Annotated in this window: 52 protein-coding genes (2 of these 52 cut by a window edge); 28 read left to right on the top strand and 24 right to left on the bottom strand. The window is 43.5% G+C overall.

The features are described from left to right. From GTK07_RS11295 to GTK07_RS11280, 4 genes are all read left to right on the top strand, one after another. Nucleotides 1-436 carry the 3' portion of a MarR family winged helix-turn-helix transcriptional regulator gene (locus tag GTK07_RS11295; protein ID WP_119649175.1) on the top strand. The gene continues 14 nt to the left of window position 1, outside the view, so only the last 436 of its 450 coding nucleotides appear in the window; its start codon lies beyond the left edge, outside the window; it ends in the stop codon at nt 434-436. 15 nt (nt 437-451) lie between these two features. Then, nucleotides 452-2,857 (top strand): 3-hydroxyacyl-CoA dehydrogenase/enoyl-CoA hydratase family protein, encoded by a 2,406-nt coding sequence (locus tag GTK07_RS11290; protein ID WP_163635350.1) that lies wholly within the window; start codon nt 452-454, stop codon nt 2,855-2,857. Between the two features lie 78 nt (nt 2,858-2,935). Continuing rightward, nucleotides 2,936-4,126, top strand: a complete 1,191-nt coding sequence (locus GTK07_RS11285) for an acetyl-CoA C-acyltransferase (RefSeq protein ID WP_163635349.1) — start codon at nt 2,936-2,938, stop codon at nt 4,124-4,126. A gap of 21 nt (nt 4,127-4,147) precedes the next feature. Then, nucleotides 4,148-5,956, top strand: a complete 1,809-nt coding sequence (locus GTK07_RS11280; protein ID WP_163635348.1) for an acyl-CoA dehydrogenase family protein — start codon at nt 4,148-4,150, stop codon at nt 5,954-5,956. Between the two features lie 156 nt (nt 5,957-6,112). Here GTK07_RS11280 and GTK07_RS11275 read toward each other — a convergent pair whose 3' ends face one another. Beyond that, a complete protein-coding gene (locus tag GTK07_RS11275) occupies nt 6,113-7,912 on the bottom strand; it encodes a glycoside hydrolase family 15 protein (RefSeq protein WP_163635347.1) in 1,800 nt (599 codons plus the stop codon). A 102-nt stretch (nt 7,913-8,014) separates the two neighbouring features. Here GTK07_RS11275 and GTK07_RS11270 point away from each other — a divergent pair, with 102 nt between their 5' ends. The 5 genes from GTK07_RS11270 (at nt 8,015) to GTK07_RS11250 (ending at nt 15,393) form a co-directional block, all read left to right on the top strand. Then, complete coding sequence (locus GTK07_RS11270) at nt 8,015-10,225, top strand: bifunctional alpha,alpha-trehalose-phosphate synthase (UDP-forming)/trehalose-phosphatase (protein ID WP_163635346.1); 2,211 nt, start codon at nt 8,015-8,017, stop codon at nt 10,223-10,225. Continuing rightward, entirely contained in the window at nt 10,222-11,754 is a 1,533-nt protein-coding gene (locus tag GTK07_RS11265; protein ID WP_163635345.1) for a nuclear transport factor 2 family protein, read from the top strand. The genes GTK07_RS11270 and GTK07_RS11265 overlap by 4 nt, the downstream gene beginning before the upstream one ends. A gap of 104 nt (nt 11,755-11,858) precedes the next feature. Continuing rightward, complete coding sequence (locus tag GTK07_RS11260; RefSeq protein WP_163635344.1) at nt 11,859-13,193, top strand: M28 family peptidase; 1,335 nt, start codon at nt 11,859-11,861, stop codon at nt 13,191-13,193. A 3-nt stretch (nt 13,194-13,196) separates the two neighbouring features. Then, on the top strand, nt 13,197-14,819 hold the full coding sequence (locus tag GTK07_RS11255; RefSeq protein ID WP_163635343.1) for a M1 family metallopeptidase: 1,623 nt from the start codon (nt 13,197-13,199) through the stop codon (nt 14,817-14,819). A gap of 1 nt (nt 14,820) precedes the next feature. Then, entirely contained in the window at nt 14,821-15,393 is a 573-nt protein-coding gene (locus GTK07_RS11250; protein WP_163635342.1) for a YdeI/OmpD-associated family protein, read from the top strand. On the opposite strand, the gene GTK07_RS11245 is transcribed toward GTK07_RS11250, so the two are convergent. Beyond that, nucleotides 15,390-16,649, bottom strand: a complete 1,260-nt coding sequence (locus GTK07_RS11245) for an MFS transporter (protein WP_417939240.1) — start codon at nt 16,647-16,649, stop codon at nt 15,390-15,392. The two genes, GTK07_RS11250 and GTK07_RS11245, sit on opposite strands and share 4 nt — an antisense overlap. A gap of 98 nt (nt 16,650-16,747) precedes the next feature. Here GTK07_RS11245 and GTK07_RS11240 point away from each other — a divergent pair, with 98 nt between their 5' ends. The 10 genes from GTK07_RS11240 (at nt 16,748) to GTK07_RS11195 (ending at nt 28,366) form a co-directional block, all read left to right on the top strand. Continuing rightward, nucleotides 16,748-18,157: an amidohydrolase family protein gene (locus GTK07_RS11240; protein WP_163635340.1), complete on the top strand. Its 1,410-nt coding sequence runs from the start codon at nt 16,748-16,750 to the stop codon at nt 18,155-18,157. 10 nt (nt 18,158-18,167) lie between these two features. Continuing rightward, complete coding sequence (locus GTK07_RS11235; protein ID WP_235932778.1) at nt 18,168-19,439, top strand: metal-dependent hydrolase family protein; 1,272 nt, start codon at nt 18,168-18,170, stop codon at nt 19,437-19,439. A 112-nt stretch (nt 19,440-19,551) separates the two neighbouring features. After that, nucleotides 19,552-22,836, top strand: coding sequence for an amidohydrolase family protein (locus GTK07_RS11230; protein WP_163635339.1), 3,285 nt, complete (start codon nt 19,552-19,554; stop codon nt 22,834-22,836). 65 nt (nt 22,837-22,901) lie between these two features. Next, on the top strand, nt 22,902-24,827 hold the full coding sequence (locus GTK07_RS11225; protein WP_163635338.1) for a S9 family peptidase: 1,926 nt from the start codon (nt 22,902-22,904) through the stop codon (nt 24,825-24,827). Beyond that, complete coding sequence (locus tag GTK07_RS11220; protein WP_163635337.1) at nt 24,824-25,510, top strand: DUF2490 domain-containing protein; 687 nt, start codon at nt 24,824-24,826, stop codon at nt 25,508-25,510. Before GTK07_RS11225 ends, GTK07_RS11220 begins: the two co-directional genes overlap by 4 nt. A gap of 260 nt (nt 25,511-25,770) precedes the next feature. Beyond that, nucleotides 25,771-26,394 carry a hypothetical protein gene (locus GTK07_RS11215; RefSeq protein WP_163635336.1) on the top strand — a complete coding sequence of 208 codons (624 nt, stop codon included), beginning with the start codon at nt 25,771-25,773 and terminating at the stop codon, nt 26,392-26,394. 96 nt (nt 26,395-26,490) lie between these two features. Beyond that, complete coding sequence (locus tag GTK07_RS11210; RefSeq protein WP_163635335.1) at nt 26,491-26,706, top strand: (4Fe-4S)-binding protein; 216 nt, start codon at nt 26,491-26,493, stop codon at nt 26,704-26,706. Nucleotides 26,707-26,708: 2 nt separating this feature from the next. Beyond that, a complete protein-coding gene (locus GTK07_RS11205; protein ID WP_163635334.1) occupies nt 26,709-27,008 on the top strand; it encodes a GNAT family N-acetyltransferase in 300 nt (99 codons plus the stop codon). A 33-nt stretch (nt 27,009-27,041) separates the two neighbouring features. Continuing rightward, nucleotides 27,042-27,569 (top strand): RNA polymerase sigma factor, encoded by a 528-nt coding sequence (locus GTK07_RS11200; protein WP_163635333.1) that lies wholly within the window; start codon nt 27,042-27,044, stop codon nt 27,567-27,569. Further along, a complete protein-coding gene (locus GTK07_RS11195) occupies nt 27,566-28,366 on the top strand; it encodes an anti-sigma factor (RefSeq protein WP_313790803.1) in 801 nt (266 codons plus the stop codon). Before GTK07_RS11200 ends, GTK07_RS11195 begins: the two co-directional genes overlap by 4 nt. 60 nt (nt 28,367-28,426) lie before the next feature. On the opposite strand, the gene GTK07_RS11190 is transcribed toward GTK07_RS11195, so the two are convergent. After that, nucleotides 28,427-29,074, bottom strand: coding sequence for an OmpW/AlkL family protein (locus tag GTK07_RS11190; protein WP_235932777.1), 648 nt, complete (start codon nt 29,072-29,074; stop codon nt 28,427-28,429). Between the two features lie 155 nt (nt 29,075-29,229). Next, nucleotides 29,230-30,213: a CorA family divalent cation transporter gene (locus GTK07_RS11185; protein WP_235932776.1), complete on the bottom strand. Its 984-nt coding sequence runs from the start codon at nt 30,211-30,213 to the stop codon at nt 29,230-29,232. Nucleotides 30,214-30,279: 66 nt separating this feature from the next. Between GTK07_RS11185 and GTK07_RS11180 the strand changes: the two genes are divergently transcribed. Beyond that, nucleotides 30,280-30,819: a mechanosensitive ion channel family protein gene (locus GTK07_RS11180; protein ID WP_163635332.1), complete on the top strand. Its 540-nt coding sequence runs from the start codon at nt 30,280-30,282 to the stop codon at nt 30,817-30,819. A 99-nt stretch (nt 30,820-30,918) separates the two neighbouring features. On the opposite strand, the gene GTK07_RS11175 is transcribed toward GTK07_RS11180, so the two are convergent. The 3 genes from GTK07_RS11175 to GTK07_RS19445 form a co-directional block, all read right to left on the bottom strand. Next, the gene (locus GTK07_RS11175) at nt 30,919-32,205 is read right to left on the bottom strand and encodes a tetratricopeptide repeat protein (protein WP_163635331.1); all 1,287 of its coding nucleotides are present in this window, start codon (nt 32,203-32,205) and stop codon (nt 30,919-30,921) included. 63 nt (nt 32,206-32,268) lie between these two features. Continuing rightward, nucleotides 32,269-32,976: a DUF4331 family protein gene (locus GTK07_RS19450; RefSeq protein ID WP_163635330.1), complete on the bottom strand. Its 708-nt coding sequence runs from the start codon at nt 32,974-32,976 to the stop codon at nt 32,269-32,271. A 12-nt stretch (nt 32,977-32,988) separates the two neighbouring features. Then, nucleotides 32,989-33,681, bottom strand: a complete 693-nt coding sequence (locus GTK07_RS19445) for a DUF4331 family protein (RefSeq protein WP_163635329.1) — start codon at nt 33,679-33,681, stop codon at nt 32,989-32,991. A 167-nt stretch (nt 33,682-33,848) separates the two neighbouring features. On the opposite strand from GTK07_RS19445, the gene GTK07_RS11160 reads away from it, so the two are divergent. Then, a complete protein-coding gene (locus tag GTK07_RS11160) occupies nt 33,849-35,039 on the top strand; it encodes an LETM1-related biofilm-associated protein (protein WP_163635328.1) in 1,191 nt (396 codons plus the stop codon). A 91-nt stretch (nt 35,040-35,130) separates the two neighbouring features. On the opposite strand, the gene GTK07_RS11155 is transcribed toward GTK07_RS11160, so the two are convergent. The 8 genes from GTK07_RS11155 to GTK07_RS11120 form a co-directional block, all read right to left on the bottom strand. Then, nucleotides 35,131-35,886, bottom strand: coding sequence for a LytR/AlgR family response regulator transcription factor (locus GTK07_RS11155; protein WP_163635327.1), 756 nt, complete (start codon nt 35,884-35,886; stop codon nt 35,131-35,133). Between the two features lie 20 nt (nt 35,887-35,906). Beyond that, entirely contained in the window at nt 35,907-36,236 is a 330-nt protein-coding gene (locus GTK07_RS11150; protein ID WP_163635326.1) for a 2TM domain-containing protein, read from the bottom strand. Nucleotides 36,237-36,241: 5 nt separating this feature from the next. Beyond that, on the bottom strand, nt 36,242-36,574 hold the full coding sequence (locus GTK07_RS11145) for a 2TM domain-containing protein (protein WP_163635325.1): 333 nt from the start codon (nt 36,572-36,574) through the stop codon (nt 36,242-36,244). A 9-nt stretch (nt 36,575-36,583) separates the two neighbouring features. Further along, nucleotides 36,584-36,889, bottom strand: coding sequence for a 2TM domain-containing protein (locus GTK07_RS11140; RefSeq protein WP_163635324.1), 306 nt, complete (start codon nt 36,887-36,889; stop codon nt 36,584-36,586). Nucleotides 36,890-36,891: 2 nt separating this feature from the next. Further along, nucleotides 36,892-37,194: a 2TM domain-containing protein gene (locus tag GTK07_RS11135; RefSeq protein WP_203583780.1), complete on the bottom strand. Its 303-nt coding sequence runs from the start codon at nt 37,192-37,194 to the stop codon at nt 36,892-36,894. Between the two features lie 44 nt (nt 37,195-37,238). Beyond that, nucleotides 37,239-37,517: a 2TM domain-containing protein gene (locus GTK07_RS11130; protein WP_163635322.1), complete on the bottom strand. Its 279-nt coding sequence runs from the start codon at nt 37,515-37,517 to the stop codon at nt 37,239-37,241. A 223-nt stretch (nt 37,518-37,740) separates the two neighbouring features. Continuing rightward, on the bottom strand, nt 37,741-39,069 hold the full coding sequence (locus GTK07_RS11125; protein WP_163635321.1) for a 2TM domain-containing protein: 1,329 nt from the start codon (nt 39,067-39,069) through the stop codon (nt 37,741-37,743). Nucleotides 39,070-39,075: 6 nt separating this feature from the next. After that, nucleotides 39,076-39,708, bottom strand: a complete 633-nt coding sequence (locus GTK07_RS11120; protein WP_163635320.1) for a tetratricopeptide repeat protein — start codon at nt 39,706-39,708, stop codon at nt 39,076-39,078. A 289-nt stretch (nt 39,709-39,997) separates the two neighbouring features. On the opposite strand from GTK07_RS11120, the gene GTK07_RS11115 reads away from it, so the two are divergent. Both GTK07_RS11115 and GTK07_RS11110 read left to right on the top strand, forming a co-directional pair. Further along, nucleotides 39,998-40,897, top strand: a complete 900-nt coding sequence (locus tag GTK07_RS11115; protein ID WP_163635319.1) for a DUF4382 domain-containing protein — start codon at nt 39,998-40,000, stop codon at nt 40,895-40,897. 109 nt (nt 40,898-41,006) lie between these two features. After that, nucleotides 41,007-41,618 (top strand): FMN-binding negative transcriptional regulator, encoded by a 612-nt coding sequence (locus GTK07_RS11110; protein WP_163635318.1) that lies wholly within the window; start codon nt 41,007-41,009, stop codon nt 41,616-41,618. Nucleotides 41,619-41,621: 3 nt separating this feature from the next. Here the strand turns inward: GTK07_RS11110 and GTK07_RS11105 are convergent, their stop codons facing one another. Further along, nucleotides 41,622-43,409: a PorP/SprF family type IX secretion system membrane protein gene (locus GTK07_RS11105; RefSeq protein ID WP_163635317.1), complete on the bottom strand. Its 1,788-nt coding sequence runs from the start codon at nt 43,407-43,409 to the stop codon at nt 41,622-41,624. Nucleotides 43,410-43,665: 256 nt separating this feature from the next. Here GTK07_RS11105 and GTK07_RS11100 point away from each other — a divergent pair, with 256 nt between their 5' ends. Further along, nucleotides 43,666-44,142, top strand: a complete 477-nt coding sequence (locus GTK07_RS11100) for a GNAT family N-acetyltransferase (RefSeq protein WP_235932775.1) — start codon at nt 43,666-43,668, stop codon at nt 44,140-44,142. A 141-nt stretch (nt 44,143-44,283) separates the two neighbouring features. Continuing rightward, nucleotides 44,284-44,706, top strand: a complete 423-nt coding sequence (locus GTK07_RS11095; protein ID WP_163635316.1) for a DoxX family protein — start codon at nt 44,284-44,286, stop codon at nt 44,704-44,706. On the opposite strand, the gene GTK07_RS11090 is transcribed toward GTK07_RS11095, so the two are convergent. Continuing rightward, nucleotides 44,707-46,869 carry a TonB-dependent receptor gene (locus tag GTK07_RS11090; protein ID WP_163635315.1) on the bottom strand — a complete coding sequence of 721 codons (2,163 nt, stop codon included), beginning with the start codon at nt 46,867-46,869 and terminating at the stop codon, nt 44,707-44,709. Nucleotides 46,870-47,080: 211 nt separating this feature from the next. On the opposite strand from GTK07_RS11090, the gene GTK07_RS11085 reads away from it, so the two are divergent. Further along, nucleotides 47,081-47,500 carry a DUF2141 domain-containing protein gene (locus GTK07_RS11085; protein WP_163635314.1) on the top strand — a complete coding sequence of 140 codons (420 nt, stop codon included), beginning with the start codon at nt 47,081-47,083 and terminating at the stop codon, nt 47,498-47,500. A gap of 124 nt (nt 47,501-47,624) precedes the next feature. On the opposite strand, the gene GTK07_RS11080 is transcribed toward GTK07_RS11085, so the two are convergent. The 3 genes from GTK07_RS11080 to GTK07_RS11070 form a co-directional block, all read right to left on the bottom strand. Further along, on the bottom strand, nt 47,625-51,023 hold the full coding sequence (locus GTK07_RS11080) for a 4Fe-4S binding protein (protein ID WP_163635313.1): 3,399 nt from the start codon (nt 51,021-51,023) through the stop codon (nt 47,625-47,627). 81 nt (nt 51,024-51,104) lie between these two features. Then, a complete protein-coding gene (locus tag GTK07_RS11075) occupies nt 51,105-51,656 on the bottom strand; it encodes an OsmC family protein (protein WP_163635312.1) in 552 nt (183 codons plus the stop codon). Between the two features lie 177 nt (nt 51,657-51,833). Beyond that, a complete protein-coding gene (locus GTK07_RS11070; protein ID WP_163635311.1) occupies nt 51,834-53,681 on the bottom strand; it encodes a sigma 54-interacting transcriptional regulator in 1,848 nt (615 codons plus the stop codon). A gap of 143 nt (nt 53,682-53,824) precedes the next feature. On the opposite strand from GTK07_RS11070, the gene GTK07_RS11065 reads away from it, so the two are divergent. Next, the gene (locus tag GTK07_RS11065) at nt 53,825-54,766 is read left to right on the top strand and encodes a LysR substrate-binding domain-containing protein (RefSeq protein ID WP_163635310.1); all 942 of its coding nucleotides are present in this window, start codon (nt 53,825-53,827) and stop codon (nt 54,764-54,766) included. A gap of 30 nt (nt 54,767-54,796) precedes the next feature. On the opposite strand, the gene GTK07_RS11060 is transcribed toward GTK07_RS11065, so the two are convergent. Beyond that, entirely contained in the window at nt 54,797-55,048 is a 252-nt protein-coding gene (locus GTK07_RS11060; RefSeq protein ID WP_417939226.1) for a hypothetical protein, read from the bottom strand. A 66-nt stretch (nt 55,049-55,114) separates the two neighbouring features. On the opposite strand from GTK07_RS11060, the gene GTK07_RS11055 reads away from it, so the two are divergent. Then, nucleotides 55,115-56,398, top strand: coding sequence for a D-alanyl-D-alanine carboxypeptidase (locus GTK07_RS11055; protein ID WP_163635309.1), 1,284 nt, complete (start codon nt 55,115-55,117; stop codon nt 56,396-56,398). Here the strand turns inward: GTK07_RS11055 and nudK are convergent. The 3 genes from nudK to GTK07_RS11040 all read right to left on the bottom strand — a co-directional run. Beyond that, nucleotides 56,392-56,991 (bottom strand): GDP-mannose pyrophosphatase NudK, encoded by a 600-nt coding sequence (gene nudK / locus GTK07_RS11050; RefSeq protein WP_417939224.1) that lies wholly within the window; start codon nt 56,989-56,991, stop codon nt 56,392-56,394. The genes GTK07_RS11055 and nudK overlap by 7 nt on opposite strands. Beyond that, nucleotides 56,966-57,328: a DUF4406 domain-containing protein gene (locus GTK07_RS11045; protein ID WP_235932774.1), complete on the bottom strand. Its 363-nt coding sequence runs from the start codon at nt 57,326-57,328 to the stop codon at nt 56,966-56,968. Before GTK07_RS11045 ends, nudK begins: the two co-directional genes overlap by 26 nt. Nucleotides 57,329-57,393: 65 nt before the next feature. After that, nucleotides 57,394-57,671, bottom strand: partial view of a Crp/Fnr family transcriptional regulator gene (locus GTK07_RS11040; protein WP_163635308.1) — the end only. It continues 286 nt past the right edge of the window; the window shows 278 of its 564 coding nt (coding positions 287-564); its start codon lies off the right edge, out of view; its stop codon occupies nt 57,394-57,396.

The raw sequence follows: 57,671 nt of genomic DNA, 5'->3' as shown, positions 1-57,671 counted from the left end.
CATTGATTATGCCCTTCGGGCTACATGGCAAGCGGTAAGCAAAATGTACAATGAAGAGGCCAAAAATTATGGACTTACCATGGCGATTGGTTTTACATTGCTGAGTATGGACCCAAAAGGCGGTACACCCAGTACTACCTTAGGGCCTAAAATGGGAATGGAAGCCACAAGCTTGTCAAGGATATTAAAGACAATTGAAGAAAGAGGCTATATTGAACGTAGACCCAACCCTAATGATGGGAGAGGCGTATTGATCTATCTTACTGCACTGGGGCTTGAAAAAAGGGAGGCATCCAAAGATGTAGTTCTTAGGTTCAATGAAGTGGTCAAAGAGCATGTTTCTGAACAGGATTTGAATGGTTTTTTTAAGACTATCGATATCATCAACAAACTTATCACCGATAAGAAAATCTATATAAAAACAACTAATAATTAATTTACAAACCCGCACATGAAAAGGCGTATAAACAAAGTTGCCGTAATCGGTTCCGGAATCATGGGGAGTGGCATTGCCTGCCACTTTGCCAACATCGGGGTCGAGGTATTGCTGTTGGATATTGTTCCGCGTGAACCCAACGACAAGGAAAAGGCAAAAGGGCTTACCTTGGCAGATAAAGTGGTCCGTAACCGTTTGGTGAACGATTCCTTGGCTGCCGCACTCAAATCCAAACCCTCTCCCATCTATCACCAAAAATTTGCTGATCGAATTACCACAGGGAACTTGGAAGACGATATTGCCAAAGTGTCCCAAGTGGATTGGATCATTGAAGTGGTGGTGGAACGGCTGGACATTAAAAAACAGGTGTTCGAAAATCTGGATAAGCACAGGACCCCAGGGACATTGATTACCTCGAACACTTCAGGTATTCCCATCCACTTTATGAGCGAGGGAAGAAGTGAGGATTTCCAAAAACATTTTTGTGGAACGCACTTTTTCAACCCTGCGAGGTACCTAAAGCTTTTTGAGATCATCCCAGGTCCTAAAACCTCCCAAGAAGTTTTAGACTTCCTGAACGGTTACGGGGAGCAATTCCTAGGGAAAACTTCCGTAGTGGCCAAAGATACCCCTGCCTTTATCGGGAACCGCATCGGGATTTTCAGCATCCAAAGTCTTTTCCATGCCGTAAAAGACCTTGGCATGACTGTGGAAGAAGTGGACAAATTAACCGGACCCGTCATCGGGAGGCCAAAATCTGCCACTTTCAGAACTGTTGATGTTGTCGGGTTGGATACGTTGGTCCATGTAGCCAACGGTATCAGTGAAAACTGCAAAGATGACGAACGCCATGAACTGTTCCAACTACCCGATTTCATCAAAACCATGATGGAAAACAAATGGTTGGGCAGCAAAACTGGGCAAGGCTTCTACAAAAAGGTGACTGGGGACGATGGTAAGAGCGATATCCTTACCCTTGATTTGGACACCATGGACTATCGCACCAAAAAAAGTGCAAAGTTTGCCTCTTTGGAGCTCACCAAAACTATTGACAAGGTCATTGACCGTTTCCCGGTTTTAGTAGGTGGAAAAGATAAAGCCGGTGAGTTTTACAGAAAAAGTTTCGGGGCGCTTTTTGCTTATGTGACGCACAGGATTCCAGAAATTTCGGATGAACTTTATAAGATAGATGATGCCATGAAGGCCGGTTTCGGCTGGGAACACGGTCCTTTCCAAATTTGGGACGCCGTTGGGCTGGAAAAAGGCCTCGAACTTATCAAAGCTGAGGGTTTGGAAGCTGCTGCATGGATAACCGAAATGAAGGCTGCGGGAGTCAATTCCTTCTACACCGTAAAAGATGGAGCTACCTATTTCTATGACATCTCCAAAAAGTCCATGGAGAAAGTCCCAGGACAAGATTCTTTCATCATTTTGGACAATATTCGTAAATCCAACGAAGTCTTCAAGAACAGTGGTGTGGTCATCGAAGATTTGGGTGATGGTATTCTTAACTGCGAGTTCCAATCCAAAATGAACACCATTGGCGGTGATGTTTTGGCCGGATTGAACAAAGCCGTGGACCTCGCCGAAAAGGATTTTCAGGGATTGGTCATCGGTAATCAGGGAGCCAATTTCTCTGTGGGTGCCAATATCGGGATGATCTTTATGATGGCCGTGGAGCAGGAATACGACGAGCTCAACATGGCCATCAAATACTTTCAGGATACTATGATGCGGATGCGATACTCTTCCATCCCTACGGTGTCCGCACCTCATGGGATGACCTTGGGTGGTGGTTGTGAACTTTCCATGCACGCCGATAAAGTGGTGGCTGCTGCCGAAACCTATATCGGATTGGTGGAGTTTGGTGTAGGGGTGATTCCCGGCGGAGGTGGCTCCAAGGAAATGGCCTTGAGGGCTTCGGATACCTTCCGTAAGAATGATGTGGAACTGAACGTACTCCAAGAATATTTCTTGACCATCGGTATGGCCAAAGTATCCACTTCAGCTTACGAGGCATACGACCTAGGCGTCCTTCAAAAAGGCAAGGATGTGGTTGTGGTCAACAAAGACCGTCAAATAGCAACCGCCAAAGCGCATGCCAAGTTGATGGCAGAGGCAGGATATACCAAACCTGTCAAGCGAAAGGATGTAAAAGTATTGGGCAAGCAAGCTTTGGGAATGTTCTTGGTGGGAACCGATTCCATGGAAGCGGGTCATTACATTTCGGAACACGACAAGAAAATTGCCGATAAATTGGCCTATGTGATGGCCGGTGGAGACCTGTCCGAACCTACGTTGGTAACGGAGCAGTATCTTTTGGACTTGGAGCGAGAAGCTTTTCTTTCCCTTTGTACCGAAAGGAAGACCTTGGAACGTATCCAACATATGTTGAAAACAGGAAAACCCCTTAGGAATTAGATAATCTGGATAATTAGACTGTTCGAACAGACATATCTGACTATCCAGTAATCCAAAAATCAAAGAATCCAAAAAGAAATGAAAACAGCATATATAGTAAAAGCATACAGAACGGCCGTGGGCAAGGCCCCGAGAGGTTTGTTCAGGTTCAAGCGACCCGATGAACTGGCCGCCGAGACCATTGAATATATGATGAAGGAACTCCCCCAACTGGACAAAAAACGTATTGATGACGTGATTGTGGGAAATGCTATGCCAGAGGCGGAACAAGGACTTAACATGGCCCGATTGATTTCCTTGATGGGCCTCAATATTGACGATGTTCCAGGGGTAACGGTAAACCGATACTGTGCTTCCGGTTTGGAGACCATCGGCATTGCAACGGCCAAAATCCAATCGGGAATGGCAGATTGTATCATTGCCGGTGGTGCAGAGAGTATGAGCTACATCCCCATGGGAGGCTATAAACCTACTCCCGATTATGCCACGGCCAAAGAAGGTCATGAGGACTATTACTGGGGAATGGGTCTTACTGCGGAAGCAGTGGCCAAGCAATTCAACGTTTCACGGGAAGACCAGGATATTTTTGCCTACAACTCCCATATGAAAGCCTTGAAGGCCCAAGAAGAAAACCGTTTTCAAGACCAAATCGTGCCGATAGAAGTGGAGCATACCTTTGTGAATGCCGCGGGTAAAAAAGAGACCACAACCTATACTGTCAACAAAGATGAAGGACCAAGAGCAGACACCAATATTGCAACCCTCAATAAATTGAGACCCGTTTTTGCTGCGGATGGAAGTGTCACCGCAGGGAACTCCTCACAAATGAGTGATGGAGCCGCTTTTGTAATGGTCATGAGCGAAGAAATGGTCAAAGAACTGAATTTGGAACCTATATCCCGCTTGGTCAACTATGCCGCAGCCGGTGTGGAACCACGTATCATGGGGATTGGACCAGTGAAAGCCATTCCAAAGGCATTGAAACAAGCTGGCCTGCAGCAAAAAGATATCGAATTAATGGAATTGAACGAAGCATTTGCTTCTCAATCCTTGGCGGTCATCAGAGAGCTTGGACTCAACCAGGACATTGTGAACGTTAATGGAGGAGCCATTGCCTTGGGACACCCACTGGGTTGTACAGGAGCCAAACTGTCCGTACAGCTCTTTGATGAAATGCGAAAGCGCAACATGAAAGGCAAATACGGCATGGTGACCATGTGCGTAGGTACAGGTCAAGGTGCAGCAGGCATCTATGAATTTTTAAACTAAAATTACTAAACAACATTAGCCATGAGCGATACAATGGAAAAAGACATATTGAGAGGAGGTCAATTTTTGGTCAAGGAGACCAACTGTGAAGATGTGTTCACCTTGGAAGACCTCAACGAAGAACAAAAAATGATGCGTGAAAGTACCAAGGAATTTGTAGATCGGGAACTTTGGGCACATTGGGAACGTTTTGAGAAAAAAGATTACGCCTACACCGAAGAGTGCATGAAAAAGGCCGGGGAACTGGGACTTTTAAGCGTTGCCGTACCAGAGGCCTATGGCGGAATGGGCATGGGATTCGTGTCCACCATGTTGGTCTGCGACTACATTTCCGGGGCCACAGGTTCTTTTAGCACCGCATTCGGAGCGCACACCGGGATTGGCACCATGCCAATCACCTTGTACGGAACCGAAGAGCAAAAACAAAAATATGTGCCAAGATTAGCTACTGGCGAATGGTTCGGTGCTTATTGCTTGACAGAGCCCGGTGCCGGTTCCGATGCCAATTCCGGAAAAACCAAGGCAGTACTTTCTGCGGATAGTAAATTCTACAGCATCACGGGACAAAAAATGTGGATCTCCAATGCGGGATTCTGCAATATGTTCATCGTGTTTGCACGTATCGAGGACGATAAGAACATTACGGGTTTCATCGTGGAAAACGACCCGAGCAATGGTATCACCTTAGGTGATGAAGAGAAGAAATTGGGTATCCACTCCTCCTCTACCCGCCAAGTGTTCTTCAACGAGACCAAAGTTCCCGTAGAAAACATGCTTTCCGAAAGAGGTAATGGTTTCAAGATTGCCATGAATGCCTTGAACATTGGTAGGATCAAATTGGCCGCGGCTTGTTTGGAGGCCCAACGTCGCATTGTGAACGAAGCTACCAAATATGCCAACGAGCGTATCCAGTTCAAGACGCCGATCATCAACTTTGGTGCCATCAAGGCAAAGATCGCCGATATGGCAACCAACGCTTATGTGGATGAATCTGCCTGTTACCGTGCCGCCAAAAACATTGAAGATCGCATTGCATTACGTGAGGCAAGTGGCAACTCCCACCAAGAGGCAGAACTTAAGGGTGTGGAAGAATATGCTATTGAATGTTCCATTTTGAAAGTGGCCGTTTCCGAGCACGTACAGCACACCACGGATGAAGGTATCCAGATTTTTGGTGGAATGGGCTTCAGCGCCGATACGCCCATGGAAAAAGCATGGAGGGATGCCCGTATTTCAAGGATTTATGAAGGCACCAACGAAATCAACCGAATGTTGTCCGTTGGCATGTTGGTAAAAAAGGCCATGAAAGGCCATGTGGACCTTTTAGGTCCCGCCACCGCTGTAGGAGAAGAGTTGATGGGAATCCCTTCTTTTGACACCCCTGATTTTTCAGCTCTTTTTGCTGAAGAAAAGGACATGATCGCCCGCTTGAAAAAAGTATTCTTGATGGTGGCCGGAAGTGCCGTACAAAAGTTCGGCCCAGATCTGGAAGAGCATCAAATGTTGTTGATGGCCGCTTCCGATATCTTGATCCAAGTATATATGGCAGAATCCGCCATCCTTCGTACCGAGAAAAATGCAAAACGCTTTGGTGAAGAAGCCCAAGCCACCCAAATTGCCATGTCCAAACTGTATTTGTACAGGGCTGTCGACATCATTCAACAAAAAGCCAAGGAAGGAATTGTTTCCTTTGCTGAGGGAGATGAACAACGTATGATGTTGATGGGATTGAAACGCTTCACCAAGTATACGAACCAACCCAATGTTGTGGCCTTACGTACGCAAATCGCTGACAAAGTAGCCGCAGATAACGGGTATACCTTTGACTAATTCAAATTTTGCTGGGATGAAAACCCATAGGATTTGAAAAACGCCCCGAAATGGGGCGTTTTTTATTTTCTTCATTCTCAGGTCGAGCGCAGTCGAGACCCAAAAACCTCTTGACTCCGCTCAAGGCGACATGATCTTAGTATCACAGAACGCATGTCAACTAATGGATTCCAAAATCCGTTCGTCACTCTCTTTTCTTGAAAAATTGATGGCACATTCGATCAACGCCAAATGTGAATATGCCTGCGGCATGTTTCCCAACAATCGTTTCGTCTTAAAATCGATATCCTCACTGAATAGCCCCAAATGGTTGCTATACCCCAATAAGCGTTCAAAATATTCCAACGCCTTCTCCTCTTCCCCTATTTTGAACAGACTGTTGATGAACCAAAACGTACATATGGTGAAGGATGATGAAGGCAACCCAAAATCATCCTCATTTTTATAGCGATATAAAAGTCCGTCGTTGTTAAGTCCCTCTTCAATGGCCCTGACCGTGCTCACATACTTTGGGTCCCTGGCATGTATGAATCCGTAAGATTCCATAAGTAGCACCGATGCGTCCAAGTGACGGGACCCATAGGACTGTACAAAGGCATTGATGTCATTGTTCCAGGCATTTTTATGGATATCCTCCTTGATTTGCTGCTCCAAAGCCGTCCATTTTTCGATCTTGTGAGTCTTCCCGAACATCTTGGCCACTTTTATGGCCCTGTCCAAGGCAACCCAACACAATACCTTGGAAAAGGTGAAATGGCGATCTTCCCCACGGAACTCCCAAATACCTTTGTCCGGTTCTTGCCAGTGATTGCCAACGATCCAAACAATGCCTTTGGTAATACTCCAAAGTTCTTCCACATTCTCTATATCGTTGCTAAAAGATCGTATCTGCTCATAGATCACATCCATCAAAATGCCATAGATGTCGTTCTGCTTTTGCATATAGGCCGCATTCCCGATACGAACCGGTTTAGATCCTTTGTACCCGTCCAAATGGTCCAAAGTGATTTCGGTAAGGTTTTTCTCCTTGTTGATGCCATACATGATCTGCAACTTTTCATCCTTATCGGGCATCAGGTCAATGATAAACTGAAGAAAACGCTTGGCGGAATTCTTATGGCCTAGTTCCGAAACTACTTTGATCACCATGGATGCATCGCGTATCCAGCAAAAACGATAGTCCCAATTTCGGACTTCTCCAATGGTCTCTGGCAATGAAGTTGTAGCTGCCGCCAATACGGCACCGGTCTTGTCATAGGTGAGCATCTTTAGGGTAATAGCACTTCTAACAATCTGATCGTTGAATTTTTTGTAAGTTGGGGTTTTGTCCACCCAATCCAACCAATATACCTTGGTCCGTTCAAGTTCCAGGGCCATTTTTTCCGTTGAGGGTTTCAAAATTTTCTCGTGGTAGCATATCAAGAAATACCCATCCTCTTTCAAAAGCATATCCTTTCCATCCAACACCGCCTTTTTGTCAAATGAAGTGTACAGGAATAAGGTATCGTACTTTTGTTCATGGGTAAGGCTGGCAATAAAATCCCTTTTGATAAAGTGTTTGGTCTCCCCCATGGCATACTCCAGTTTGGGATCGTACTTCACCGAAAATCTGGGACTTCCAGAAACGTACTTTAAAAAACGGATAATTTCCGGTGGCGCCAAATATTTTCCGTTCATTTTGTGGTGCCTGGGCATAAAATCGTGCACTTCAAAAACATCGTTCCCATCCGAAAACCGGGTAACCAGAATGGCAGTATCCTTATGATAGCGTTGTTCCACTTTGTAATTCCCCTTTGGAAGTATCCCGAAACTGCCACCTTTCCCCTCATCCAGCAATTTTGCAAAGACAGATGTGGAGTCAAATTCGGGCAAACAGCACCAATCCAATGAACCTTCCTTGGATATCAAGGCTGCACTCCGACAATTGCCGATAATTCCATAATTCAGGTTATCCATAGGCTAAATATTCTCAAAAGGGTTAGAACAAATTGGTTTTGCGGTCGAATTTCCCGAAATTTAAAGAAACAAAAAATTAAAATCTGACAAAACCATCCTTTTATGGGCAAAACTATCATTATTTCAAATCGACTACCTGTTCAATTACAAATTAGCAATGGAACCATCAATGCTATACCAAGTGTAGGAGGTTTGGCCACCGGAATGAAATCAGTTCACAGTGGAAGCGATGGGCTCTGGATCGGGTGGTCGGGACTTACCGATGAAGAAACCCCTCCTGAATTGGAGAAGGATATCGACAAGGCATTGGCCGAGAACGGTTGTGCCAATGTAAAACTCAATGCCGAAGAAATAGAAGGTTTTTACTTCGGTTTTAGCAATCGAACGGTTTGGCCCCTGTTCCACTATTTTTTGGAATATTCTGAGTTCGAGCTTGATTTTTGGAACACCTACAAAGCCGTTAACCAAAAATTTGCCGATGCCATTATAGAACAGTCGGACGAGGACGACACCATCTGGGTGCACGATTACCAATTGATGCTCGTGCCCCAAATGGTTCGTGAAAAACGCCCCAATACCACTATTGGTTTCTTTTTGCACATCCCCTTTCCTTCCTACGAAATCTTTAGGACCCTGCCCTGGCGTGAAGAGATATTGGAAGGCTTGTTGGGTTCCGACTTGATCGGGTTCCATACCTATGACTACGAACGACATTTTCTGAGTTCCGTAAGAAGGTTGTTGGGCTTGGATGTAAGTTTCAATGATATTTATTTGGACAACAGGGTAATTAAAGTGGATTCTTTCCCTATGGGAATCGACTACAAAAAATTTAGGGATGCCGCCATCCTGCATTCCTCAAAAAGTGAAGACGAACGCAGTGACCTGCAAATGCGGCTGGATAACCACAAGGCCTCTGCACCCGATACCAAACTCATTTTGTCTATAGATCGTTTGGATTATAGCAAGGGTATCGCAAAGCGTATCAACGCTTTTGAATATTTTTTGAACAAGTATCCTGAATACAGGGAAAAGGTACGATTGATCATGTTGGCCGTTCCATCGCGTTCCAATGTGCCCCAATACCAGTTGCTGAAAAAAGAGATTGATGAATTGGTCGGGCGCATCAACGGGGAACTATCCACGGTAAATTGGACCCCGATTTGGTATTTTTACCGCTCGTTGCCATTTGATAACCTTATAGACCTATATACCTCAAGTGATATTGCCTGGTTAACGCCCCTTCGGGATGGCATGAACCTCGTCGCCAAGGAATATATCGCCACACGGACCGACAAGACCGGTGTCCTTATCCTAAGTGAGATGGCAGGCTCGGCCTATGAAATGAACGAAGCCCTTTTGATCAACCCCAACAATTTTGAGGAACAGGCGGACACCTTGAAAAAAGCCTTGAACATGCCCGTTGAAGAACAAATAGCGAGGAACGAGTTTCTTCAAAACCGGTTGGAACGCTATAATGTTGAAGTATGGGCCAAGGAGTTCATGCGTGCATTGAAAGAGAAGAAAGATGTGGGCAGTTCCTTCATATCACAGAAAATGTCCAATGACATCTTGAACAACATTGGCGACGAATATACAAAAGCAAAAAAACGGTTGTTGTTCCTGGATTATGATGGCACCTTGGTCGGATTTCACAAAGACCCCCAAAAAGCAGCACCAGATGAAGAACTGTATGAACTTTTGGACCAGCTACAGCACCAAAAGGATACCTCCCTTTTTCTGATCAGTGGGCGCGATAAACAGACTTTTGGGCGTTGGTTCCTTCCAAAAAAATACAATATGATCGTGGAGCACGGGGTTTGGATTTCCAGAGAAGGGCAGGAATTTAAAATGTTGGAACAGGTAAAAGGGGAATGGATGGCCAAGATAAGACCTGTTTTGGAATCTTTTGTGGACAGGACTCCGGGGTCTTTCATTGAGGAGAAAAACTATTCCTTGGCCTGGCACTACCGGAACACCGATCCCGATTTCGGCGAAAAACGGGCCACCGAGCTCAACACGGTGCTTAGAAGTTTGATCGGAAATGACGACATTAGTGTCTTGAACGGTAACAAGGTCATGGAAATCAAGAGCAGTAATGTGAACAAGGGACGTGCCGCCACTCGGATGTTGAGTGAAGATGATTACGATTTTGTCTTTGCCATTGGTGACGACTGGACAGATGAGTTTATGTTCCAAGAACTTCCTGAATCGGCCATAACGGTAAAAGTGGGGCTCAAAAAGACCCATGCCAGATACCATGTGGAAAACACCAGAAGAGTACGGGAACTTTTAACACGGTTTGCCAAACCATGAGTTTCAAAGTTTTCATCATCGTCAATTTGTTAGGCACCATCCTCTTAAACGCACAACCCAACACGGAGGTGTATCTTTTTGACCTGACATTCCAGAATGACATGCCGCTCTTATCCAATCCGAAAAACATTTCCAATAACGATGGGTACGATAATCAACCTTCCTTTTGGGACGACGATACCGTTTTGTTTGCCTCTACAAGAGAAGACCAAACGGATATTGTTCGATTGAGCATCAACGAAGGAAGCAAATACACATGGTTGACCAACACACCCATCGGAAGTGAATATTCCCCACTGAAAATCCCTGGCAAAAATGCTTTTTCCGCCATTCGGTTGGATTTGGATGGGCTTCAGCGGCTATATGAATACGACCTGAAAACTGGCAACTCTACCCCTATCACCAATCTAAAGATCGGTTACCATGTTTGGATGAATAAAGAACTGTTGGTCGCAACAGTATTGGTTGAAAATCGAATGGACCTAGTGGTCATCAACCTGAAGGAGAACAGCCATTATACAGTTCAAAAAAATGTGGGACGATCGTTGCATAAAATTCCGGGCAAAAACCTCATTAGCTATTTAGACAAAACAAATTACAAAAGTGATAAAACAACGCTAAAGTCATTAGATCCATTTACCGGCCAAACAGAAGATATACTGAATTTTCTACTAAAAGTTGACGATTTCATTTGGCTTCCAGATGGATCACTTTTGGTTCCTGACAATAATAGGATTGCTATGTATAATCCAAAACAAGGAAATAAATGGCAAGATTTTTATGTTTTTGACAAAAACCAGGTTTTTCAGATTTCCAGAATGGCTTTAAGTCCAAACGGTAAACGATTTGCACTGGTATCCGAAATTTCACCTGTACAGATTGCTGAACAACAAGTAGATAGGTTCAACAATAGGAACTTAAATTCATTTTTGAATTGCTTTACAGATAATATTTTGGTAGAACGGTTTTCAGGTATTAAAATGTATCAAGGCAAAGATGCGATGTTGGAAAATTATGAACGGTTTTTTAACAATACCAAAACATCAAGTGTTGAAGTGATCAAACGCATAGCAATTGGCAATAAAATAATTGATGAAGAAAAAGCATTTGTTGATGGTAACCAAGGTCATCAAGTGGCAATCTATGAAGTAAGCAACGGATTGATTTCCTCTATGACATTTATATTTTCAGAAGAAGTGATTTCAGATGCCGAGGCAGTAGTTCAAAAACAACTGGATGCCTACAATGCGAGGGACATTGATGCCTTTTTGGATACCTATTCAGAAAATATCAAACTGTATAATTTTCCAAACCAACTTTTCTCTGAAGGCAAAACAGCCATGGAAACACAGTATGGCAGTTTTTTTGAAAACACACCTGATCTGCATTGTACCATAAAAAATAGGATGGTTATCGGCAACAAGGTCATTGATGAGGAATCGGTGACCGTAAACGGCTCCACATTCTCCGCAGTAGCCATTTATGAGGTGGAAAAGGGCAAAATTGTAAAAGTTACATTTTTACGTTGATATCTTTTTTTCTACTTTCATCGGATCAAAACAAAACCTCAATTAACCATAAGAAATTCCGCTCCAGTATCTATCGAGCTTTTCAGAAACAAAACCTTACTAAAATGAAAAAGTTTTCCGTGCTTTTGGTTGCTCTCATGGGCATCCCGATGCTTTATTCCCAAACCGATATTCGCATTTATGACATCATCAACAACGTTTCAGCAGAGCGGATTGAAAAAGACGTGACCACTTTGGTGAATTTTGGTACCAGACATACTTTGAGCGACACCATTTCCCAAACCCGTGGGATTGGCGCCGCTCGCCGATGGATCAAATCGGAGTTCGACAAAATCTCTTCGGAATGCAGTGATTGTCTGGAGGTATTCTATCAAAAAAATCTGGTTCCCAAAGGTGACAACGCCCGAATCGTGCATGATGTTTGGGTAGTAAACGTGGTTGCGGTACAGAAAGGGACCAAATATCCCAACCGCTACATCATTATGAGTGGCGATATCGATTCTAGGGTCAGTGATCCTGCCAACTTTACTTCGGATTCCCCAGGTGCCAACGACAACGCCAGTGGCATGGCCGGGACCATTGAAGCGGCAAGGGTTCTTTCCAAATACAAATTTGAAAGCAGCATTATTTACGTAGGACTTTCCGGCGAGGAACAAGGCCTTTATGGCGGAAAAGGACTGGCCGAGTATGCCAAGGCACAAGGATGGGACATTGTAGGCATCCTGAACAACGATATGATCGGGAACATTACTGGTGTAGATGGCGTGGTGAGCAACCGGGATTTCCGTATTTTTTCAGAACCCGTACCCCCAACGGAAACCGAACAACAACGAAATGCCCGTCGTTTTTACGGTGGTGAAGTGGATGGCATTTCCCGTCAGTTGGCACGATATGTTTACACGACGACCAAAACCTATATGCCGGAAATGAACCCCATGATGGTATACCGATTGGATCGCTTTGGACGCGGAGGCCACCATAGACCTTTTAACGATGCTGGCTTTGCAGGCATCCGAATTATGGAGGCGCATGAAAATTACACCCAACAACATCAGGACATCCGTGTGGAGGATGGTATTGCATATGGTGATAAATTGGAGCACGTAAATTTTGGCTACGCTAAAAAACTGACTGCGGTAAACGCCATCAACCTCGCATCGATTGCATGGGCCCCTCCTGCCCCAACCACTGTGGAAATTGGCGGTATCGTGGAACCTAATGCCAAGCTGCGTTGGAATAAGGTAGATGGTGCCGTTGGCTATAAAATCTATTGGAGGGACACTACTTCCCCAACTTGGGACAATGCCCGATATGTAGGTAATGTGACAGAATTTGTGTTGGAAGGCATCGTGCTTGACAACTATTTCTTTGGAGTGGCCTCCGTAGGTAAAGATGGGCACGAAAGCCCTGTGGTTTTCCCAAATAAAGTATTTAGATAGAAAATGAAATTCAACAAATATCTGATTGCCATCAGCGCCTTATTGATGGCCTCTTGGACGGGCTCTGCCCAAAACTTTACCAGACAGGATACCCTTCGAGGCAGTATTACCACGGAAAGGGAGTGGTGGGATTTGAACTACTACGATTTGAACGTAAAGGTAGACCCAAGTGAAAAATTCCTATCGGGCTATAATGTGGTTCGCTACAAAGTGTTGAAAGCATCCAATGTGTTGCAAATTGACCTCCAGGAGCCGATGAAAATCTCGGCCATTACCCAAGACGGTAAAAAATTAAAGTTTACTTCCGAAGGAAACGCACATTTCATCCAACTGAAGAAAAAACAGGTGCCCGGCGATTTCAATGAAATCAAGATTGAATACTCCGGTCATCCAAGGGAAGCTGTTCGAGCGCCATGGGACGGTGGTTTTTCATGGAAAGAGGATTCCGAAGGCCAACCGTTTGTGGCCACATCTTGTCAAGGATTAGGTGCCAGCGTATGGTGGCCCAACAAGGACCATATGTATGATGAAGTGGACAGTATGCGCATCAGCGTTACCGTTCCCAAAGACCTGATGGATGTATCCAACGGTCGGTTGGAACGCGTAGATGAAAATGGAAATTTCAAAACCTATCACTGGTTTGTGGACAACCCCATCAACAACTATGGGGTAAACGTGAACATTGCCCATTATGCCCATTTCCATGAAACCTACCAAGGAGAAAAAGGGCCTTTGGACATGGACTTTTATGTGCTGCCCGATAACCTGGAAAAGGCCAAAAAGCAATTCACCCAAGCCGATATGATGCTTCGGGCCTTTGAACATTGGTTCGGTCCCTACCCTTTTTATGAGGATGGTTTTAAACTCGTAGAAGTGCCTTATTTGGGCATGGAACACCAAAGCTCCGTTACCTATGGCAACAAATATGAAAATGGCTATTTGGGACGTGATCTTTCCGGTACGGGTTGGGGTTTAAATTTTGATTTTATCATCATCCACGAATCGGGTCATGAATGGTTCGCCAACAACATAACCTACAAGGACATAGCCGATATGTGGGTACACGAAGGGTTTACGGCCTATTCAGAAAACCTGTACCTCGACTACCATTTCGGTACCAAGGCATCTGCAGAATATGTGATCGGTACCCGGGCGAATATCCGCAACGATAAACCCATAATCGGGCCTTATGATGTGAACACCAGTGGATCTGGTGATATGTACTACAAAGGGGCCAATATCTTGCACACCTTGCGTCAATTGGTTGAGGATGATGAACTTTGGAGACAAATACTTCGTGGACTGAATACCGATTTTTACCATCAAACCGTCACTTCGGCCCAGATTGAAAATTACCTGAGTGAAAAAAGTGGCAAGGACCTTTCGGCCTTTTTCAACCAATACTTGCGCACTACCATGATTCCCAAGTTGGAATATAAAATGGAAGGCAATGAAATGACGTATCGATATACCAATGTTGTAGAGGATTTTGATATGCCCATCCGCCTATTTGTGGATGAAAAGGAACATTGGATATTTCCCAATTCGGAATGGAAAACGGAAAAATTGGAAGGACCTGAGTTGGTCATCGATAAGAACTTTTATATAGATACTGAAAAACGTTGATTTGGACGAACTGACCGAACATTATTTTGCTTCCGATGCTGAATGGCGGAAATGGTTGCATGAAAACCATCGAACAGTAGATGGAGTGCACCTCATTTTTTATGCAGTAGACCACCACATGGATAGCATGCGTTGGGAAGAAGCAGTACGAGTGGCTCTATGTTACGGCTGGATTGATAGCACCGTAAAAAGTCTAGGCGATGGAAAGCGAAGACAGTATTTCTGTCCTAGAAAGCCCAAAAGCACCTGGAGCAAGGTCAATAAAGACCATATAGAGGAATTGATGGCAGAAGAACTCATGCACCAAAGTGGCCTGGATGCCATTCGATTGGCGAAGGAAAATGGGTCTTGGACTGTGCTTGACGATGTGGAAAATGGAGTGGTTCCCAATGACCTGCAACTAGCATTCAACAAGAACAAGAAAGCGTTCAAGAATTTCCAAGGGTTTACCCGTGGACAACAAAAAAGTTACCTCTATTGGCTGAACCAAGCCAAACGGGAAGAAACCCGACAAAAAAGGATTGAGGAAATCGTGGCCCTATCCGATCAAAATATCAAGTACCGAAACCCTTAAGGCGTTTTTCCATATTTTCGGTGATAGACCAAGGCCGCAACTCCCCCGATAAAGGCAAAGGCGCTTAACATCCAAAACACATGTTGGTGTCCCAATTCCTCTCCCGGATGGGCGTCCAAAAGCATACCGTAGGCCGGACCGGCGAACACATCCGGAGTATATCCGACCAATGAAATGAGTCCCACCGCAGTACCGGTCAAGGTCAATGGAATCTTGCCCACCTGCATCACACCAAAATATAACGCCCTGGTAGCATAAACCCCGGCAGCTATCACCACCACCGACATAAAGAACAACAGCGTAGTGGTCGGGGCAATAATGCCACTGGCGAAAAGCAGCCCTCCCAACAAGGTTAACACAAAGCTCACCACCAACAACCAAGTAATTTTGAGTCGATCCGCTATCAATCCGAAAATAATTCCGGTGGCAGGCCTCAGAAACTGCAAGAGCGTACCCACTTTGGCCGCATCCACTTGATCGTAGTGCATCACTTCTTCCGCATACTGCGAAATGATATCCGTGATCTTATACCCCACATAACCACAAAGAATGATCACCATCAAAAGCCAAACAGAAGGAAGTTTCAACACCTGTTTGACATCCTCCCAAGAAATGCGTTCGAGAATTTCCTTTTCGCCAGTATCCCGGGTCTTCATAAAAAACCAAACCAAAATCCCGATCAAAATGATGATCACGGAAGATGAATAGAGAACATAGGTAAACGCTTCCTTACGCTGTCCAAGGCTGGCATCAGCGGGATAATCGGATAGGAAAAAGGAAAAAACCACCACGCCCAACAAACTGAACAGTGCCCCGGTAAACCCTCGACCACCGTCCAAAAAACCGAACGCCTTACCCTGTGAATTGGCACCGCCCCATACCCGTGTGGCCTTGATCATGGGCGCCCAAAAAAGGAAGATGGTGGTAAAGCCCCACCAACCGTACAAGATTTGAAGCAACCACAAATCGGGGTACTGCACAAACAAAAAGCCTCCTATGGCGGTCAACCATAATGCAATGGCGATCAATTTTCGGGGCGGATATTTATCGGCCAAGGGGCCTCCCAAAATATAGGACCCCATGGCCACGAGCCCGTATACGGAAAAACAAAGTCCCAATTGTACATTATCGACCTCCAACACATCCAAGACGGTTGGCCTAAAAACGCGGGGCAATACAAAGGGAAGAATAAAAATGGCCTCTCCCGAAAGAATCAACAATACTAAATAGAACCAGCTTGGCTTCGTATCCTTCAAAACGTGTGTTTCGTTAAAAATCATCAAAAAAGAGGAGATACCCAAAAGCACCCAAAATAAAAAATCGGGTATCTTTAAAAAGTGAAAACAGATTTCCTATGATTCGACCTCTTTTTGTTTTGCTGTTATTGTTGGCCTTGGGTTGTAAAAACGAACCCATCGAAACCTATGAACTGGCCATAACCAATGCCCATGTGATCCATTTGGAAACAGGCAAGGTTGCATTGCAGAACATTTACATTTCCAATGGAAAAATTGCCGCCATAGAAGCTGCTGAAACCAAAACCAATGTAAGGGCCGATTCCACTATCGATGCCACTGGAAAGTATGTTTTACCTGGATTTTGGGACAATCACATCCATTTAAGGGGTGGTGATTCCCTGATTGCCAACAACAAGAATTTCCTGAAACTCTTCATTGCCAATGGCATCACCACCGTGCGGGACGCTGGCGGTGACTTGACCCATTCCGTCATGGACTGGAAGCACCAGATCGCTGCGGAGGAATTGGTAGGTCCCACCATTTTTACGGCAGGTCCTAAAATTGATGGCCCCAATGCTACTTGGGCCGGTTCCTTGGAAGTGGAAACGGATGAAGATATTGTAAAAGCCTTGGATTCCTTGGAGAAACTTAAGGTCGATTTTGTAAAGATCTACGACAGCCGAATTTCTGGAAAAAATTATTTGAAATCCATTGTAGAGGCCAAAAAAAGAGGGTTCACTGTATCGGGTCATATGCCCTTTACCGTTACTTTGAATAAAACTATTGCTGCCGGAATGGATGGCATCGAACATCTGTATTACATCATGAAAGGCTGTGCCAGCAATGAATTGGATGTCACAGAAAAATTGAAGAACGTTGAAATAGGTTTTTGGGGAGCCATGCCTGCGCTAATGGGCGCTTATTCCGACAGTACAGCTCAAGTGACCTTCAAAACCCTGAAGGACCATGATGTCTTTGTTGTTCCCACCCTTCATATTGGCAAAACCTTGAGTTATCTGGACGAAGTGGACCACGCCAACGACCCTTATTTGAAATACATGGGCGAAGGTATCGTCAAAACATACGAAGGACGCATCCGAAGTGCCATGAATGCCTCCGAGGAAGCCAGAAAAAACAGAAAAGAACTGGATACCTTCTTTGGGCAACTGGCCAAATCCCTGAATACGGCCGGAGTACAACTTTTGGCCGGCTCCGATAGTGGGGCCTTCAACTCCTATACCTATCCCGGAATTTCCTTGCATGGGGAACTGCAAGCCATGGTCCAAAATGGTATTTCTCCTTTGGAGGCTTTACGGACCTCAGCCTATAACGGGACCAAATTTTTAGGACAAACCGATAGATATGGCACCATTTCCGAAGGAAAAGTATCCGATTTGGTAATTTTGGAAGGCAATCCATTGGAAAATATCGAGAATACCCGAAACATCCATTCCGTAATTAAAGGGACACAGGTATTTTCCAAGGAGCAATTGAATAAACTTTTGGATGAAGCCGTAATGCCCTAAATCAAACGCCATGATGAAAACATTTCTCTCAAACCACACTTACCTTCTGATATTGATGCTTTGGATGACCGCTTCAACCCAAGCACAGACCTTGTTGATCCCAGATCGGGTATTTGATGGGGAAGAAATGCATTCAGGTTGGGTAGTTGCAGTGGCAGAAAACAAAATTGTATATGCGGGACCGGAAAATGGTTTAAAACGTGCCAATTCCTATAAAAGAATTGATTTGGGGGGAACCACCCTCATGCCTGGAATCATTGAGGGCCATTCCCATCTGCTTTTGCATCCCTATAATGAAACCGAATGGAACGATCAGGTTTTGAAGGAATCCCCGACCGAAAGAGCCATTCGTGGGGTAGTTCATGCCAAGAAGTCATTGATGGCTGGAATCACCACTATGCGCGATCTCGGTTCCGAAGGTGCCGGATATACCGATGTCTATCTCAAAAAAACTATAGATGATGGCATCATTCCCGGTCCAAGATTGTTGGTTGCCGGCCCCGCCATTGTGGCGACAGGGGCTTATGGTCCAAAAGGATTCCATGACGGGGTCACCGTGCCCCTTGGTGCGGTTCCCGTGAGCGGAAGGGACGAAGCGATCAAGGAAGTCCGCACGCAAATGGGCAATGGTGCCAACCTTATTAAAATTTATGCCGATTACCGCTGGAAAACAGGGGAATCTTCCCAACCCACCTTTTTGCAGGAAGAAATTGACGCCATGGTCGCCGCGGCCACCACTGCAGGTCGGTATGTGGTGGCCCATGCCAGTACACCCGAAGGCATGCGAAGGGCCATTTTAGGTGGTGTGGAGACTATTGAACATGGTGATGGCGGAACTATGGAAATCTTCCAACTGATGAAAGCAAAAAAAGTGGCTTTTTGCCCGACCCTTGCCGCTGGAGACGCCACCGAACAATACAAAGGTTGGAAAAAAGACACGGAACCTGATACCGACCGAATCATACAAAAGAAAAAATCCTTTAAACTAGCCCTGGAATCTGGTGTGGATATTGTTTTTGGTGGAGATGTAGGCGTTTTTCCACATGGTGAAAACTACAGGGAAATGGAACTTATGGTCGAATACGGTATACAGCCCATTAAAGTGTTGCAATCGGCCACATCGGTCAATGCAAGGGTACTGCATTTAGAAGGATTGGGCCAAATCCAAAATGATTTTTTGGCCGATATCATTGCTGTGGAGGGCGACCCTTCCCAAAATATCAAGCAGATGGAAAAGGTTCGGTTCGTCATGAAAGATGGGGTCATCTACAAAAACGAGTGATACAGGATCACAATCCGAAAAGACTTGTATACCCCTGCCCATCCATTAACATCTTTTTAAGAAATCAGCCTAGGCTTTTTGGTATCTTTAAGCGACTAATTAACGACCAAAAATGAAGAAGCCTCTTTTCCTGTTGGTGCTCATGGCATCTACAGTACTTTTTTCCCAAGACAAAAAAGACGATACCAAATGGGATGTGACCAATCCCAAAGGAGATTTTGACTTCAAGGAACATCAATTTACTACCGATGAGGGCACTTGGATGAACCTAGATGTGAGTCCGGACGGTAAAACCATTGTGTTTGACCTTTTGGGTGATATCTATTCCATACCCGTAACCGGAGGAACAGCGAAGGCCTTGCGGACCGGTATCCCTTTTGAGGTGCAACCACATTTTAGCCCTGATGGGAAAAAGATCGCCTTTACCAGTGATGCGGGCGGGGGCGACAATATTTGGGTAATGGATGCAGATGGTTCCAACGCCAAGCAGGTAACCGAAGAGAATTTCAGGTTGTTGAACAATTCGTATTGGTTGCCCGATGGTAATTATCTAGTGGCCCGAAAACATTTTACCTCAGGGCGTTCCCTAGGAGCTGGAGAAATTTGGCAATACCACATCACCGGAGGGTCTGGCATTCAACTTACCAAGCGAAAAAACGACCAACAGGATGTGAACGAACCGGTTATTTCCCCAGATGGAAAGTATTTATATTATAGTGAAGATGTGTATCCAGGAGGCTACTTTCAGTACAACAAAGACCCCAACTCGCAGATTTATGCCATCAAACGGTACGATTTTGAAACAGGCGAGACCACTACGGTTACCGGAGGACCTGGTGGTGCCGCAAGACCACAAATTTCACATGATGGCAAAACCCTTGCCTTTATAAAACGGGTTCGCACCAAAACGGTACTCTTCCTTCACAATCTTGAAACAGGTGAAGAGTGGCCCATTTTTGACGACCTGAACAAAGACCAGCAAGAGGCATGGGCCATTTTTGGGGTATATCCCAACTTTAGTTGGATGCCGAATGACAAAGAAATCGTTTTTTGGAACAAGGGAAAGATATACAAGATCGACATCAACTCTTTAGCGGTAACGAATATCCCTTTCACTGTAGAGGCCAAAATTCAAATTGCAGAAACGCTGCATGTAGATGCACCAGCCGCTCCAGACCAATTTACCGCGAAGGTAATTCGGCATGCGACTACCTCTCCCGACCAAAAAACTCTGGTGTTCAATGCTTTGGGACATCTGTGGACCAAAAAATTACCCAATGGGAAACCTGTCCGCTTGACCAAGGGAGAAGATTTTGAGTTTGAACCCGCTTTTTCACCCGATGGGAAGACTATTACATTTGTGACTTGGAACGACGAAAACCTTGGGGCCATGTACAAGATTCCGACTTCTGGAGGTACCATGACCAAACTGACCACTGAAAAAGGCATTTACAGGACCCCTTCCTTCAGTCCTGACGGAAAAATGATCGCCTACCAAAAAGAATCGGGCAATAATGACCAGGGCCGGGTTTTTACCAATAAATCGGGAATCTATACCATGAATGCCGATGGAACTAATGTAAAATGGGTTTTGGACAATGGAGAGTATCCTGTTTTTACCAAAGATGGCAAACGCATTTTCTACCAAACGGGAGGCACCTATTTTGGGAACCTGACCAAATCGCTTAAATCCGTTGATTTTAATGGAAAGGATGAAAGAACGCATATCAAATCCAAATACGCCAACCGACTAGTACCCAGCCCGGATAACAACTGGATAGCATTCACTATTTTGCACAAGGCCTATATTGCACCTTTGGTGCTCAACGGACAGGAGGTGGACCTCGATAACAATTCCAAAGTGGTTCCTGTTTCACAAATTTCCAAGGATGCAGGCATCAACCTGCATTGGTCCAACGATAGCCAAAAGATTTTTTGGACTTTGGGTGATGAGTATTTCGAGAACGACATTAAAGATCGGTTTACCTTTTTGCCCGGTTCCCCAGAAAAAGTGGCCAAGATGGATACTGTGGGCATCAAGGTGGGATTGGTATCCAAAACCTACAAGCCTTCGGGAAGGATTGCCTTTACCAATGCTAGAATCATTACCATGGAAGGTGACGAGGTCATTGAAAACGGCACCATTGTCATCAATGAAAACCGTATTGAATATTTGGGCAAATCGGATGAAATCAATATACCCTCCAACGCGAAAGTGTATGATGTTTCAGGAAAGACCATCATGCCGGGGATTGTGGATGCACATGCCCACGTAGGTGGCTTCCGATATGGGTTGACTACCCAAAAACATTGGCAACTCTATGCAAATTTGGCTTTTGGAGTCACTACTTCGCATGATCCATCAGCCAATACCGAATCCATTTTCGCCATGTCAGAACTCATCAAGAATGGAGATATGATAGGCCCTAGATTGTATTCCACAGGTATCATCCTTTATGGCGCCGATGGGGATTTTAAGGCCGTGATCAACAATTTGGATGATGCCCGTTCGGCCATCCGAAGGACCAAGGCCTTTGGTGCCCATTCCGTTAAAAGCTATAACCAACCCCGAAGGGAGCAACGGCAACAGATCATACAGGCGGCAAGGGAACTGGGCATCAATGTGGTACCCGAAGGCGGTTCCACTTTCTACACCAACATGTCCATGATCATGGACGGGCACACAGGAGTGGAGCACAACATTCCAGTGGCCCCAGTGTACAAAGATGTGACCGAGCTTTGGAAAACAAGCAATTCAGGCTATACCCCTACCCTCATTGTAAACTACGGAGGCCCCAATGGTGAATACTATTTTTACCAAAAGGACAATGTTTGGGAGAACGAAAAACTACTAAAATATACGCCTAGGGAAATCATCGATTCCCGCGCAAGGTTCCGCACCATGGTGCCTGATGAGGAATATGAAAACGGCCATATTCTTGTTTCCAAAACCGTTACCGACCTTGCCCATGAAGGAGTCAAAGTCAATTTGGGAGCCCACGGACAACTGCAGGGACTTGGAGCCCACTGGGAATTATGGCTGCTTCAACAAGGTGGCATGACAAATATGGAGGCCCTGCATGCCGCTACCATTAATGGGGCAAAATATATAGGTGCCGGTAATGACATCGGTTCCTTGAAAGTGGGCAAATTGGCAGACCTCATCGTACTGGATAAAAATCCCTTGGAAGATATCAGAAACTCGGAGTCCGTGAAATACACCATGGTGAACGGTCGCTTGTTCGACACGGAGACTATGAATGAAATTGGCAATACCGAATCGGAACGAACCAAATTCTGGTGGGAAAACAACAAATACAATACAGCATTCCCCTGGCATGAAGAAGCGCATAGCTTTACAACACCCGGCTGCGGATGCCTTATCGGCCACAATTGATATCAAAGACCCTTGATTCCTATAAATTAGGAAGTGTACATATCATCAATGTAAATAAACAAAACATGAAAAAAATTATAGCCATTGCCGTCATAGCCCTGATATGGAGCTGTAAAAAGGAGGAAAAAACACCTTCCATAGCGGAAACCATGAAAACCTATACCATTGACCAAATGATGGACAATGAGGCCATTGGCGGTGGAAGTTTTTCCCCTGACAAAAGCAAGTTGTTGATTTCCAGTAACCGTTCGGGCATCTACAACATGTATACCATTCCCTCCACTGGTGGGGAGATGGTCCCTATTACTCAATCCGATAGCTCCTCGGTATTTTCCATTTCCTATTTTCCAAAGGATGAAAGGATGCTTTTCCGAATGGATAATAACGGGGATGAGATCTATCATATTTTCGTAATGGAAACCGATGGCACACATAAAGACCTTACCCCTGAAGAAGGTGCCCGTTCCCTGTTTTACCAATGGTCACAGGACAGGGCCTCTTTCTTTTACGGTTCCAACAAAAGGGACAAACGCTTTATGGATCTTTACGAAATGGATTTGGGAACCATGGAATCCAAATTGGTCTATCAAAATGAGGATGGGTATGATGTCAGCGCTATTTCACCCGATAAAAAATTTGTTTCCTTGAGCAAATCCATCAATACCAATGATAGCGACCTCTTCCTTTATAATTTGGAAACCAAGGAATTGACCAAGATAAACGAAACCCAAAGCGGTAACAGTGCCCAAGATTTTTCACATGATGGTTCTGCCTTTTATTACACCACTGATGATGGCAGTGAGTTTGCCTATTTGATGAAATATAAAATGGCGGATGGGTCCCGTGAAAAAGCCATGGCCCGTGATTGGGACATCGTCGGGAGCTATTTCACCCACGATGGAACTTATCAGGTTACCTATATCAATGAAGACGCTAAGAGCACCATTGAGGTCATGGAAGTGGCCACAGGGAAAAACATTGACTTGCCAACTGTGGAAAACATGGAAATCACCAGCGTAAGTTTTTCGGATGATGAAACCATGATGCGGTTTTATGCCGGGGGATCCTTTACCCCCTCCAATTTGTATGTGTACAATTTGGAAACCAAGGAACAAACGAAATTGACCAATGTGCTAAACCCAGAAATCCAAGCGCAGGATTTGGTCAAGGCCGAAGTGATTCGTTTCAAATCTTTTGACGGACTTGAAATTCCTGCTATTTATTACAAACCCCATCAGGCATCGGCTGAAAATCCGGTACCGGCCTTGGTGTGGGTACATGGAGGTCCCGGTGGTCAGTCTACCCAAAATTTCAGTGCCTTTATCCAATATCTGGTGAACCATGGATATGCAGTTTTGGCCGTGAACAACCGTGGTAGTAGCGGATATGGTAAATCCTTCTATCAGATGGACGACCTGAATCATGGAGACAAAGACCTCAAGGATTGTGTGGAAGGCAAAAACTGGTTGGCGCAACAACCGGGTATCGATGGTGAAAAAATCGGGATAATCGGTGGTTCCTACGGTGGCTATATGACCATGGCCGCCCTTACGTATGCCCCAGAGGAATTTGATGTAGGTGTGAACCTATTTGGGGTCACCAACTGGATCAGGACCTTGAAGAGTATCCCCCCATGGTGGGAATCTTTTAAGGATGCCTTATACAAAGAGCTGGGCGATCCCTATAGTGCGGATTCCGTTCGGTTGAAGCAGATTTCCCCTCTATTCCATACCGATAAAGTGACCAAACCTTTGATTGTGTTACAAGGCTCCCAAGACCCAAGGGTGCTTCAGGCCGAGTCGGACGAAATTGTGGCTGGTGTGCGCAAAAATGGCGTTCCTGTTGAATATGTCCTTTTTGAAGACGAAGGCCATGGGTTCGTTAAAAAAGAAAACCAAATCACCGCTTACAGTAAAATATTGGAATTTTTGGATGTGTACCTCAAAGGTGAAGGAGAGCAAGGTACGCCCATAAAAGATGGAAATCTATGATCAAAAAAATCACGGCTTTAATGTTCCTGTTCGGTTGCTTGGCGGTAAAGGCCCAGCAACCGGGCGAGGACAATCTGGGTGCTTGGTACATGTATTTTGGGACCAACAAGGTTTCGGAAAGGTTCAGTATCCATACCGAGGCCCAGGTTCGGTTGTATGAAACCACCAGCAACTTTAATCAATTATTGTTACGGACGGGATTGAATTATCACATCAATCCAGATGCGATTGCCACGATGGGTTATGGATATATCGGCACCGATAATACCTACTATGAGTTTCCCGAAGAGGTTGATAGCAAGGAACATCGGATTTTTGAGCAATTTATTCTAAAGAATAAAGTGTGGGAGTTCTTTTTTGAACACCGCTATCGTTTGGAGCAGCGTTTTTTGGATTTAGGAGACGTAACGGACACCCAACACAGGGCCAGATATCGGCTGCAGATGACTCTGCCGCTAACGGACACCTTCTTTCTCAACTTTTATGATGAACTGTTCATTAATCTCCAGGATGACCTTTTTGGACAAAACAGGTTGTATGGTGCAGTTGGCGTAAACATCACGGAAAACAGTAGTCTTCAAATTGGATACATGCGAAACCAATTTGCCAATACCGTGTATGACAGACTCCAGGTCGCCGTTTTCTTTAATCCGGATTTACAAGGATGGTTCAAGAAGCATTGAAGAGTATGTTTAGGCTAACATACTGAATTTATGAAGATTCCCAATGCGTGGTAAAAATACAATTCCCTTCTTCCGTAAAACCGGTAATGCTGCAGGTCCAAATAAAAAGCCTATTCATCTTTTCAATATTAGTTGAAAACCTCCTATTATTACATTTTGGCCATCCATTTGACAACCCTAAAATTATGTTATAGGGCCAAAAATGGTTGATACCTGCCCAAATATTAAGTAACTTAGTACCTAATCTAAAAACCCACAAAATGAAAAAAATACAAGTAGCAGCATTGGCGCTACTCATGGTAACGGCCTTTAGCTGCAAACAAGCCAATAAGGAAGAGCAAAAAACTGAAGAAACAGTTGCAACTTATAGTATTGTACAAGATTCCACCAATGTCCGTTTTACCGCTTACAAGACTACTGAAAAGAAACCGGTCGGAGGCACTTTTAAACAAGTGGAACTTACTTACGAAGGTGGCGAAACCCCAATGGAAACTCTTAATGGAATGCAATTTACGATTCCCGTAAGCAGCCTTTTTACCAACGATACCACAAATACCCGTGATCCCAAGATCATCCATTTTTTCTTTGATAAGATGATGGAGACCCAATCCATCAAAGGAACGTTTGCCTTTGATGCAAACAAAAAATGCTCTGTTAAATTGAGCATGAACGGAGTAACCACAGACCTTCCCATGGAGTATGAGGTTACACCGGACAATCACGTAAAATTCTCCGGGACCATGGATTTAAAAAACTGGAATGCCTTGGATGCCCTTGCATCTTTGAACAAAGCTTGTGAAGTGTTGCATACTGGTCCTGATGGAGTAAGCAAGACTTGGGAAGATGTTGCCATCAACGCAACCGTGTTCCTCAAAAAAATGTAGACGACCCGGTACTTCCAACGAAACACATACTTCAAGAACAAAAGGCTGCATAAATGCAGCCTTTTTCATATCTTACCTAAATCAATCTTGACCCCAATGGAAAAAATAAAGGAATACCCAAACGGCGATATTTCCGTGATATGGAAACCGGAACTCTGCCAACATGCAGGTATCTGTGTAAAAATGCTTCCCAAAGTATACAACCCCAAGGCAAGGCCCTGGATCACCGTTGAAAATGCCTCTACCTCCGAATTGAAGGATCAAATTTCCAAATGTCCATCCGGAGCATTGAGCTATAAAAACCTGGGGTAGTCATGGAAAACAAGCACCAACTTATCGACAATGCAGAGGCCAAACAATTTCAGTTTAATTTAGAGAATGGCATTGCAAAAATTGAGTACATCAAGGCCAAGGAGAAGATCTATCTCACCCATACCGAAGTACCACAAGCCTATGAGGGCAAAGGCATAGGATCGGAACTTATTCGCCAGACATTGGAACATATTAAAGAGCAAGGATGGACCCTCATTCCCCTTTGCCCTTTTGTGGCCATGTACATAAAACGCCATCCCGAATGGAAAGAATTGGTACTTAAGGGTATCAATATTGGATAACCTTTCAGTTTTCATATCTTTAGCGATCAGGCTATGCAATTGGAAAACCTCATACAGCAATTTCAACAAAAGGACAAAGCTGCTTTCGCAACCTTGTACCATATGTATGCTGACAATATTTGTGGGGTTATCAATGTGATTCTGAAAGATCCCGAAAGGTCGCAGGAACTTTGCCATGATGTTTTTATAAAGATCTGGGAAAAATCAGATCAATATGATACATCCAAAGGTCGATTTTTCACTTGGATCCTCAACATAGCCAGAAATACCGCCATCGACGAACTGCGTTCAAAATCGCATAAAAATCAAAAGAAAAACCTCTCTGTTGAATCTCTCGTAGGTATATATGAAAATAGTGAGGATTTAAACGGAAAAATAGATACCATTGGCCTGCAGTCCCTTTTAAAGGGACTCAAGGACAAGTGCATCCTTTTGATAGATTTGCTTTATTTTAAAGGATTTACACAAAAAGAGGTGGCCAAGGAGCTAAAAACTCCCATTGGCACCATAAAAACTAGGTTAAGGAGCTGTATTTCCGAAATCAGGAAGAACATGGCATGAGCATGGAGGTTGATAAATACATAGCATCAGGAATTTTGGAACTCTATGTTGCAGGGGCGCTAACGCCCGAGCAAAATTTGGAGGTACAACATTATGCCCTTCAATATCCGGAGATACAGAAGGAAATTGAAGCAATCGAACTTGCCATTTTGAAACTTGCTGCCTCTGTTTCCCCAAAAATGGCCGAGGACGGGTTTGAACAGATCAGGGCGGAATTGGATGATGTGATCCAATTCACCCCATCTGAATCCAAAAGGAAGGCGCCATGGGGCAATTACCTGGGTTGGGCCGCTTCGGTAGTTTTGGCTATAGGGCTTTTCTGGCTCTATACTGAAAACCGGGCCCTTAAATCGGAAATCGAGATCACCAGTCAAGAAAAATTGAAATTGGAAGAAACCTTGGTCAGTACAAGGGATGCCATTGTTCGTAAAGAGGCCCTTTTGGAGCAATTGAGGGACCAGCAAGTAACGGTCATTGCTTTAGGTGGACAGGCCGTTTCGCCCTCATCCTTTGCCAAAGCATACTGGAACAAAGAAGAGAACAAGGTCATCATAGATGCCCAAGGGCTGCCAGAACCTCCAGCAGGTTTTACCTATCAAGTATGGTCGCTCAAATTGGACCCTCTTACCCCAACAAGTATTGGTCTGTTAGATGACTTTTCAATTGAAAGCGACAGATTGTTCGTATTGGAAAATGCCAATGACTCCGAAGCCTTTGGAATTACCTTGGAACCCGAAGGGGGCAGTGCATCGCCTACCCTGGAACAACTCTACACCTTGGGTGCAGTTGGAAGATAAAAAGAAAGCGGCCGGATTAGTTCCAACCGCTTTCAGCATTCAAAATTGACCTAAAAAAACTTATAGTTTTAAACCCACACCAAATCCGAATATCCATGGGTTAATGTCCACATCCGCATCAACGGTTGCACCAAGTGCAGTGGTCGCATCAACGGTTGCAGTAGTGTTTAGAAATAGCTTTTTTACGTCAAAGTTCAAAAACCATTTATCGTTGAGCATGTAATCAAAACCACCTTGGAGGGCAAAACCGACAGCAGTATCATACTCTATATCATCGGCTACGGGTCCTTCATCCACTCCATAGAAAAGGGTCAGGTTTACCCCGGCACCCAAATAGGGAACAAAGTCTCCACCGGTAAAATGATATTGTCCGGTCAATGTTGGTGGCAAAAGCCATACACTACCCAAATCAATGTCGCCTGCATCGGTTCCAACAGCCTCTACATCGTGTTTTGTAGTGGCCAGGATCAATTCTGCAGACCAGTTCTCATCAAAAAAATAGGTAATGTCAAATTCTGGAACAACAGCAGTGGAAATGGACACATCCCCGCCAATGGCCTCAATATCGGCGCTTTCATCCGGGGTGACCACAATGCCCCTCAATCTAAATTGCCATTTGCTAAAATCGGTTGTCGGTGCGTCTTGGGACAACATCAAATTTGAAAATCCCAAAAATGTTGCCACTGCTAAAAGTATTGTCTTTCTCATTGTAAAATATTTAAGATGCGACAAAACTACCGAGCGGAATATTCCAAGAATATGATGTTTATCATTGGTCAATTTGTCTGAAAAACATCTAGTTGTTCAACTCAACATTTAAAGTTGGTAAGTTGAAAAGTTGGAACGGCAACCGGATCTTTACATCAAAACCATTTTTTCCTTTTGAAGATGATAATAGAGATGATGGTGACTACCAACATCAGTCCAAGCAGGATAAAATAGCCGTAGGGCCATTTTAATTCTGGGATGTTTTCAAAATTCATTCCATAAATTCCTGCCAAAAAGGTCAATGGTATAAAGATGACGGAAAAAATGGTAAGGGTTTTCATCACTTCGTTTAACCGATGTCCCTGAACACTGAAAAACAGGTTAATCTGGCTTTCCAGTTCCATGATGTCAGAATCAATGTCGTTGATCAGCCCACCGATTTGCTCCCGAAGTTCACTGAAATACTTGTTATGAAACCCCTTTACTTTGACCCTTTCCAGTTTTATAACAATGTCCCTGAGTCCATGCGAGGCCCTTTTAAACTCATTGATCATGGATTTTTTTTGCTCTACCTCGAACATGAACTCCGGAGTAGGCTCTTGTTTGATGATACCGTCCAGGGTATTGTTCATCAACACGAGTTCCTCATATTTTTCCTTGTAATTGGATATCAAGGTTTCCAAGATGAAGAACAGAAGATAATCTGCCTTCTTTTTACGGATAATACCTTTATTTTCAAAAATCCGGTTTCTTATCCAATCGAAATGATCTCCCCATTTTTCTTGAATGCACCAAATGAAATCTTTGGCGACGACAAAAAACATTTGTTCGGATTCTAAGTTATGATGTTCCGTTTTAACGATCCTGGCCGCTACAAATAACTGTTCCTCCAACTCGATGACCTTGTTCCCCATTTTTTGGTTAAGGAGCAAGCGGAGGAGGAAATCATCCAATTCGTTGCCCCCAACCATGGCACGGAACTCGTCCATATACTCCAGTCCGTAGGTATTCACCCAAGTGATGGAATTATCTCCCTTGGATAGTTTAGTGTCCTCGGCGAGGATAAATTTGCGATCGTAATAGCCTTCCGGGGAATAGTTGATGACCCATGTGTTTTTTTCAAATTCTGTTTCCATCATAGTACAAGTGAAACGGGTTATTTGTAGTTTAGACCATAAGTTAATCCAAATTTACAAGAACTCCCCATGATAGACCCAATGTCCTTTAAGACGGAAATTTTACTGACCGTGATCCTTCTGGTTGTTATCCTGACCTTGAACTCTTTAAGCAAAAGGGGCATCAGAAAATTTGGTAAGACCAGTGCCATAGATATGAATAGCCGCAAAATCATTTTTTATCTCAGCAATCTGTTGTTCTACATTTTGGCCTTTGTGGGTATTTCGTTGATTTGGGGCGTTAACCTGAAGGATTTTTCAGTTTTCCTTTCATCCATCCTTGCCATTGTGGGTATCGGTTTTGTGGCCCAATGGTCCATTCTATCTAACTTGACCGCCAGTGTGATCCTGTTTTTCAGTCATCCGTTACGACTTGGCGACCGTATCAGGGTGATGGATAAAGATTTTGATTGGACGGGCAAAGTTGAAGACATTAGCGGATTTTATCTATTCATGAGGACGGATGATGGCAGACGCATTACCATTCCCACCAATCTGGTGATCCAAAAAGGCATCGAGATCTTGAAACAGCACGAGGATTCCTCCGCAAATGATAAAAACCCATCATAGAGAACGCCATGGCAAAACCATGGCGCCCCATAAACAACAACCTAACACAGATCAATCAAATCCCTGCTCCATCATCAGTTTAACAAATGGTCGGTCCCTTTATAGTCCCGTTATCTGGGATTCCATTAACGGACCAAGTTCATACATAGAACCCAGCAGTTCTTTTTTTATATCTTCCATCTGCTGGGTTTTGCCATTAGCCTTATATATTTCAGCGGCCCGAAAAAGAATCGTGGGCTCAAAAGTTGCATTGGCAATATGGCCTTCTACCAATTCAAGGGCCTTTTTCTTTTCCCCTTTTTTCAGAAGACTATAGGCCAACCACCCATATGATTCCGGAGTTGGACGATTTTTTACTTCTTTTTGGGCCAAAGCCAGCGCTTTTTCATTAAAGTCGAGGTTCAAGTAGAAGTCCACATTATAGGCATTGTACATATCACCATACTTTTTATTTCGAACAAGTTTGTAAAAATCGTCCAGTGCTTGTACCTGGGCCATATCATCCCCCATGAAAGAGGCAACCTCGGCTTTAAGCAGATAGTATTCAGGGGATTTATTCTTGTTGATGATGGAGTCCAATATCCTTAAAGCTTCATTGCCATTGCGTTCATGTGAATACACGATCCATGCAATACCTTTTTTGGCGTGTGCACTGTAGGGATCCAGTGCCAAGGTTTTCAGGTACAGGCCATAGGATTCTTCAATACGCCCCGCGTGACCATAATAATCCGCCAAGTTGGAATATGACCATGATAATAGTCCTCTATTTTTAGATGATTCGGCCTTTTGTTTTGCCTTCTCCATAAACCGTATGGCCGTATCCAAATCTCCTTTGTGGTCATTCCATTTGGCCACACGGATCAAATAACCAAAATCGGACATGTTTTGGATGCTGTCCAGATATTGCTTTGCCACATCATAATTCCCCAATTCCATTTCAACATCGAACAAAAGCGATTGGGTCGCATTTACACCACTGCCAAAACTTCTGGCTTCCTGTGCCAGATCCAATGCCTCCCTAAACCTGTGTTGTGAAATGTAATTACGTGCAAGTGCCCTAAGATATCCTGCCTTACCCACCGCCGCAAACTCCACCGCCTTTTTCAAGGAACGTTCTGCCTTTTTTAGAAATTCAATGTTACCAGTACCCTTAAAATAGCGATCATACTCCCCCGATACATTGACAAGACTCAGTACTTGCAAACTGTCCGGCTTAATCTTGTTGTTCCAAAGCTCAAAATATTTGGATGTGGTTTCCATACTGTTATGGGACAAATACAGATCGTAATCCGCTTTATCGGTTTTGAACCTGGTTTCCTGTTCGCATGACAACAGATAGATGGATGCCATGATAAGGGTTATTGCATTCAAGTATATTTTTTTCATGGTGTTGTTGTTTTTAAAATTAGGGAGGGGAGCATTCCCCTCCCTATTTCCCTTTCATAGCAATTACTCAGGAGCTCCCAAATAGGGGAACATAGTAGAAATATCAGTTGTCAAAGAAACCCCGTCGGATGTCAACCTTGGCAGATCGGCCATACCGTCATCATCCAAGTCCTGCCCGCTAAATCGGTCGCCTTCCATACCCCCAAAAAATAAGATGAGGGATACATCAATGATATCGTCGTTTAGTCGTCTGCCCGTCAAAGCAACTTCATCTCCATCCGGCACAAGAATCCGTCCGTCATTGTCAAAGTCCGTTCCAGGATCAAAATAGGTTGTAGGAAGGTCTGGTGCCACCTCAAGTACATCGGCAGCCAAAACGGTGGTCAACGTAGCCGCATCCAAGCCAAGAATGTTGTTCTCATAGTTCACATCGGCAGGATCCAATCCCAATTTAAGGGCATATACATCATGGTATTGTTCCAATCGGGCCTGAAAACCAGCCTGGAACATGGCAGTCATTTCGGAGGGAATTGTGGTATTATGGGCATCCTTTATGCTGGGCTGCCCATCCATATCATAACTTAAAGTGGTATTGATGCCAGGTCTTCCTAGGTGATCTTGCTGTACAAAGGTCCCTGAAAAATCAACGGTCATCATATCATCATCCATCATGTCATCGTACATGTACATGGAATTGTCATCGTCATTACAGCCCACCAGTACTGAGGACAACACAGCCGCGGCCAAAAAGGTTCTATATCTAAGTTTCATACGTTTCATGGTTTATTGTTTTCTATTAGTTGTAACCCAGGTCTTATATACTGAAAGTCCCAGCGCATTGGTAGCGGTGGGTACCCCCAACATGCTGTTAGGAATCTCTACCACTATGGACATGGTGTTGGCCCCATCAAAGGTATCTGCCGCCTCCCCTACAGGTAAAAACCCGCCAGGTGCGGAACCCAATTCGGGCGAAATCACGGCATTGAACTGAAAAAAATCAAAGAAAAAAGGATCTTGCCTTGGACCGGCGAAAAGGGAAACACCCTCATCCGTGGTTTCCACAATCGCAGTTGAACCCGAAATCTGGACATCCCCTAAAAGGAAATCCGTATAGACCATACTGGATAATCCGGTTTGTGTTGGGGCTGTCGGACCAAAAAAGTACATTTTTCCATCGCGAGCAATGGCTTGGATAACTTGGTCTTCAACAAGGTCGCCATCCAGATCAATATTGATTTCGGTCAAGACATCCTCATCAAAAGTTCCATAAGCGAGGTCAGGTAAAACATTGGATTGTAGGTCAACTACAAATACCGTGTTATTAGAACCTTCGGTAGGTTCAAATGCATAAAAATCGGCTATATCCGCAGAAGTACCAGCCGATGACGGGGCATCGATATGGTCTGCCGCAATCAGCGTGGCAAGAACCACAGCCAAGCCGGATAAGCCAAAAACAAATTTGAGTGATTGTTTCATAATGATGTAAGTTTTAAGTTTCATACACCCCTACCTACGGAACCTTTTTTGGGGTGGTTTGGTTTTTTATGTTAAAAAAATCTTAACGTAATTTTCATGGTGCCACATGGAATTCATCCAAAGAATGTCCCTTTTTTTGTTTTACTTTGACCCGCAAACCTAGATCAATGAACCCTTCTGCATCTGGTTGGATCAACAAGTTTGGTCACCTTGTCAACAATGAGTCCTCACCTTATGGGAGCTTTGATAGCCTATACAAAGACCTCAAAGCGCATGGTTTTATATATGGGGTTCACCTGAACATTCCCCCCTTTATTGAGGTGGAACATACCCTTAGCGAGGACGAGATAGCCAAGATCAATTTGTTGACCGCTCTCTATTTTACCTATACTTTTGAAAAAGGAAAAACCGATTTTACCCAATTTGTAGATACTGTTTTTGCCTACTATCAATCCCTGGAAGTAGGCAGGATTTCGTTCCTGAACAAGATTTTGACCGGTTCTAAAACTGAGTCCCAACTGGAAAAACTGATTGATTCCAGAATCTATTTAAGTGGCAATACATTCAACCGTACGTTTGGAAACAGCTTGACTAATTCGTTGCTTTATGTGGATGTGTTGATCTTTATGACCTACCTACAAGGAAAAATGGATGTGAAGCAACACGGTCAACTTTTGGAATACGTTACCATCAACATTGCCTACCATGCACTGAACTCTAAAGAGGAGCATGAAACTGATGCCAAGCTCATCCAATTATTAGGTTCTTCATTAAGTTTTGTGGACCTGGACAAAGCAAAATTCGATGGGTCCTATCTGGATCTTTTGGACCAAAATTTCAACTCTTTTGAGAAGGATTATTTTTTGGATATGGCCTGCTTGACCATATGGGAAGACAAGTCAGTCGACTATACCGAATCGGACTATATTTTTGGTCTTGGAAAGGACCTTGGCAAGTCTGAAAAAGAGGTGCGGGCCGAGCTTGATTTTGTGATGGATTTCTTTGAAAAAAATCGAGAAAAAATAGCCTATTTAAACGACAAAAATTTGGCCGTCCAGTTCTACGAAGGAATGTCCAAAAACGTGAGTAAACTCATTTTGAGAAACAGCAAACGACTCAAAAAAGAGCTAGCCGAGAGTAGGGAATTGGTTGCCCTTTTATCCAAATCGACTGTGAAAGATCTGAGTGCCGAAGAGAAGAAAAAAGTGCAGAACCAACTGCTCGATATTTTTAAAAGCATTCCCTCATTGGCCATTTTTATGCTACCTGGTGGAGCCGTCCTCTTGCCTATTTTCATCAAGCTAATACCCAAGTTGCTCCCTTCCGCTTTTGACGACAACAGAATAGAGAAAAACTAGCCTTTTTCACTTAAAAAATCCATTATAAGAAAAATTTATAGTGGATTTTTTTTATATATATTTACATTGATTTTCATGTTATTAAATAACATCATTCCAACCATAACTTAAAGTCTTTTACCCGCTCCCTGCTTACTATGATTTCCTGCTCGTTAAAACGGTTCAACTTGATTTGGAGCCTTGAATTGGTGTATGAAATGATATCTCCTATGTGGTTGACATTCACATAAAATTTGCGGCTTACCCTAAAAAATGCTTGGGGAGAAAGTTCCTCGTCCAATTGCTCCAGCGTGGTATCCAATAAATAATTTCTACCATCGGAAGTGGCTGCGTAGGTGCCCTTGTTTTCACTGTAAAAACATTCCACATCATCGGCGTTGATGATCTTTAAATGTTGCCCTACCCTCACCGTAAATCGTTTTTTATATTCCCGCTCCAAGGGGTTCACCAAAAGCTTTTTTATGTCGTTGAAATCAACTGAAATTTTTTGGTTTTCAGGTTTAAAATTCCGGTACTTTTTTACAGCGGTTTCGAGCTCTTCATCATCAATAGGTTTTAGGAGATAATCGATGCTGTTCAACTTGAAAGCCTGGAGTGCATATTCGTCATAAGCAGTGGTAAAAATGATGGCACTTTTTACCTCTACCACATCGAAGATTTCGAACGAAAGTCCGTCTGATAATTGGATGTCCAAAAAGATTAGATCGGGGTGCGGGTTGTTCTGGAACCACTCGATGGATTCATCCACGGAATGGAGCATGGTGGACACCTCTATTTGCTGTTCTGACAACAACCTCGCCAATCGTCTCGCAGCCGGTTTTTCATCTTCGATGATGATCACATTCATACGTTCTGTTTTATAATTTTCTAAAGAAAGGTTTCATTTTTATCCCTTTCCAAGTATGCTTCAATTTTCCTTTTTTCCCACTTTTTGATAAAAGGTCGCCCAAAGACCACAAGTCCCTGAACAAAAATCACCGCCGCCCAAATTAGAATGACGGCAATGATATTCCAATCCAACCACTCCACAAAATTAGGGTCGGCCTCTTTGTTCTTTTCCGCCATCACATCCAAAATAGCTCCTTTGGCAGACAGCATCAAAACACTGATGAAAATGAACAGTGCCACGTGGGCATAAAACCCTTTGATAGCCCCCACCTTTTTCTTGGCCACTTCATAAGAATTATAGACTTCCATTTTGCTCATTTAAATTCATCCACTCCTTCCTCTTCCTTCTCCAAATATTTTTGAATCTGACGTTCTTCCCAATTTTTCAACAGTGGAATTTTATGTCGAAAGGTATATAAGGCATGTACGGCCAAAATCAATCCCCAAATAAAAATGTTACTGGTTACCCAATCAAAGTAATACGGTTCTGTTGGGAACCATTCGGGCATCAAACGGTTCAATGTGCCGGTTTTTAGCAGATATAACAATCCGTTGATGACGATAAAGATTTTTACATGTCGGTAAAAACCCATATATTCTTTCACTCGCTTGGAGGCTCTTTCGTATTTCCGGTTTAAATTTTCCAAAACTTTGATTTATAAGTATTTGTTGATGTCCTCCTTATCCTTATCGATATACTTCTGGATCTGGCGCTCTTCCCAATCCTTGCCCAAAAGCGGGTTTGCCCCAAATACCTTTGCTGCATGGAAGGCCAATCCCAATCCCCACCCGAACAAGGTAAGAAAATGGGGCCATTGCCAGAAATTGTCAGTCTGCACATAAATGTTCACCAAAACAAACGTGTTTATCACCACATAAATGCTTAGGTGAACATAGAACCCTTTCAACTCTTCGACCCTTTTTTTGGCCCTTGTATATTTGTCGTTTTCTAAATTTTCCATGGTTATTTCCATTTATCGGTATTTTCTTCTTCTTTCATAAACTCCTCAATCTTACGCTTTTCCCAGTTTCTTCCAAATAAGGGATTAAGATCGAACACTTTAATGGCATGGAACATCAATCCGATACCCCATCCAAAAGCGGCCCATAAGAACCACATGTAACCAAAACCGTTGCTGTAATAATTGATAAATGCCAATCCGGATATGACCAGGACATAGGATGTAAGGTTCCCGTAAAACTTTTTAAGTTCATCCACCCGTTCCTTGGCGCGGAGGTATTTGTTTTCTCTGTTAGAATTTTCCATGACTTTGGTTGTTGATGTGGTCTGACAGTTAAAGATACTCATTGTTAAAAATTATCGCTGTTCATAAATTCTTTGATCTTGCGTTCTTCCCAGTCCTTACCTAATAATGGGTTTCTACCGGAAGCGGACAACCACATACCGATAAGGCCCATACCCCATCCTACTGCCGGAAAAATGGCCCAGGGAAAACTGGTGGTGCGGTAATTGATATAGACCAAAACCGGGATTATGATACAATACGCGAACAAACTATTGTAGAAAGCCTTAAGGTGACATACTCTTTTTTTGGCCCTCTCATAACTGCTTTGTGATACATTTTCCATGTCTGTTTGATTTTTAAGTTATTGATATACCAAAAGTCGCAAGCTAAAAGGAGGATTGAAAAACTTGGTTCTTGAATTGTTGATTTTGAAGGATGAACCGTAGGAAGGGGGAGTTTAACATGAAGGTTGAAGGACCAGAGGTGAAGGGTGAATGAATTTAATCTGACATCCCATTTCTGGGATCAGTTAATTGATGATTGGTCATTGACAATTGTTGATTGAACTAAAAATCATCCTTTTCCATAAGTTCGCGGATCTTGCGTTCTTGCCAACGTTTACCCCACAGTGGGTTATAACCAAAAGCTTCCATGCCGTGGGCAGCAACACCAAATCCCCAACCTATGGTTGGAAAGAAGGCCCAAAGAAAATCCGTGGTACGCAAATTAATCCACCACAAGAAAGGAATCACGATGCAATAGGCAATAAGGTTGCCGTAGAAGTCCTTAATGGCTTTTACACGCTCCTTGGCCTTGGCATACCGCTTTTCTTCAATATAGCTCTCCTGAGAAGCCACTATAGAATATTTTTGGGTAAGCATGGGAAGGGCAACACTGAAATCTATATTTGTCTTGTTGATGATTACAGCACGATCGGTCAAAATTTGATATCGTTGCCGAATATTCTGCAGACCTACCCCACTGCTCTTTTTCACCACCTGCTTTTCTTGAAGGTTGTTGGTCACCACCAACATGCCACCCTGTTCAAAAACTTTTATATGAAGCGGTTTGGAACTGGTGACCACATTATGCTTAACCGCATTCTCCAGTAACAATTGCAAGGAAAGTGGAACAATCTTGGCATCGGGCTGGGTGCATTTCTCGGGAATATCGAAAATAATGCTGTCCTCAAAACGCATCTTTAACAGACGAACATAGGTGCGTGCAAAATTTAGCTCCTCGTCCACCGTTACCAAATCCTTGTTCTTTTGCTCCAGAACATAACGGTATACTTTGGAAAGCGATGTGGTGAATTTTTGGGCCTGTTCTGGATCTTCTTCGATCAAACTGGTGAGCACATTCAAGCTGTTGAACAAAAAATGGGGATCCAACTGGTTTTTCAGGGCATCAAAGCGCGCCGATGCCGACCCTGCAATGATTTTTTGCTCCTTTACCTGGCGCTCCTTGTAATACTTATAAAAATAGGCGGCATAGAACAGTAGCGCGACCACCATCGATATAAAAAAGGAGTTGACATAGTACTGTGGTCTTTCCGACATCAAAAAAGCGTCAAAAGGCATTTTGTGCATGATTACCTTCAACAAAACCCTTGACAGGAAAATACCGATTATGGAGGCTACAATATTGCCCAGGATACCATAACCAATGTACTTCCGGGTGAAGAGTTCTTTGTTGTACTTGCGCATCAACAGAATGAAAGAGGCCGCATTACAGAGATAGATGGTCATGGAGAAAATCATACTTTCCCAAAACTCGGACCACAGTTCTTGCATGGTAAATTGCCAGCCGTTTAGGAAAAGAATAATGAGGACCACCAGAAAAATGGCGACCCCCACTAAAAACGATTTGAATATTTCCTTAATGATAAGCTTCATTCTGTCTTATTTACATGCCGCCAATACCTGCTCTGCCCTTTCTTTGCCCCATGACGGATAAAATGGTGTATCGGATTTAAAGGTAGCAAAAAGTTCCAACGCCCTTTCCACATCCTTGCAATACGGTGCGGTATCCTTTCCAAAATAGCGAGCAGCTCCCATATCCCATTCCGCTTTGGAAAAAACTACTCGGGGATTGTTCGGGTCCAACTCTAGGGCTTTTTGGTACAATTGCACGTTCTTTTGGGACATGGTCATGCCATAGGTTGCCCCATCAAAAGCGATCCATGCCGTGTTGATCAATGCCTCCTGTATCAAGATTTCGGGATTATCAGGTGAAATGGCCTTGGCCACATCCAAAAATTCACGGGCCTTTTCCAATTGTTTGCTCAGTTTCTCTTCGTCCTTTTCTCCAAAGGAGACCACGGTATTCACCTGTGAAACATAATAGTAGGGCAACCAATTATCGGGTTCGGCAGTGGCAATCCGTTCGAATAGATTGGAAGCCTCTACCGTTTTTTGATTTCCCCACAACTCAAAGGCTTTTTCCATTCCCTTGGTGTATTGGTCCTTGGCTTGTGCCTGTACTTGGGCAACTGAGGTTCCAACAAGCAATAAAAGTGTTATCAGTTTTTTCATGACTTTGTTTTAATTGATTTAGATGGTCCAAAATTGATCATGTCCTAGCACAACCAAAACAAAGAATAACCGAGTTGTCAATTATAGGGGATGGATCGTCATAATGAAGTCAAAAAGAAGCTTTCAGGGTTTTGGGGCTATCATTGATAATAGCCTGCAGTTCTTGAAAAAAGACAAAGAATATCTTAAAAAAACCTGTAGTTTATCGAAAAAAGCAGCCCAAATAGGCTGTTTTTCAGTGTTTGCACGTATTTAGGGAAACATTTTTATTAAATAAAACCCCTTATTTATGAGAACTAAAATCTTTTATTTTGCATTGAGCCTTGTATTACTTGTCTTTGTTGGATGTTCCAATAACGCTGGCAATGGAGGAAATGGCGATACCATGGGTAGGCTTACCCTTCAATTGACCGATGCCCCTTTCCCTTTTGATATGGTGGCAGAGGCCAACGTAACCGTTTTTAAGGTGGATGCAAGATTGGTAGACAGTGAAGATGAAGATGTGGAAGGAGATAGTGAAGAAGACGGCTATCCTTTCGTTACCTTAATGGAAGAAGAAATCCCGGTAAACCTTTTAGATCTTACCAACGGTGTGACCCAAGAATTGGCAGATTTGGATGTTCCTGCAGGCACCTATGACCTGATCAGGGTGTATGTAAAAGGTGTGAATGTGGTGCTTACGGATGGGCGTACTTTTGACCTTACCGTACCCAGTGGCCCCCAAACAGGCATCAAAGTTTTCTTTGACCCGGCACTTACCGTTGCCGGCGGATTAAGTAGTGACCTTTTATTGGATTTTGACGTTAGCCGCTCCTTTGTGGTCAAAGGCAGCACCACCAAAGTGGATGGTATTACCGGTTTCAACTTTAAGCCTGTGATCAAAGTTAGCAACCTTTCCACTGCGGGAACCTTGAGTGGTTTGGTGACCACCATGGACGGTGAAACACCCGTTGCCCTCGAAAATGCTGAAATTGTGGTAACAAACCTGGACGATGAACCAGTGACTTCCGGGTCTACTGATATTGATGGTGCCTATGCCATCATGGGATTGGATGCCGGTACTTACAAAGTGTATTCTTCCTTGAACGGATACGTTACCAGCGAAACCTTTGAAGTGGAAATCGTGGCAGGAAACAAGACCACCCAAGATTTTGTACTTGAAGCGGTAGCAGTAGAGGCAGGAAATTAACCTAACAGCCTCTTCAAGATAATAGGGCGGGACATTGGTCCCGCTTTTTTTATGTCCATTTTTAACCGATCTTCGTGGTTTACAATTTAACTGTTTATCACCACAAACCATGTACATCCCTGCCTATTACGAGAACAAAGATTTACCGGAAATCAAGAGATTTCTAGCAGAAAACAGTTTCGGCATCTTGGTCAATGTTGTGGACAACAGACCTTGGGGCACCCACATTCCATTGGAATTGGAAAAGGACAAGGAGGGGCGGGACATATTGGTTGGACATATTGCAAAAGCCAATCCGCAATCCAAGGTTTTGGGAAAGGACAATGAGGTCTTGTGCATCTTCAATGGTCCACACGCCTATGTCTCTTCATCTTGGTACAAAGAGGAGGAAGTTCCTACTTGGAATTACATTGCCGTGCATGTCTATGGGAAATTGGATCTTTTGACCGAGGAAGAAACCATGGCTTCCATGCACCGATTGGTGGACAAGTATGAAAAAAGCTCCAAAAACCCGATTTCGCTTGACAACATATCGCCCAAAACCTTACGACAGGTTAAAGGGGTTGTAGGGTTTCAAATTTTGATATCTGACATCCAAGCCACTTACAAACTATCCCAAACCCGGCCCGAAGACCATGCCGTGATCATTTCGGAGCTTGGTGAAAGGGAAGATCCGGGCAGTAAGGCCATTGCCCAAAACATGCAAGGAAAACAACAATAATCTTTACTCGATATCTTGAAATATGGCATCTGCCCAATTGGAATACCTTGGGTTTTCCACGTGCATGATCCACAATTCATTGGTGTACTTACCCTTTAAGTTGGATTGATAGGCCGCCAAGGCATCCTCATTTTCCTGATATTTGGCCAAGTACACATAGTTCAGTCCATTATCCGGGTTTTTGAAGTATTGGGCCTCCAGTCCTTGGGACTTCAATTTGGCCATAAAGTTCTTCAAGTTGGTCTCGTTCTTGAATACGTTCGCCACGATATAATGTCCTTGGCCCACACCATCCAAGTTGATATACTTTTCAATCGGCTTATAGGCCCCTCCATGAAATTTTCCCTCAGCCTTTTTATCTGCCACTTTTGTTGGTTTATCCTTGGGAGTGTTTTCCGCCAACGCGGATTTTTCAATGGAACTATAAATAGAATCCAGGTCTTTGCTGTCCGCTAGATAGAGCTTCTGGGCTTTATCCTCTATTTCGGGAATCTTGTTTCCCGTGTGCCTTTTTACAATGCGCATGACCATCTCAAAACGTTTCTCCATATCACGTTCCCTATTCTTTTCAAGGGAATCCATGCGGTATACCAGCTCATTGATAACGGCATAGTTATCTTCTTGCTGGGCTTTTAATTCTTTTAACTGGGCCTCCCAAAATGCCAAATCCTCCTTGTTGTTGGGTCTCAAAGTTGTCTCTACATCCAACTTGCTCTTTTTGGAATCGGATTCCTTATCCAGATTGTCTGTAACCTCGGCAGCAGCGACTTGCTTGGTATCCTTCTTCAACTCGTCGTTATCAACAATAAATGTGTTTTTGGAAAGGTTGGGAATAAAGGTATAGGCAATGGAAATTTCGTGGGTGATTCCCAAATTGGCATTGGTATTGCCCAAATTTTTCTCAAAATTGTACCCAAAGGAAAGTCTGCGGTTCAAATTGAAACCTGCTCCCGCAGAAGCACCATAAAACTGGTCATATCCTCCTTGTATCCATCCCAATTTGGGCAGGTCCATGATAATACCTCCACCAAAAACCGGGTCGTTGTTTCCCTCAAAACGAGCCCTTGCCAAGGGTAACAAACGGCCGTCTTCAAAGACCCCGTACCCATTTTCAAACTCATAGGTATATTGTAGATGGCCAGAAAACGTTTTGTTGTCCAAAGCGGTCAAGGATTTTCCTGATTTGATATTGTAATCCACTAGATTTTGGGCAAACACCCCAATATCAAACTTGCCCAACGAAAGGTTCAAACCGGGTTGAAAGGAAATAATGGAACTTTCCGTTGCGTCGTCCAAAAGGGGGTCCTCTTCAAGGGTAACGGCCCTGCTTGGATCATAACTACTCACGTAGTAGGGAATATTGACCCCAAAGGTAAGGCTGCTCTCTTCACCCAATTTAATGCCATGGGAATAGTTGGCCATCACCCCCAAGTTAGAAATGACACCTTCTTGCTGGTTGTACAGACTGAAACCCACACCCACCATATCGTTCAATCTACCACTGTAACTCAGGAAATAGTTCTGTCTATTGTTATCGAACGCGGCGCTTTGACTGCGATGAAACAGGTTCACATAGGATTTGTCTTCCCGAACCGCTGAAAATGTAGGGTTGATCAAAAATCGGTTGAATTTCAACAAATTTTGAAAAGGAACATCGTAGCTTACATAAGGATTGCTTTCCTGGGCCGCCACATTATGGGCCAGGAACATGATGATCAGAATTGGCAACAGTGCATTTTCAGCACATCTTAGGGGTAATTTTTTGAAAAATAGTAGTAGTCTTATCTCCATAGCCGATTGGATTAAGTAGGTTAATGTGCCTGTTCGGGATAGGCGGATATGTGTTGTTTGGTCTCATTAGCAAGATTTGGGACTTGTAAGAGTTTTATTACTAAATGTAATACAATATTAAATAAAATATCGCCAATGAGCCAATTTTTTCGTTGAACGGCACCATCACTCCTCAATTTAACACATTCATCAAGTGATAATTGGCCCAAACCTTCCAAATTAGATTTAATTTTGAAGCATTAATCTCGATTGAACCATGATGTCAGAAACCATAACCATCATCCCGTATTCGGATAAATACCAAGATGATTTTAGGCGATTGAATGAAGAATGGATAACCAAATACTTCAAAATGGAAGAAATGGACCGCATGTCACTCCATCATCCCAAAGAATACATTTTGGACAAGGGTGGTTACATTGCCGTGGCCTTGATGGGCGATATTGCCGTTGGGGTTTGTGCCCTTATTCCCAGTAATCGTGAAGACTATGAATTTGAGTTGGCCAAAATGGGCGTTTCCCCTCTTACCCAAGGTAAGGGAATCGGAAAACTATTAGGGCAACACATGATTCAAAAAGCCAAAGCTTTGGGTGCCAAAAAATTGTACTTGGAAAGCAACCGAATACTGACGCCTGCCCTATCACTGTACCAAAAACTTGGATTTGTGGAAATGGTAGGGGCCACATCGCCTTATGAACGCAGCGACATTCAGATGGAACTACTACTCAATTAGGCTTTAACGATTGATGGCCCCTCATATTAACCTATATTTTATTACCTAATCCCTATGTAAATAAGAAAATTTTGGATCTTAAATTTTCTTACCTGGTTTAAAATGAGTAACTTAAAAGCTCACGACTAAAACTAAACACCCATGGGAACAGTAAAAAACCTGAATAAGTGGGCCAATGCACACACTTATTATCCACTGGATTTAATACGAATATTTCTCGGTGTATTTCTTTTTATCAAAGGCATCGAATTCATAACCAATTATGAAGAGATGGCCGAAATGGCACGGCCGTTTCAAGACCTTCCTGGCGGCATGATCATTCTTCATTATATTGCCCCTGCGCATTTTGTGGGCGGTATTTTGATCGTTGTTGGACTTCTCACCCGTTGGGCATCCATTGCCCAACTTCCAATACTTGCAGGGGCCATTTTGGCCAATTTTTTGGGAACCATGCACACGACCAATCTCATCTTGGCCATACTGATGTTCATAGCCTGCATCTTTTTTGTGGTTTATGGTTCTGGAAAGCATTCTGTAGATTATTATCTAAAAATGCAGAAATGATTACAGGTTGTCCAATTGGTTGCTTTTCTTATCGGAACTGATGGTCCAAAAGAAACCCACAAAGACAAAACTGTCCGCAGGAGGGGTAATGGCCCTTCGGTTGTAGACTCCTTCCATGTTGGGCCCATCGGCATACTGATAATTACTCACATTCTTGAATCCCAACATATTGCTGACCGAAAAGTATAGAATCTTCTGCTGATCTATCAAATAGGCCCAATTAAAGCTCAGATTATTGTAAGATCGGGTCTTTTCTCCCATAAAAGTGGACGTATTTGGATTGTTATATGGCCTTCCCGATCCATAGGAATAGGAGAACCCTATCTGTGATCTTAGTTTATCCACCCAATATTTGGTCACCACGGAAAGGTTGTGTTGGGCGGCAAAATTGGGAGTGGCACTTGTTGGAAAGTTGGCATAGTCCCTTTCCGTATCCAAATAGGAATAAGAAACCCAATAATCCAAGTGCTCAATACTCTTGTTATCTCGCCAGAATAGGTCCAACCCCGTTGCATACCCTTCACCTGAATTGGAATATTGGGAACTAAACTCAGGCATTTCCGTGTTATACTTCACGAATTGATCATAATCCTTGAAATATGCTTCTGCACGAAAGGTCTTGCCTTTACCCACATATTGGTAATTCAAAATGTAGTGGGAGGCTTTTTCAAACTGCAGGTTGTTTTCAAATTTCACGATGTCGGAATTCGGTCTTTGGTAAAAATCACCATAGGCCAAGGAAAACTGCCCAAATTCCCCTGGTTTGTAGGCCAAAGCCATTCTTGGCGAAAGGTTGAATTCATCCAGAAGGGTGCTCTGTTCTGCCCTAACCCCCAACTTCAAGGCAAACTTGTTGCTCAAGAAAATATCGGACTCCATGAAACCTGCCCAAAGGTTTTCATCATATCCAGTATTGAAATTGGTTCCTTCAAAATTGGTATAGCCTTGATCGTATTTTGACATGAATACCTCTGCCCCAAAATTAAGATCAAACCTGCTGCTGAAGTTTTTCCTGGCTTTTATTTTTATATGGGATGCCGTCTCCTTTGTATCTACTTTATCGCTTTCAATACCGATGTCATTGGTATCCCAAGCAATGCTGGCACCACTGGTCAAGCTCCAATCATTTTGAAAAAAATACTTATAGGAAGAGTTAAAGTAAAGGTTGTTATTGGTCAATTGAAAGTGAACATAATCAACATAGTTGATGTCTTCCTGCTCAATATCCAGATTGGAGTGGTTAAATCCCGTATAAAGTTTGAACATGCTCTTTTCACCTTTACTTCTAAAAACAGCCTCGCCAGAAAACGACTCATAGGGATTCCTCCAATTTACTCCATTTGTGGAGGGCAATAATGCTTCGTAAGGCGCAAGGTTGATGTACGAAGTGTTCAAACTTAGAGATTGGTCTCCCCAAATTTCGGTATGTCCCAAACCGGCACCGACAGACATAATGGAAATATCGGTCTTTTCCTGATCCGGAACATCCGAAGTGTTCAACAGCAACACGCTGGAAAGTGCCTGCCCATACTCAGCTGAATAACCTCCTGTACTAAAGGTAATTCCCTTAAAAAGAAAGGGCGAAAACCTACCCCGAGTGGGTGTATTGTTAGCGGTGGCACTGAACGGTTGGAATACCCGGAGCCCATCAATGAACACCTGGGTCTCGTTGGCCGATCCTCCCCTTACGAACAAACGGCCATCCTCATTGACCGTTGTAGTACCCGGCAAGGTTTGAAGTGCCGCCACAAAATCGCCTGCTGCTCCCGCAGTGGTTACAATATCCAATGGCTTCAACACGGATACTTTGGAATTGTCCCCAGCTTCAAAGGTGCCGGCTGTCAAGGTGACTCCAGAAAGGGAATTGATGGCCTCCGCCAGTTGGATCTTCAAATCCTTGAAGTAAGAAACGTCACCGATCTCGTAATGAGGCTCGTAGGACAACATGGAAATCACCAAGGTTTGGGCACCTGTTTCCTCCGTTTCAAAAGTAAATCTACCGTCTTTGTCGGTAGAGGCTCCATCATAAGTGCCTTCCAAATATACATTGGCACCCTCGATCGGGGTTTTCTTGGCATCAGTTACGATTCCCGAAACCGTGGTCTGGCCAGACAGGAATCCTAGTGGTAAAAAAAGTACGAATACGATAATAATGTTTTTCATGACTGTTCATTTGATTGTTGCCGCAAAATTGACCAGACATCAGTTGCCAAACCAATAGGATATACCCAACTGTTGATTTTTAATGATGAATTGGAACGGCAATTTTCCCATTACAGTTCATACCCGAAAATTGACAATTCGGTAGATTGTAATTTTTAAAGAAAGAGTTGCATGCGAGATTTGTGGCAACAAAACATCAAAAACAAACCCTATGAAAACTGTTACACTAGCATTGAGTTTTTTGTTCGTCAGCATTGTTGCCATGGCACAGGAAAGGACCGGCACCAAGATCACCGTTACCATTGACAACATTTCCAACAACGAAGGAAAGGTATTGGCAAGCCTTCACACCATGGACACTTTCATGAAAGGACCTGGTGTGCAAAACCAAGAAAGCAAAATTGAGAATGGGAAAGTAGTATTTACTTTTACCGGTGTTGCCCCTGGAACTTATGCCATAATGGCCTTGCATGATGCCAATGAAAATAACCGTATGGACTACCAATCCAATGGAATGCCAAAGGAAAGTTACGGCATGTCCGGGAACGATATGTCGTTTGGCCCTCCAAGTTTTTCAGCTTCCAAATTTGAAGTGGGTGGTGATGATTTGGAACTTACCATCCGATTTTAGTCAAACAATACCTCATCAATCAACAACGTTAAGCCCGCTTATAGCGGGCTTTTTTAGTAGTGGTTTTTAAAAAGGTTTCGATTAATCTTTGGGGCTTTGGTGCCGTCGACCACAAAAATAAAGACTAATTCATGCCAAAGGTTTGCTCCAAAGCGGACGGAATTGTATTCGCCATTGCCTGGTATTTGGCAAAACGAAGCTCCACTTGTTTTTGGGCCATATCCATCCATATGGAATTCGGCTCCAATGCCCTATCAAACATATTTTTGAATCGGCCTTCCATCAACAGGTATTCCGATAAAGGAATGCTTGGAACTCCCGAATCCAATTGCAAATTGGGCAACCCATTAAGAGTCCTTCTTGGGTCATTTCGGTATAACAACCATTGCCCCGATGCCACCGCCGCCTTATGATACCTGCTTGGAAATTGGGTTTCAATACCATGTGAAGCACTATGGCAGTATGCAATGATAAGGGAGGGTCCATCATGGGCCTCTGCTTCCAAAATAGCTTGAAGTGTTTGCTGTTGGTCGGCTCCTATGGCCACTGATGCCACATAAACATCTTCATAGTTCATAGCCAAAAGCCCCAAATCCTTCTTTTGTTTGAATTTCCCTTTGAAGGCAAACTTTGCAGAAGCCCCAAAAGGGGTAGCTTTTGACATTTGTCCGCCAGTATTGGCATATACCTCGTTGTCCAACACCAGAATATTAACGTTCTTCCCTGAAGCCAAAACGTGATCCAGACCACCATATCCAATATCGTAAGCCCAACCATCCCCACCGATGATCCATACACTTTTCTTGACCAAACTATCTGCTGTGTTCAGAAGTTGGGCTGCAATTGGGTTGATCAACAACAATAATTCCGCCTTGAGTTTTGCTACCCTTGTCCGCTGTTGATTGATTTCCACCTCCGTAATTTGATTGGCATTTAAAATGGCAGATGCCAATCCATTGGATAATTCCGATGCGAGTTGTTTTAACAATGACCTAGCCCTTTCGGTCAATTGATCCATGGACAATCGGTACCCCAAACCAAACTCGGCATTATCCTCAAAAAGCGAATTGGACCAGGCCGGACCTTTTCCCTCATGGTTTTTGGACCAAGGGGTTGTAGGTAAGGCACCCCCAAATATAGAACTCGCTCCTGTTGCATTGGCCACGATCATCCGATCTCCGAACAATTGCGATATCAATTTCAAATAAGGCGCCTCCCCACATCCATCCTCACCCATAGGATATTTGAACAGCGGTTCCTGTAGTTGTTGTTGACTTATTTTGAAAACATCCAATCGGTTACGATCCATTTCGGGAAGGGTTTCCATAAACGTCCAGTTGGTTTTGGCCTCATCGGTTTTTCCCACACTTTTTTCCATGACCAATGCCTTAGCAGGGCAGGCATCCGCACAGTTTTGGCACCCTGTACACTTGTCGGGGTTCACCTGTATGGTATAGCTCATCAAATCAAAACCTTCCTCTTGAAAGGGTACAAAATCAAAAGAATCCGGTATAACCATCCCATCAGGTTCAAAGGCCTTGATCCGCAATGCTGCGGAAGGACAAGCCATACTGCAAGCCCCGCACTGGGTACATAGATCAGTGTCCCAAACCGGTAAAGCTTCAGCCAAAGTTCTCCTATTGTACTCAGAAGTCCCTGTTTCATAGGTGCCATCAACAGGAAACAAACTCACAGGTAGGTCATTGCCTTTTCCAGTCAATTGCCCTTCCAATAAGGTCAAAGGTGTCCTTTCTGGCATATCAGCGTCCTCAATGGTTTTAGATACATCTATCATCCCCAATGCATCAGGTGTTATTTCCTGTTGTAACAGACTCAAATACGCCGCGTGTAATGGCGATACCTCCTTATGGTTTGAAAATTGTTTCGAATCCATGACATAAAGTTTTATATTCTTTTGTTGTATTAATGACTTAATCGGCCCTTCTAAACAGAACCAAAACTTCTCCGGTTCCAATTTGGACAACACAATCAATTTTCCGCCTGGTTTGATACGATCCAAAACATTGTCATTGGTGACAAATTTGGCATCTTCACAGAGGACAACATCCGCATTGGCTATCAAATAGGGTGCCTTGATGTTCTCCATGGAATACCTTAAATGGGAAACATGACGGGAATCGGATTTTTTATAATCGATTTCCATATAACCTTGCACCCGCACATCCAAATGCTGGGAAATGAACTTACTAAACTGCGCAAATTGAACCATCGTTGTTGCCGTCTTGGTTTCATAAAAAAGCACTTGCTCGTGCACTAAAGGCAAATCAAAAGATTCCACCGTTAAGCCACTTTGGGTAACATCGTCAGTTATTCCAACGGTAAAGTTATTTTTAGGTTTTACTTGTTTCATATTTACGACCACCGCCTGAACCATGGCAGGCGTGAATTCCTTAGATCCCAAGCCATATCTACCGCCCAATACTTTTGGAATTTGCTGAAATCTATCCGACTGCACTACTGCGTTGGACACATCCAAGTAAAGCGGCTCACCCATGGAACCTGGTTCCTTGGTACGGTCCAAAACCGTGATGGCCTTGCAGGTCTTTGGCAAATTTTCCAATAGCAATTCCCCGCCAAATGGACGGAACAATCGAACTTTCAACAACCCGATTTTTTCCCCTTGGGAATTCAAATAGTTTATGGTTTCTTCGATTGTTTCCGTTGAGGATGTCATCGATACCAAAACCTGTTCGGCATTGGGGTCACCCACATACTCGAATACTTGATATTGCCTTCCGGTAAGTTGGGCAAACCTATCCATACAATTTTGAACAATTCCAGGACAAGTCTGATAATAGGTGTTTACTGCCTCCCTGCCCTGAAAAAATACATCAGGACCTTGTGAGGTACCTCTTAAAACAGGTCGATTGGGGTCCAAGCCCCTTTCGCGATGAGCGTCCACAAATTTGGGATCGATCATGCCTTGGATCACAACATCATCCACCAATGCTATTTTAGATATTTGATGGGAGGTACGGAATCCGTCAAAAAAATGCACAAAAGGAATCCTTGACTCCAAACTGGCGGCCTGGGCAATCAACGCAAAATCCATCGCCTCCTGTACGGATGCCGACCCCAAAAAGGCATACCCGGTTCCCCGAACGGCCATTATATCGCTATGGTCACCAAAAATGGAAAGTGCATGTGTTGCAACCGACCTGGTGGCCACGTGGATCACATTAGGGGTAAGTTCGGCAGCAATCTTGAACATGTTGGGCATCATCAACAATAGACCTTGTGATGAAGTAAAGGTGCTGGTCAACGATCCGGTCTGCAGGGCACCGTGCATGGCCCCAGCAACACCAGCTTCACTTTGCATTTCGAAAGCGGAAGGAACGTTACCAAAAATATTTTTATGCTGAAGGGCACTCCATTCCTCTACCAGTTCCGACATATCGGAAGAAGGGGTAATGGGATAGATCGGAAATACCTCATTGGTACGATACGCCATATGGGCTACCGCTTGATTGGCATTTACGATGATGTGCTCCTTATTTTTCATTTTATGAACTGATGAATGGTTTGATGGTAATTAAATTGAATAAGCCGCCCGAGAATAAGGGCGGCTTATTTCAGCTAAGAATTACTTTTCGAACTCGATGGTTACAGGAGTTGGATTGGTGATCATGTCGAACACTGGAGAGAATTGTGACAAAGCTCTCAATTGCTCTTCGGAAGCGTCGGATTTCACTTTGAATTTTACAGTGATACCGTTGTATCCTTTTCTTACTTCAGGATCAAGTCCCAAGAAACCGTGAAGGTCAACATCTCCTTTCAAGGTGCTTTCCATTCCTTCGATCTCAATTCCGTTGGCAGCAGCATGGTAAGCCATGGCTCCTGTCAAACAGGAACCCAAAGCGTGCAATACGATCTCGGCAGGGTTTGGAGCCTGGTCTTTACCCAATAGCACTTCTACGTGGTCGGCCTCCATGGTGAAGGAATCTTTACGAACTGGATGTTCTTGACCTACACCGTAATAATCTTGGATACTGGTCACACAATGACCACCTTCGATCCAATTGTTTTTGGCCCTGAACTCAAAGTTTGCCAATTCAGGATTTCCTTGTACTGCATTGATAGTTTCTACCAATTGATCTACGTTTACTCCGTTTTTAATGTTTGCTGTTGTAATCATGTTTTTAGGTTTTTAAGATTTATTGATTAACATTTGCGATAGTAGTTGCATTTGTCGTGCCAAAAAACATAATAAACTAATAATCAATTACTTAACACGAATACAATACTAAAAATTAATAACTATATTTCGTTAAATAATGATTTTTCGTAAATTAAAAAATGATATTTCGTAAATCTATACGGGTCTGGTGAGGCCAAAGGCCTTAATTTTGGATGCCAAGGTGGTTGATGGCAACCCGAGTAGTACCGCAGCGCCATCGGAACCGGAAACTTTCCACTTGGTCTGCTTCAAGGCCTTTAAAATATTGTCCTTTTCCAGTTGTAGCATCTCTTTTGAGGTAAGTACATGGTCATTATGGATTGGAGAGGCAACCTGGCCCAAATGTTTGGAGGTCGGCAGAATGCTGGACCAATCAATTTCCCCTCCCTTGGAAACTATTACGGCACGCTCCACTAAATTTTGTAGCTCGCGCACATTTCCAGGCCAATGGTATTCCAACAATTGTTTCTTTTGGGCACTGTTCAGTTTTTTAATGGGAATGCTGAGGGACTTGGAGAAATGCTCGATCATTTTATCGGCTATCAAACAGACGTCGTTACCACGATCTCGCAAGGGAGGTACTTCAATAGGAAATACGTTCAACCTATAAAAAAGATCTTCACGGAACTTTCCTTCTTTGGAAAGTGCCAAAAGGTCTCTATGGGTTGCCGCCACAATCCGAACATCCACTTTTTGTGTAGTGGAACTACCTACGGGATCAAACTCCCCTTCTTGGATTACCCGGAGCAATTTGGGTTGTAGCTCCAACGGAAGTTCCCCAATCTCATCCAAAAAAATAGTACCCTTGTCCGCTAACAGGAATCGCCCTTTTCTGCTATTGGTGGCCCCTGTAAATGCTCCTTTTTCGTGACCGAACAGTTCGCTCTCTATCAAGTTGGCGGGTATGGCCCCGCAATTAATGCGAACCATGGGACCGTTGGCCCGGTTACTGTTGTTATGGATGGCCCTTGCCACCAATTCCTTACCGGTACCGGTTTCCCCATGGATCAATACCGTAGCTTGGGTTGGCGCCACTTGATCGATAAGTCCCAACAGATTTAACATGGATGCATGTTGCGCTATGATCCCATGGTCCTGTTTCAATTCCTTGAGTTCTTCCTGCAGGTACTCCGTTTGTTTGGTCAAGGTCGATATTTTACGTTCCGCCTGAATGCGATCATCGATGCTCCGTAAAATCAGAGTATAATATGTTTCCTCATCATTACCGTAACTACTGATGGTACCTTCATTGGTTGAAATGCCTTCGTTGGATCCAATCACCTTGATGGTATTGGGCAAATGGGTGTTCATTCCTTTGGAACTGTTTGAATGATCCCCAATTAATTTTTCAAGCAAATGGGCACTTTCCTCATCTAAAAAATAAAGGATGTTCCGAAGTTCCACATCCTCATTCTCCAAAATGGCCTTAGCGGAATCATTGGCCAATACAATCCTAAATTCACCATCAAACATGATAATGGCATCCATGGCGTATTGTATCAGTCCCGATAACTGCGAATGGGCCAGTTCCATCTGTTTTTTGGAGGCCGCCAATCGTTCTTGGGTGATGTCCAATTCTCGGTGCCTTTTGATGAGGACGGACAGAATCCCTTGAACGAACCCCTTATCGGAATCTATCAATTTTAAAAAGTTGGCCGCCTGAATTTTTAAAAGTAAGGTTTCCTCCAATGCGGTTACCGAAACCGACCGGGGCTTATTATCGATTAAGGAGTACTCTCCAAAATATTCGCCTTTCGCCAATGTACCGTAATGGTGCTCCTTGTCATGAACCTTTACTTTGCCCTTTAAGATAAGATACATGCCATCCCCTACTTCCCCTTTTTGTATGATGCGATGGTTTTTCAAGAAAAGTTCTTCCTTGGACTCCTTGCACAATTCCAAAAGGGAAATCTTTTCCACTTCGGAAAAAAGCGGGACTTCCTTAAGGAAATCGACCATGGCCATAAGTTGGGCTGACGTCATTACAGTACTTTACAAAATCTGAATACCAAATAAATATAATTATTTGAGATGTAACCCAACCAAGTATTTGAGATAACCACTTCTTTTAGCATAGATTATCCTGATGGTTTTTTATACTTTTATATCTCAAATTTATCATAAGGATGACCATTACCCAATTGCAATACGTGCTGGCCGTAGCCGAACACAAAAACTTCACCCTTGCCGCCGAAAAGAGTTTTGTTACCCAACCCACCTTGAGTATGCAGGTGCAAAAATTGGAAGACGAACTGGGTGTGCTCATTTTTGATCGCAGCAAAAAACCCATTTCCATTACTGAAGTAGGGAAGAAAATAGTAGATCAGGCCAAAAATATTGTTGCGGAAGCGGAACGTATCAAGGATATCGTGGATCAAGACAAGGGATTTATCGGCGGAGATTATACCTTGGGAATCATTCCTACCGTTATGCCCACCTTATTGCCCATGTTCCTGAACACTTTCATCAAAAAATATCCGAAGGTGAACCTAGTTATCAAAGAACAGTCTACCGAAAACATGATCAAGAACATTCTGGACGGTCATTTGGACGCTGGTATTGCCGCTACCCCACTAGAAATTGAGTTCATAAAAGAAAGACCCTTGTATTACGAGCCTTTTGTGGGATATGTCCCAAAAAGTCATCGATTATCCTCAGAATCACAGTTGACCACGGATCATCTGGATGTGAACGATATATTGTTGTTGCAGGACGGGCATTGTTTTAGGGATGGAGTGATCAATCTTTGCAAGGCTTCCAAAAACATGAATGGGGAACAGTTTAAAATTGAGAGTGGGAGTTTTGAGACCTTGGTGAGTTTGGCAGATGAGGGTATGGGCATGACCTTGTTGCCCTATCTGAATACACTCCATTTAGAATCCAAAAAGACTGAAAACCTAAAACCTTTTAAAAGTCCGTCACCGGCAAGGGAAATCAGCTTAATATACCACAAAAGTGAACTTAAAATACAAATTACCGAAGCATTGCGGGATGTAATCTCTGGCATCGTTCGGGGTGCAATAACCTTTCAGGACGTGAAGATCATCAGTCCTCTGTCTAAAAATTAAAGGGCCGCAATTGCGGCCCTTATGGTTATTTTAAGCTTTTAACAGTACTAATGTAGGTTCCAACTCCGGCTTGTCCACTATAAAAAAGTGTAGCCAGATTTTAAGTTCTTCAATTTCACTCGGCAATAAGTTGGAAATCGCCTTTCTTAGTTCACGAGTGAACAGTTTCACATCAAAACTAACCTTTTGTAAGATGGTTTTGGTGTAATCTAACATAGCTCCAGGCATAGAAATTTGATTAGATTGAACAATTGGTTGTTGATCTAAGTTAGGTAAAATCATAAATACATAACTTAAAACCCAGTTAAAAATTGAATAACTTCGTGTTAAATTCGATAAATAGTTAAAATGGGCTTTTTTTATTGCAGATTTTTCAAATATCTGATAATCAATTTATTCATTTTATCAATTCTACTTACAAGTTGCTCTCCGGCCCGTAAAATTGCCCAATCGCACCTCAAAAACACGGGGTTTCAAAACTCCTTTCACGGGTTTGTGGTCATTGATGCAACAACCGAAAAAGAACTTTTCAATATCAATGGGTCTAAATATTTTACCCCTGCCAGCAACACCAAGATCGTGACTTTTTATGCGGGTATCAAATTGCTACCAAAGAACATCCCTACTTTAAAATATGCGGTGGCAAATGATACCGTTTTTATTAAGGGTACGGGAGATCCTTCTTGGCTGCACCCTCATTTACACGATAGTACAGCCATAAATTGGCTCAAAAATCAAGGTACCATTGCCCTCTATACCAAAAACACGGATGAACTTCGGTATGGTCCCGGTTGGGCATGGGAAGATTATGACACCTATTTTTCCCCTGAACGCACTTCTGTTCCCCTTTACGGTAACGTGGTAACGGTTTCCAACAATGATGGCCTGGAAGTTTCCCCTTCCTATTTTTATAGGGACACTGAAGTAATGGAACATCTCTTTAAAAGGAAAGAGCTTTCCAACCACTTTTACATTGATCCTACGGAGCAAGATACTTTGGAGGTACCCTTTATGACCAGTGACAGTCTTACCCAACATTTGTTGGAAACGGTTCTGGAAAAGAAGATTGCATTGGTAGGCCACTTTCCCGAAGGACCGGAACAAACGCTGTACGGTATGGAAACGGATTCCATCTACAAGCAGATGCTCTTCAAAAGTGATAATTTTCTGGCGGAACAGTTATTGATTACCGCCTCTTCCATGGTTTCGGATACCATTGCCACGAAAAGGGCCATTGATTATATGCTGGAATACGATCTTAACGATTTGGAACAACAGCCCAGATGGGTGGATGGTTCAGGACTTTCGCGATATAATCTGTTCACGCCCAAATCCTTTGTTCAAATCCTACATAAACTTTACAAGGAAGTTCCTGAAGAACGATTGTTTGTCCTATTTCCCATGTGGGGTCCCGACAGTACAGTCAAGCAATGGGAAGACCCCACAACGGAACCCTTTTTGTTTGCCAAATCAGGTTCCTTTGGAAACAATTATAACCTTAGCGGTTATATTAGGACAAAATCAGGCAAAATTCTCATTTTCAGCTATATGAACAACCACTTTAAGGTACCATCCATCGACATACGAAAAGCTATGTATACCAGCCTGAAGCAACTCTACGAACGTTATTGATCCAGCAACCCTTGAATTTGTGCGTATTGCAGCAACATGATGGTCTTCGCATCTCGGATTTCCCCTGTTTTCATCATATCGAGCGCTTTGGGAAACGGAATTTCCAGCACCTCAATGTTCTCGGTCTCATCCTCCGCACCGCCCCCGTCACTGATTTTCATAGATTCTTCATACTGACCGACAAAAAAATGTAAGATCTCTGTCACAGATCCGGGAGACATATACGCCTCGAACACTTTTTCTACCTTATCGATCTGGTACCCCGTCTCCTCCTCCACTTCCATTTTAATGGTCTCCTCGGCATTGCCCTTTTCCAATAAACCCGCGCAGGCTTCCACCATCATGCCGTCTTCATTTCCATTTAGATAAGTGGGCATCCGAAATTGGCGTGTTAGGACCACCGTGTTTTTGTTGGCATTGTACAAGAGAATCGCTGCGCCATTGCCGCGATCATAGGCCTCTCTGGTCTGTTTTTCCCACACCCCGTCATCCCTTAGGAATTCAAACGAAACTTTTTCCAGGGTATACCAATTGTCGGAGAGCAACTCTCGCTTCATGTTCCTTATCCTATTGTTCTGCATCTGGAATTTCATTGATATCGTAATATACTTTTAAACCGAGTGATTTGGCCAACTCCACATCTTTATCCGCGCCAACAGATTCCCCTTCAATCCTTAAAATGGCATCACATTTTCTTAATAATCGATGTGCCACGGGATATTGGATTTGTTGGAATATCCCATCCCCCACCTCCTTGGAACCGGCCAGCTCTATCAGTGGATTGGCCGCCCATTCCCCAATCATGGGAACATGTCCTTTACGAAATATGGGTAGGGCCTGGGCTTCCAATCTATCCATATTCCTTTTAATAAGGATTGGATCATTTTGGGTTCCACTTCTATAGGGGCCCGCGATTAAAATCATCATCATTTTTTAAGTTTTTTGTAAATAAAATGAAATACTTCCAAAATAAACTTAAGATAGATTAAGCCTAACTACTTCTTTTTTAAAGAACTTAGAAATTCCGGAGTAACCCCAAGGTAAGACGCAATTTGCTTTTGGGTTACCTTCTGCACCAATTGGGGGTATTTGCTTATGAAGTTCAGATATCTTTCTTCCGTGGTCAGTGAAATATTGTCCAACACCCGCAATTGCTCCCTTATATATGCCCGTTGAAAAAGAATCCTAAAAAAACGCTCCAACTGGGGGATTTTGTCCAAGGCAAGGTCAAAATTCTTCCTCCCTATTGCATAAATCTTACTGTCTTCCAAGG

The sequence above is a fragment of the Flagellimonas sediminis genome (assembly GCF_010500845.1).
Classification (GTDB): Bacteria; Bacteroidota; Bacteroidia; order Flavobacteriales; family Flavobacteriaceae; genus Flagellimonas; species Flagellimonas sediminis.
Note: the sequence above shows the minus strand (reverse complement) of the source record. Positions and strands in the feature narration are given on the sequence as shown.

What these genes read in the sequence shown, in the direction of transcription:
- GTK07_RS11290 (WP_163635350.1), top strand. Translation starts at nt 452, where the DNA reads ATGAAAAGGCGTATAAACAAAGTTGCCGTAATCGGTTCCGGAATCATG.
- GTK07_RS11285 (WP_163635349.1), top strand. Translation starts at nt 2,936, where the DNA reads ATGAAAACAGCATATATAGTAAAAGCATACAGAACGGCCGTGGGCAAG.
- GTK07_RS11280 (WP_163635348.1), top strand. Translation starts at nt 4,148, where the DNA reads ATGAGCGATACAATGGAAAAAGACATATTGAGAGGAGGTCAATTTTTG.
- GTK07_RS11275 (WP_163635347.1), bottom strand. Translation starts at nt 7,912, where the DNA reads ATGGATAACCTGAATTATGGAATTATCGGCAATTGTCGGAGTGCAGCC.
- GTK07_RS11270 (WP_163635346.1), top strand. Translation starts at nt 8,015, where the DNA reads ATGGGCAAAACTATCATTATTTCAAATCGACTACCTGTTCAATTACAA.
- GTK07_RS11265 (WP_163635345.1), top strand. Translation starts at nt 10,222, where the DNA reads ATGAGTTTCAAAGTTTTCATCATCGTCAATTTGTTAGGCACCATCCTC.
- GTK07_RS11260 (WP_163635344.1), top strand. Translation starts at nt 11,859, where the DNA reads ATGAAAAAGTTTTCCGTGCTTTTGGTTGCTCTCATGGGCATCCCGATG.
- GTK07_RS11255 (WP_163635343.1), top strand. Translation starts at nt 13,197, where the DNA reads ATGAAATTCAACAAATATCTGATTGCCATCAGCGCCTTATTGATGGCC.
- GTK07_RS11240 (WP_163635340.1), top strand. Translation starts at nt 16,748, where the DNA reads ATGATTCGACCTCTTTTTGTTTTGCTGTTATTGTTGGCCTTGGGTTGT.
- GTK07_RS11235 (WP_235932778.1), top strand. Translation starts at nt 18,168, where the DNA reads ATGATGAAAACATTTCTCTCAAACCACACTTACCTTCTGATATTGATG.
- GTK07_RS11230 (WP_163635339.1), top strand. Translation starts at nt 19,552, where the DNA reads ATGAAGAAGCCTCTTTTCCTGTTGGTGCTCATGGCATCTACAGTACTT.
- GTK07_RS11225 (WP_163635338.1), top strand. Translation starts at nt 22,902, where the DNA reads ATGAAAAAAATTATAGCCATTGCCGTCATAGCCCTGATATGGAGCTGT.
- GTK07_RS11220 (WP_163635337.1), top strand. Translation starts at nt 24,824, where the DNA reads ATGATCAAAAAAATCACGGCTTTAATGTTCCTGTTCGGTTGCTTGGCG.
- GTK07_RS11215 (WP_163635336.1), top strand. Translation starts at nt 25,771, where the DNA reads ATGAAAAAAATACAAGTAGCAGCATTGGCGCTACTCATGGTAACGGCC.
- GTK07_RS11210 (WP_163635335.1), top strand. Translation starts at nt 26,491, where the DNA reads ATGGAAAAAATAAAGGAATACCCAAACGGCGATATTTCCGTGATATGG.
- GTK07_RS11205 (WP_163635334.1), top strand. Translation starts at nt 26,709, where the DNA reads ATGGAAAACAAGCACCAACTTATCGACAATGCAGAGGCCAAACAATTT.
- GTK07_RS11200 (WP_163635333.1), top strand. Translation starts at nt 27,042, where the DNA reads ATGCAATTGGAAAACCTCATACAGCAATTTCAACAAAAGGACAAAGCT.
- GTK07_RS11195 (WP_313790803.1), top strand. Translation starts at nt 27,566, where the DNA reads ATGAGCATGGAGGTTGATAAATACATAGCATCAGGAATTTTGGAACTC.
- GTK07_RS11190 (WP_235932777.1), bottom strand. Translation starts at nt 29,074, where the DNA reads ATGAGAAAGACAATACTTTTAGCAGTGGCAACATTTTTGGGATTTTCA.
- GTK07_RS11185 (WP_235932776.1), bottom strand. Translation starts at nt 30,213, where the DNA reads ATGATGGAAACAGAATTTGAAAAAAACACATGGGTCATCAACTATTCC.
- GTK07_RS11180 (WP_163635332.1), top strand. Translation starts at nt 30,280, where the DNA reads ATGATAGACCCAATGTCCTTTAAGACGGAAATTTTACTGACCGTGATC.
- GTK07_RS11175 (WP_163635331.1), bottom strand. Translation starts at nt 32,205, where the DNA reads ATGAAAAAAATATACTTGAATGCAATAACCCTTATCATGGCATCCATC.
- GTK07_RS19450 (WP_163635330.1), bottom strand. Translation starts at nt 32,976, where the DNA reads ATGAAACTTAGATATAGAACCTTTTTGGCCGCGGCTGTGTTGTCCTCA.
- GTK07_RS19445 (WP_163635329.1), bottom strand. Translation starts at nt 33,681, where the DNA reads ATGAAACAATCACTCAAATTTGTTTTTGGCTTATCCGGCTTGGCTGTG.
- GTK07_RS11160 (WP_163635328.1), top strand. Translation starts at nt 33,849, where the DNA reads ATGAACCCTTCTGCATCTGGTTGGATCAACAAGTTTGGTCACCTTGTC.
- GTK07_RS11155 (WP_163635327.1), bottom strand. Translation starts at nt 35,886, where the DNA reads ATGAATGTGATCATCATCGAAGATGAAAAACCGGCTGCGAGACGATTG.
- GTK07_RS11150 (WP_163635326.1), bottom strand. Translation starts at nt 36,236, where the DNA reads ATGGAAGTCTATAATTCTTATGAAGTGGCCAAGAAAAAGGTGGGGGCT.
- GTK07_RS11140 (WP_163635324.1), bottom strand. Translation starts at nt 36,889, where the DNA reads ATGGAAAATTTAGAAAACGACAAATATACAAGGGCCAAAAAAAGGGTC.
- GTK07_RS11135 (WP_203583780.1), bottom strand. Translation starts at nt 37,194, where the DNA reads ATGGAAAATTCTAACAGAGAAAACAAATACCTCCGCGCCAAGGAACGG.
- GTK07_RS11130 (WP_163635322.1), bottom strand. Translation starts at nt 37,517, where the DNA reads ATGGAAAATGTATCACAAAGCAGTTATGAGAGGGCCAAAAAAAGAGTA.
- GTK07_RS11125 (WP_163635321.1), bottom strand. Translation starts at nt 39,069, where the DNA reads ATGAAGCTTATCATTAAGGAAATATTCAAATCGTTTTTAGTGGGGGTC.
- GTK07_RS11120 (WP_163635320.1), bottom strand. Translation starts at nt 39,708, where the DNA reads ATGAAAAAACTGATAACACTTTTATTGCTTGTTGGAACCTCAGTTGCC.
- GTK07_RS11115 (WP_163635319.1), top strand. Translation starts at nt 39,998, where the DNA reads ATGAGAACTAAAATCTTTTATTTTGCATTGAGCCTTGTATTACTTGTC.
- GTK07_RS11110 (WP_163635318.1), top strand. Translation starts at nt 41,007, where the DNA reads ATGTACATCCCTGCCTATTACGAGAACAAAGATTTACCGGAAATCAAG.
- GTK07_RS11105 (WP_163635317.1), bottom strand. Translation starts at nt 43,409, where the DNA reads ATGGAGATAAGACTACTACTATTTTTCAAAAAATTACCCCTAAGATGT.
- GTK07_RS11100 (WP_235932775.1), top strand. Translation starts at nt 43,666, where the DNA reads ATGATGTCAGAAACCATAACCATCATCCCGTATTCGGATAAATACCAA.
- GTK07_RS11095 (WP_163635316.1), top strand. Translation starts at nt 44,284, where the DNA reads ATGGGAACAGTAAAAAACCTGAATAAGTGGGCCAATGCACACACTTAT.
- GTK07_RS11090 (WP_163635315.1), bottom strand. Translation starts at nt 46,869, where the DNA reads ATGAAAAACATTATTATCGTATTCGTACTTTTTTTACCACTAGGATTC.
- GTK07_RS11085 (WP_163635314.1), top strand. Translation starts at nt 47,081, where the DNA reads ATGAAAACTGTTACACTAGCATTGAGTTTTTTGTTCGTCAGCATTGTT.
- GTK07_RS11080 (WP_163635313.1), bottom strand. Translation starts at nt 51,023, where the DNA reads ATGAAAAATAAGGAGCACATCATCGTAAATGCCAATCAAGCGGTAGCC.
- GTK07_RS11075 (WP_163635312.1), bottom strand. Translation starts at nt 51,656, where the DNA reads ATGATTACAACAGCAAACATTAAAAACGGAGTAAACGTAGATCAATTG.
- GTK07_RS11070 (WP_163635311.1), bottom strand. Translation starts at nt 53,681, where the DNA reads ATGACGTCAGCCCAACTTATGGCCATGGTCGATTTCCTTAAGGAAGTC.
- GTK07_RS11065 (WP_163635310.1), top strand. Translation starts at nt 53,825, where the DNA reads ATGACCATTACCCAATTGCAATACGTGCTGGCCGTAGCCGAACACAAA.
- GTK07_RS11060 (WP_417939226.1), bottom strand. Translation starts at nt 55,048, where the DNA reads ATGATTTTACCTAACTTAGATCAACAACCAATTGTTCAATCTAATCAA.
- GTK07_RS11055 (WP_163635309.1), top strand. Translation starts at nt 55,115, where the DNA reads ATGGGCTTTTTTTATTGCAGATTTTTCAAATATCTGATAATCAATTTA.
- nudK (WP_417939224.1), bottom strand. Translation starts at nt 56,991, where the DNA reads ATGAAATTCCAGATGCAGAACAATAGGATAAGGAACATGAAGCGAGAG.
- GTK07_RS11045 (WP_235932774.1), bottom strand. Translation starts at nt 57,328, where the DNA reads ATGATGATGATTTTAATCGCGGGCCCCTATAGAAGTGGAACCCAAAAT.